The sequence below is a fragment of the Peribacillus sp. NPDC097295 genome (assembly GCF_044761665.1).
Lineage (GTDB): Bacteria > Bacillota > Bacilli > Bacillales > DSM-1321 > Peribacillus.
On record NZ_JBIWCW010000004.1, the window covers coordinates 364,381 to 422,051 of the forward strand.

A 57,671-nucleotide genomic window follows, 5' to 3' on the forward strand; every position below is an offset into this window, starting at 1 on the left:
ACAGCGAGCTAGGCGCTGGAGCTGGATTATACAAAAAGCGCAAGCGCCTGGTCAGTTCTCTCAATGGACTCTTGCAAAAGAAAAGCACCTGTCCTGGTCATAGCGTATCCCCCGCAGACATGGAGCAAAAAGACTACCGTTACCATCTTACCTTCTTTCCGGCCACTTCACAACATACCATTTCTTCTTTCCTCAAACCTTTTCTGCCCTGTTGCATAATTTATATAGAGGAACACATCAGCATATAATCGTAAGGAGGTGAAACCTATGTTTCCAGATAGAAATCGCCCCCCTGGTCCTGGTTTCCAACAACCTAATGGACGAAGGATGCAACCACCAGGACCATTTTTTGGGTCACAGCAGCCAAACAACAACTTTTCACAGCCAATGAGAATGGGTCAAGGAAGACCACAAGGCTTTCAGGGACCACAAGCTTTTCGGAGTCCATTCAATCAACAGCAAAGAAACGATCAGATACCTCCGAAGAAAGAAGGACTATTATCCAGGATGCTAGGTAAATCCAAACAAAATGCCGCCCCACCTAACTTATTCGCACCAGCCACCTCCACTACAAATAGTTCTTCAAGAAGTAGTGGAGGCGGAATACTGGATAATTTGACTAAACCCGATTCAATCAACAATATGCTCAATAACACGCAAAAGGTTCTTCAAGCTGCCGAACAATTCACTCCAATGGTGCAACAATATGGTCCCGTAATCAAAAACTTGCCCTCGATGTGGAAGGTGTTCCGCAGTATATCATCAAGCGAAGACGTAGAAAGACCGGCAGAGGAAAACAATCCAAACCAAGTAAACACTAATACAGTAATTCAGGACCCTCCTATCAATAACGATAAACGCGAATCCGATATCGCTGTTGAACCGGCAACCGAAGTCCCCCCAAAAAAGACAAGAAATAGAAGCTCTGGACCTAAGCTTTATATTTAAATCATAAATAATTCAATCCATGGCAACATTCATGAAATATGATATTTTGTAAAATCATCTATGGTCTTATATAATAGAAAGGTATAAACGTAAGTTTCTTGCCTTTGAAGGAGGACACATAGATGAAAGTAAATAAAATCTCCCCGCGCGGCTATTGCTATGGCGTAGTGGATGCCATGGTCATTGCCCGGAATGCGGCTTTAGATAAAACCTTGCCACGTCCTATTTACATCTTAGGAATGATCGTTCATAACAAGCATGTTACCGATGCTTTTGAAGAAGAAGGAATCATAACGCTCGACGGCAGCAACCGAAATGAAATCATCAATCAAGTGGAAAAGGGTACTGTCATCTTTACGGCTCACGGTGTTTCCCCTGAAATCCGAAAGATTGCGAAGGAAAAAGGCCTTGTCACACTTGATGCCACTTGTCCGGATGTTACCGCTACACATGACTTGATTAGGGAAAAAGAAGCGGAAGGGTATCAAATCATCTATATCGGCAAAAAAGGTCATCCTGAACCTGAGGGAGCCGTTGGTGTAGCTCCTGATGTCGTTCACCTTGTACAAAATGCCGACGATGTCGAAGCCTTGTCGTTAAATAGCGAAAAAATCATCGTCACCAATCAAACGACAATGAGCCAATGGGATGTCGTGGATATTATGGAGAAAGTGAAAGAGAAGTTCCCACATTCTGAAGTCCATAAAGAAATCTGTTTAGCCACACAGGTACGTCAAGAGGCTGTGGCCCAACAAGCTGGAGAAGCTGATGTTTTAATCGTTGTCGGTGATCCAAAAAGTAATAACTCCAATCGACTTGCACAAGTATCCGAAGAAATTGCAAGCACTACAGCGTATCGCATTGCCGATATTTCCGAGCTGAACCTCGAGTGGCTAAAAGACGCAAAAACAGTGGCTGTCACTTCCGGAGCGTCCACGCCAACTCCGATCACTAAAGAGGTCATAACATTCCTGGAACAATATGATCCTAATGAAGAATCGACTTGGAATACGGTAAAGAAAACACCACTGCATAAAATCTTACCTAAAATCAAAGTGAAAAAATCGTAAAAAAAAGCAGCCACCGAGGCTGCCTTTTTTTTGTCCTTTTAAATAAATCTAAAAGGGTCTGTATTGATTTCAGAAGATATGAATTCGACATTCAAGTTTTTATCATGGCACATCTTTTCCAAAGTTCTTGCTACACCTTTTTTCATCACTTTCTCGACATTATGACCCGGATCCACGATATTCAAACCGATTGCCATGGCATCGTGAGCCGTATGATAATACATATCACCTGTTACATACGCATCGGCACCCTTGAATTTAGCGGTCGTGAAGTATTTATTTCCATCTCCACCAAGGACTGCGACTTTTTTTATTGTACTGTTCAGGTCTCCAACCACACGGACCTTATCCACTTCCAGGGTCTTTTTCACATGCTCTGCAAATTGTTCGAGGGACATTTCTTCTGCGAGCACCCCAATTTTCCCTAATCCCAAAGATTCGCCTTTGTTCTCCAACTTATAAATATCGTAAGCCACTTCTTCATACGGGTGGGCTTTAATCATCGCGGAAAGTAAGGCCTTTTCAATAGTTTTAGGGAATATGCTTTCGATTCGCACTTCCGAAACACTTTCAATCTTTCCTTGTGAACCGATTGACGGCTTACTTCCTTCCCCTGGTAAGAAGCGTCCTGTACCCTCAGCCGTAAACGAACAGTAGCTATAATTCCCTAGCGAACCAGCTCCTGCCTTGCCCAAGGCTTCCCTTAACTTTTCTTCGTCTTCTTTGGGTACATACACAACCAATTTCATTAGAGGAATTTCATGGGTGGGGACGAGGACCTCTGTATTTTGTAGTTGCAGTGCGTCGGCAAGTAGATCGTTCACTCCACCTTTGGCAACATCCAAGTTGGTGTGTGCGGCATATACGGCAATATCGTGCTTGATTAGTTTTTCGATGATTCGACCACTAGCATTTGTTGTATCAATTTTCTTCAATGGCCGATAAATCAAGGGGTGATGAGCAATAATCAGCTCGACACCCTTTTCAATCGCTTCATCCACAACTTCTTCCAGGACATCCAGTGCAATCATCACTTTCGAAACTGGCTTATTCAAATGACCGACATGGAGCCCAATCGGATCTCCCTCCATAGCGTATCGTTTCGGGGAGAATTGCTCGAATAATTCGATTATCTGCATACCATTAGCCGTTTTCACCCTTTAAGCACCTCCTCGATGAGATCAACCTGTATTTCTAATTCCTGCCGCTTCGCTTCTAAACCACTTCGGCCACTTGAATCCAATTGTTCAATAATTCTTTCTAAATGATTCTTCTCATGTTGCCATTTCTTTATGAAGGTTTCACTGAATTTCTTGCGTAAAAACGGACCGAACATTAGACCAACTTGCTTATTTTCATGATAAGGTTGAAGGGGATTACCTTTTTCAGCAATCAGTATTTCATAGATTTTTCCGTCTTCCTCCAGAATATCCTCATCGATTAATTCCCAACCGTTATCGATTAGCCAGTTACGCACGTTGACTGCGCCTACATTGGGTTGAAGAATCAGTCTCTCTGCCTTCCCCAACTTTTCTTTTCCTTTTTCCAATATACTTGAGATCAATGTCCCGCCCATACCTGCAATGGTAATGCAAGTAGCTTCATCCGTTTTCAATACCTCTAGCCCATCACCTTTACGGACTTCTATGGCTTCAGATAATCCAGTCGACTTCACTTGTTTAAGAGCGGACTGATAAGGACCCTCCACTACCTCACCGGCTATGGCATGGTCGCAGTAACCATTTGTTACCGCATAACAAGGCAGATAAGCGTGATCGGATCCGATATCCGCTAGAATGCTTCCTTTTGGTATATGTAATGCAACACTTTCTAATCTCTTTGATAATTTCTCATGATTCATTATAGTATCAACTCTCTTATTTCAAATTCATATTTTACAATGTTAGTTTCCCATTAGATTATAACAAGTTCCAAGGAAAAATTACAGAACGAGGGGGAAAAGCCACTTCCATCATAGAAAAAAGAAAATACGGAATAAAAAAAAGCTGATCCAAAACGAATGATACGCTTTGGATCAGCTTCATGACTATTTTAACCCGTGAATATACTTGGCCATCGCATCTAGTTTCGATTCTTCAACTAAACCTGGAGGCATAGCTCCTCGACCATTGGCAATAACATTTTTAACTTCATCTTCCGAAAGGCGGTCAGCGACACCCTTCAGGGCCGGACCGACACCACCTTGATAGGCATCACCATGACATGAGATGCAATTCTGTTTGTAAATGTCTTCAGGTGAAGATGAGGCAGTTTCTTTTTCCTCAGTCTTTGCGCCGCCTTCTTTTTCTTTAGCAAGGTCCTTGGCATCGCCTAAGCCTTTGAAAGAAAGTAAAAACATAAGCCCAATACCAAAAACCATAATAATAATAAAAGGCATAACTGGATTGCGATTCATAGTATTTCCTCCCCTATGTAAAACCTAAACTTACCATATTTAATATTATATACAAATTGCTATATATTATTTTACTCGAAAAGAGTTTCAAGTAAAAGCCAAAAATAGAATATATTATCTTTTTTCTTAATTTCGTCAAAAACTTATGTATAATTTCGAACTATTTCGAATTTCATTATACAATTCCCATAATACCCCAATTAAGTAAAACCAAACAAGTTTTCTGAATTAATTATATCAATAAAAAATAAGCGATTACAACTAATCCCAGAAATCCCGCAATAGAAAAGTAGAGCATCTTGTTCTTTCTGCCAATCCATATCCAAAGCCCACAATTAAAAAATAAACAGATGTATAGGATACTTCTCTTTCCTGGAGCAATTAACTCACTGACTTGCACCGTTTCCATCAACACTACCAACGACAATCCTATTAATGACAATTGTAAAAGGATGTTCTTATGAGCGAAACGACGAATTAAAAAAAGAAAAGCGATGATTGAGAAAGTTGTCACGACCATTTGCATTATGATGGATATTTCAGTAAAATAATTCAAAAATACAACAATAAGAAAAAGAGTACCCATTGCCAGTCCACTAAATAGCTCTTTCTTTTCTTTTTTGTTTTTCACGGAGTGCGCCGGTTGGGATTCTCCTTGACTATACAATGCTAATAAATAATTGCAATATTGTTCCGGAAGCATACGACTTTCCTTCCAGGAGTTAATTTCTTGAATGATGATTTTCTTTCTTGTTTCATCCATGAATACACATCCTCATGTCGTTCTGTTCTTTATAGCGCTAAATTGATGAGTACTTTCCCAGGTATATAGGGTCAATTCCCTTTAAGGAAATATTCTTCGTCAATAGTTAAAAAAAGAGCCGCTCCCGAACGCTGGGCATTCAAAGAGGGCTCTGTATAGGGCATTATTCTATTCTAAGAAATCTTTCAAGCGTTTACTACGGCTTGGATGTCTTAGCTTCCGCAGTGCTTTAGCTTCAATCTGACGAATACGCTCACGGGTAACGCCAAACACTTTACCAACCTCTTCTAGAGTGCGTGTACGGCCGTCATCCAGGCCAAAACGAAGGCGCAGGACATTTTCTTCACGATCTGTCAGTGTGTCCAACACATCTTCAAGCTGTTCTTTCAACAGTTCATATGCTGCATGCTCAGATGGAGAGGTCGCATCTTGGTCTTCAATGAAATCACCTAAGTGGGAATCATCCTCTTCACCTATTGGCGTTTCCAGGGAAACAGGCTCTTGAGCAATTTTCAAGATTTCACGAACTTTTTCCGGAGTTAAATCCATATCTTCTGCAATTTCCTCTGGAGAAGGTTCACGTCCAAGATCTTGAAGAAGCTGCCTTTGAACCCTGATCAATTTATTGATCGTCTCTACCATATGCACCGGGATACGGATTGTTCTTGCTTGGTCGGCAATGGCACGAGTAATGGCCTGACGAATCCACCAAGTTGCATACGTACTGAACTTGTATCCTTTACGGTAATCGAATTTCTCTACAGCCTTGATAAGTCCCATATTCCCTTCTTGAATCAAATCAAGGAAAAGCATACCACGACCTACATAACGCTTGGCTATACTGACTACCAGACGGAGATTGGCTTCAGCTAGACGACGCTTCGCCTCTTCGTCCCCTTCTTCGATTCGCATCGCCAGAGAGATTTCCTCTTCTGCCGAAAGAAGGTCAACCCGACCAATTTCTTTTAGATACATACGGACAGGGTCATTGATCTTAACGCCAGGGGGAACACTTAAATCATTTAAGTCAAATTCCTCTTCTTTTGCAAGTTTCTTGGAATCTGGATCATCTTCATCGTCTTCTTCCTCACCATCCGTGAGAATTTCGATTCCATTTTCAGCTAGCACCTCATAGAACTCATCCATTTGATCGGAATCTAATTCGAAACCGCCAATTTTTTCGGCGATTTTTTCTAAGGTCAAAGAGCCTCGTTTTTTACCTAGCTCTATTAATTTTTCTTTAACCTGTTCAAGGCTAAATTCATTATCAACTTGTTTGGAACGTGCTGGTTTTTCAGCCATTAGTTCCCCTCCTTCCAGGACTTACACCTAAACAACTTACAACATTTTTCGCAACTTAATGATTTCCATCGCAATTTTTGCGGCAGCAACATAATCACTACGTCTCACTGCATCTTTTTCTTCAGCCTGTTTTTCTTTTATCTTTAACATCTTTTCATATTTCAACACTTGATTTATACAATCAGTCAGTTCTTTATCGGAAACTTCCTCATTCACTGACATCATTTCTATTTCCGAAACGATCCTTCTCAAGTTTGGATCCGGTAAATAAGTAAGGAAAAAGCTTGGATCAGGTTCGTGACCATCTTCATAGAAAGCATATAAATAGGTGATGATGGCCTGATGTTCATCTACATGAAAGACTGTTTGTCCAAGTAGCTGTTGGATCTTGTAGGTCATTTCCCTGCTTTTAAGCATATGGGCAATCAACTTAATCTCAGCATTGTGATGGGCAGGTTTTAATTTATGCTCATATTGCAGGGTCATTTTCTTTTGAGCAGCAGGCTGAGGCAGAGAGCCCTTTTTACGCTCTGCAAAAAACACCTGTCGCTGTTGCTGTTCTAGCGCATCCAATGAGAGCGTGAATTCAGAGGATAGCTGTCGAAGATAATGATCCCTCTCCACTGCACTTGGCAAACGCGAAATTTCTTTAAGGACTTCTTCGATATACTGAATTCGATCTCCTTCATTATTCACGTTTTTTCCTCGACGTAAATAATGCATTTTGAATGCCATGTAGGTTAGACTGGCCCCTATTACTTCAGAAACAAAGCTTTTCTCACCGAATTCCTTTATGTAGTCATCGGGGTCCATATTATCAGGCATAAGCGCTACCTTAACGGTAAAGTCTGTTTCCTGTAACATATTAACCGCACGGTTGGCTGCGTTCAAACCTGCGGAATCTGAATCGTAACAGATTAAAACCTGGTCCGTATTCCTTTTTAAAAGCTGGATGTGCTGGTCGGTTAGAGCGGTTCCCATCGTAGCAACCGAATTCTCTACTCCAGCACGGACTGCTGAAATACAGTCGGCAAAGCCCTCGAAAATCACGACTTGTTCTTTCTTGCGAATGTGTGGCCTTGCATGGTGGAAATTATATAAAGTTTTACTTTTATTAAAGATCGGTGTTTCGGGGCTGTTCAAATATTTGGGCTCATCGTCCCCCATTGCTCTACCCGAAAACGCAATCGTATTCCCTTGATGATCCATAATTGGAAACATGACTCTATTTCTGAAACGGTCAAAGTATGACTCATCTTTTTCCCTGTAAATAATAAGCCCAGCCTGTTCCATAAACTCGGGTGGAAAGCCTCTTTTTAAAAGAAACTTGGAAACAAAGTCCCATGAATCCAATGAATATCCGATTTGGAACTTTTCAATCGTTTCTTCGGTAAATCCTCTCGCGAGGAGATACTCGAGAGCTTCCTGGCCTTCCTTTGTATTTACGAGAAGATGATTGTAAAACTTTCGAAGCAAGTCATGGGCTTCCAGCATCTGTTGAGACCCTGCCGGCATATTCGACCGTTTGGAATCCTTATTTATTTCAACTTCTAAAGGCACATTCCCTTTTTCGGCCAGGACCTTTGCAGATTCCACAAAATTATAACCTTCTATATCCATTAAGAAGGTAAAAATATTCCCGCCTGCTCCACAACCAAAACAATGGAAGATCTGCTTCTCTGTGGAAACGGAAAATGATGGCGAGTTTTCACCATGAAAAGGACAAAGACCGAAATAATTCCGCCCTTGCTTCTTCAGCTGAACATATTCTCCAATCAAGTCGACGATATCCACTGCTTCTCTGATCTGATTTATCTTTTCATCTTCTATACGACCATTTGTCATTTTTTCACCTTGCAATTTTGGTGATAGTTTTTTAATTCGATATTGAATCCGGATTCCCTGCAAAGTTCGACAAAGTTTTCAAAAGTTTATTTATAAAATTTGTTCGATCATCCTTTGTAAAGGCTTTCGGTCCTTTCGTATGCTTACCTTGCCTGCGAAGTTTTGCTGACTGATAACGCATATCGAGAAGCATTGAAATATTCTCATTTGTATATTCTTTTCCCCTTGGGGATAGAACATAAACGCTTTTAGGTAGCAAGGTACCAGCTAATCCAATATCTGCAGTAACAACAATATCACCCTTTTTTACTGAATTAACTATACGAAGATCTGCTGCTTCCTTATCTGCATCGACGTATACCCATTTGCCTTCCGGATTGTTCATCATATTTTTATATGATGCAACAAAACAGACATCGATATCATATCTTCTTGCACATTGAAGGATTTCATCTTTCACCGGACATGCATCGGCGTCAACATGTATCATTGGTTTATTTATCATACCTTTTAATTCTACATCATTCTGCATAATCCTTTTTCTCCCCTAAACTTTATCGAGATATAATGAAACTTCTAACTACCTATGATGAAAAACATGTGCAAAAATTTCATTTCCCTTGCTTATGTCCTACCCTTTAGGTGATCATTCCAACTTATCTCAAGTCAGTATCAATTATACTGAATATGTCGAATTTTTTTATGATAAAACCTTGACTTCTTATAATCTTTAGTTTATTCCTTAATAATTAAGTCTAAACCTCAAGATTACTTTTTTCTCACAATTTTTTATTATAATCTATTTTATTAAAAGATGCTATCATTTAGATGTAGTAATTTATTTTCACAAAAATTATCTTGTGAATATTTTAACAAAAGAAAAATTATGTAAATATATTCTATATTTTACATCTACATTCCAATCACCCTTAAGCATGAAAATGTGAGCTAACACTAAAAGTGTCCAGCTCACATTTTGACCGATCTCCATTTGAAGTATAAAAAACCTATCTATCACCGATTTTTATTTTGAAGGATATTCATAATTAAATTGGCTGTTTCTTCGACGGCTTTATTCGTAACATCAATGATTGGACAGTCCAGCCTCGAAATGATTTTATCAAAGTATGTCAACTCTTCTTTGATACGCTCCACGTTTGCATATATGGCATGATCATTAAGTCCAAGTGACTTTAATCTTTCCTTACGGATATGGTTTAACTTTTCGGGACTGATCTTTAACCCAATACATTTTTCAGGCGGCACTAGGAATAGTTCTTCTGGTGGCTCCACCTCTGGCACTAAAGGTACATTGGCGACTTTATAACGTTTATGGGCTAAATATTGAGACAAAGGTGTTTTGGACGTGCGAGAAACACCAACCAACACGATATCCGCGCGTAAAATCCCACGAGGATCCCGTCCGTCATCATATTTCACTGCAAATTCGATGGCTTCCACACGTTTAAAATAATCATCATCAAGCTTTCTTACAAGCCCCGGCTCATTAAGAGGTCCTTTAGACGTTCTTTCTTGAAGGATATCCATGAGCGGTCCTAAAATGTCATAAGCAGACAGGTTTTCTTTTTTGACCTGTGCTTTCATGTAGTCTCTAATAGCTGGCTTTACCAGGGTGTAAGCAATGATTGCCCCATCCAATTTAGCCAGTGAAATTACTTCATCCACGTTTTGTTCATCTTCAATGTACGGAATCCGTTTAATAGTAAAAGCAGAACTAGAAAACTGGCTAGCTGCTGCTTTTGTAACTAATTCCGCTGTTTCTCCTACTGAATCCGATACAACATATATGATAGAACCGTTCATATTCTCCGTCATTCCCTTTGCAAGCCCCCTAATAGCCTTCATCAGCTAAAGCTACGAATGCTTTTGTTATATTGGTTTTCGTCACTCTTCCAATTACCTCATAGCCTTTTTCTGTATCTTTAACGACAGGTAATGAATCAATTTGTTTCTCGATCAATTTTTTTGCAACATCGATCAAAAGATCTTCTTTGGTACACATCGTAATGTTTGGCATCCTTGTCATAATGATATTGACAGGGATGGAATTAAGTTCTTGCTTTCCAATACTTGCACGAAGCAAGTCTTTCCTTGACAGTACACCTACGAGTAAAGCGTGCTTATCCACTACAAACATAGTACCGACATCTTCCAAGAACATCATGACAATTGCATCGTATACTGAAATACCCTCGTCCACAACGACGGGAATCGATTGATGGTCCCGGACATACAGATGGTTCAGGCTATCTGTCAAGAGCTGTGTACCTGAGCGGCCTGTATAGAAATACCCGACACGCGGACGCGCATCCAGAAAGCCAGCCATCGTTAGGATAGCCAAATCCGGACGAAGTGTTGCTCTCGTAAGGTTCAATCTATCTGCAATATGCTCACCAGTAATCGGTCCATTCTCTTTAACAATTTGTAAGATCTGTTCCTGACGCTTATTCAATTGAATTGTAATCACCACCCCACTGCTTTTCGCAGAGTAAAGTAACAAAGGATCTTTATGTAATAATTATATACTATATCATTTGATAAAAGCAGTTTTCATCTCTTTATTAGTTTATTAATCGGAAACCCTTAGCAAAAAGGGCTCCGATTAATGGATTATGAAAGGATTATTTTATTCACGGCCGCAAAGCTTGACACTAAATCGCTGACTTCTTTCATAAGCGATAGACGATTATTACGTACGGATTCATCGTCCGCCATGACCATTGTATGTTCGAAATATGCCTCGATTTCGTTTTGAAGAGAAATAAGCATGTCGAAATGTTCCATCTCATCATTTGTTTTAGCATACTGAGTAGCGACAGTTCCGAATTTCGCATAAATCGCTTTTTCCTGTTCATTTTCAAAGGCAGCTGGGTTCACCGTTACCTTATTGTCGCATTTCACAGCGATATTCATGACACGGCTTAACGCTTCAAGACTTTCTTTAAATCCTGCTTCATCTTTTTTGGCTTCCAATACTTGAGCCCGTTCGACTACAGAATGGATATAGCCCATTTCATTATGCAACACAGCGTCAATTAAATCATAACGAATGTGTAGTTCTTGGAGTAAATGCTTCACACGTGCTTTAAAGAAGGTATGCATATCCGATTTTACATCTTCCAGATCACGTTTCAATAGACCTTTTGCTTCAAGTCCTTTCAGACCTAGAGTGATTAGTTCCTCTAATGTGATATCCCATTTTTTCTCTGCTAGAATTTGAACGACTCCGCTTGCTTGCCTTCTTAATGCATAAGGATCCTGAGAACCGGTAGGAATCACTCCAATAGCGAAGAATGATGCAAGTGTATCGATCTTTTCAGCTACACTAACAAGTGCCCCAATTTCAGAAGGCGGTACATCATCATCCGCATGACGAGGCATATAGTGTTCATTGATTGCAGCGGCTACTTCCTTCGCTTCACCTTTTAGTAAGGCATATTTTTCACCCATATACCCTTGTAATTCAGGGAACTCATAAACCATATGACTCACAAGATCGAATTTGGCAATTTTGGCAGCACGGAGCGCTAAATCCTTATCCACTTTCAGATTTAATGCATCCACCAATGCACCAGTCACTTCTGTTACACGACCCGTTTTTTCGGCTAGTGTACCGATTTCCTCATGATAAACGATGCTATCAAGCTTTTTCAAAGCGTCAGCAATCTCTTTTTTCTGATCTTCCTTGTAGAAGAAATCTGCATCGGATAAACGGGCACGTAATACCTTTTCGTTCCCTTTTGATACTTTATCCAAATGGCGGTCATCCCCATTTCGAACGGTCACGAAGAAAGGAAGCAACTTTCCTTCTTGATCCTTTACAGGGAAATAACGTTGGTGCTCCTTCATCGAAGTGATCAATACCTGTGAAGGAAGTTCAAGGAATTCTTCTTCAAAACGACCAAATAGCACGGTTGGGTATTCGACCAAGTTATTTACTTCTTCCAGAAGGTCTTCATCCACCGGGATGATCCACCCGTTCTCTTGTTCTAGATTTTTAATTTGCTCTAAAATGACATGACGGCGTTTCTCAGGATTAGCCATGACAAATTGTTCGTTTAACGAAGTTACGTATTGGTCAGGAGTATCAATGATTGCACTTTCACCTAAAAACCGGTGGCCTTTTGTTTCTCGACCCGTTTCTACGTCCGCGATAGTGAATGGAACCACTTCTTTACCAAATAAGGCAATCAACCATTTAATCGGACGAACAAAACGAAGCTCTTGATTGGCCCAACGCATATTTTTCGGGAAGGTCATGCCAGTTATGATGTCCTGTAGTTCGGATAATAGCTTTCCAGTCGGCTGTCCTTTGATGAATTTATTCACATGGACATACTCCACGCCTTTAAGTTCTTTAAAATATATATCTTCAGCAGTCATGCCTTGGCCTCTTACAAAACCTAATGCCGCTTTTGACCAGTTCCCTTCGCTGTCCACCGCAATTTTCTTAGCCGGCCCTTTTGCCTCTTCTTCGATGTCCTTCTGCGACTCTGCTACATCTTTTATCAAAATAGCCAAACGTCTTGGTGTTGAAAACTCTTCAACTTCGCCAAATTCAATCGCTTTTTGGGTCAACCATTTTTGTACTTTATCGGATAGCTGTTTCATAGAGGCTGTAACAAAACGAGCCGGTAGCTCTTCCAATCCAATTTCCAATAACAAATCACGCTTGCTCATTTGTATTTTCCCCTTTCACTTTCAGGATCGGGAAGCCTAATTTTTCCCGCTCTTCATAGAAGGTTTTTGCAACCTTACGCGCTAAGTTACGACAACGGGCAATATAACCCGTTCTTTCCGTTACTGAAATGGCACCTCTCGCATCCAAAAGATTAAAGGTATGTGAACATTTCAATACATAGTCATAGGCAGGATGCACAAGGCCCTCCTCCATTTGACGATGCGCTTCCTTTTCATACATCGTGAAAAGTTGGAACAGCATATCAACGTCGGAAGTCTCAAATGTATATTTCGAATGCTCGAATTCCGGTTGCCCAAAGATATCGCGGACTGTAAAACCGTCTGTCCATTCAAGTTCAAAAACATTCTCTTTTTCCTGGATGTATGATGCCAGACGTTCAATTCCGTATGTAATTTCGACGGAGACAGGCTTGCACTCAAGTCCGCCTACTTGTTGGAAATAAGTGAACTGAGTGATTTCCATCCCATCCAGCCATACTTCCCAGCCAAGGCCCGCACAACCAAGGGAAGGGTTTTCCCAATTATCCTCCACAAAGCGAATGTCATGCTCAAGCGGATCAATGCCCAGCTTCCGTAACGAGTCCAGATAAAGTTCCTGGATGTTATCCGGAGAAGGCTTCATGATGACTTGGAATTGGTGATGTTGGTAAAGACGGTTAGGGTTTTCTCCATAACGACCGTCTGCAGGACGACGTGAAGGTTCCACGTATGCAACGCTCCATGGCTCTGGTCCAATTGCTCTTAAGAAAGTATAAGGGCTCATCGTTCCGGCACCTTTTTCGACATCATAAGCATTCATTAAAATACAGCCCTGTTCAGACCAATGCTTTTGCAAAGTTAAAATCATATTTTGAATATTCATCGTACACCTCCAGATTATTTAAAACGGCTTACTTAACTTCAGGGACGGGAACTCTCTTTTACCGGTGATTTTCATTTCCTTAGGCAAACAAAAAACTCCCGTCCCTATGCGTAATGCATAGGGACGAGAGTTTACCCGCGGTTCCACCCTAATTGCCGTCATTGAACGGCCTCTTTTCAAACCTATCATGCTCCGGAACGCCCTTCCCTGTATCTCCATATCCCGGCTTGCACCATCCCGGGTTCGCTTGTATGGATAATGACAGGTACTCTTTTCCATCAATGCATTCTTCTTATTTTAATGATTAAAATTTTATACAAACAAACAAGGAAAGTCAATAGTTCAAACTTAAAACAAATCTTTCATCGAATCAATCTGTTTTAAGAATTTTTTGGACTTTAGATGTAGCCCCGAATATTCTTCATAATAGGCATCAATGATTTTCGCCAATTCTTTTTTCGTCTCCGGTTTAACAGATATGTTCCCCAGCCTAGATAAATCGAAATAATAGAAAATCCTCAGGAGTTTGACAGCTGAAGATGAAATTTTATAATGATAGGGATCTTTATCCAAACAGCGGTGACAAATAAAGCCGGCTTCCCTTAGGGAAAAAGCGAACTCCCCCTCGGTCTCCCCGCAAACGGCACATTGATTCAATACCGGATTGATTCCATTGACAGGAAGCATTTTCATTTCGAAAATGAATTTCAAAACCTCTGCGTCGTATTCTTCATTTATGTAATGCAACGTTTGTGAAAGCAATTCAAACAGATATGGATTTGCCTTCTTATCATCCACACTCTTATCGAGTAATTCTACGATATAGGAAGCATAGGCAGTGGCAAACAGGTCCTCCCTGATAAACCGCAGCGAGTCGACCATCTCACCCTGTTGGAGGCTTCCAAGGCCGCTCGATGTAGTAACAAGGAAATACCCGGAGCAAAAAAGCTGGGTCACGGCGGCAAGCCTGCTGTTTGGCTTGCTCGCCCCTCTTGCCATAACCCCTATTTTCCCTAGCTCACGGGTATAAATTGTAATGATTTTATTGTTTTCTCCATATGCAGTCCGTCTTATGACAATGCCTTCGCATTTTTGTAGCATAAAAGACACCACCCATACTTGACAAGCTAATCCTTAAGATACAGGAAAATCAATATCAGCTAGCTCTTCATTCGATACTAATGGTCTTTCCTGCCTTTCGACTTCTATCTCCTTATAAAGCAAATAGGTGTCCACATTACCTGTCTCACTAAATAACTCCCAGGTAAAATCCAACATATAAAGCCCACCTTTCTAAGTGACTAGCAATAAGATGAATATCCGTCCTTATAGATTAGCTTGACCGCTTTCTACACTTTCATGAAGCGTAAAATTTGTTAATTAATATTCTTTCTCATCAAATCCAAAATCGCGTAGTTGGCTTGCTTTATTACGCCAGTCCTTTTGGACTTTAACCCACAATTCAAGGAATACTTTAGAGCCCAATAAGTTCTCAATGTCAATCCTCGCACGACTGCCGACTTCTTTCAGCATTTTCCCTTGCTTACCGATGACGATGCCTTTTTGTGAATCCCGTTCAACAATGATGGTCGCCATAACGTTAATGGTGTCGCTGTTATCCATTTTTTTGATTGAATCGATCACCACAGCCACGGAATGCGGAATCTCTTCACGAGTCAAGTGCAGGACCTTTTCACGAACCAATTCAGAAATAATGAAACGTTCCGGATGGTCTGTCACTTGATCGGCAGGGTAAAACTGTGGACCTTCAGGAAGATGTTCCTTAATCTGAGCAAGCAATGTATCGACATTATTGCCTTCAAGAGCTGATATAGGCACCACCGCAGCAAATGGATAGAGCTTTTGATATTTTTCAATGATCGGTAGCAAATCATCAGGGTGCATCGTGTCAATCTTATTGACTACAAGGAAAACCGGTGTTTTAACGCTTTGTAGCTTTTCGATGATAAACTCATCACCACGGCCGTACCCTTCTTCGGCATTGATCATGAACAAAATCAAATCGACCTCTTTCAAGGTATTTGTTGCAACCTTCATCATAAAGTCTCCAAGCTTATGCTTTGGTTTATGAATGCCCGGTGTATCAATGAAAATCATTTGAGAATCATTTTGCGTAAGGACGCCTTGCACTTTGTTCCTAGTTGTTTGTGGCTTATCACTCATGATGGCAATCTTCTGGCCGATTACCCGGTTCAAAAAAGTACTTTTGCCGACATTTGGACGGCCAATGATGGAGATGAAACCTGATTTGTATCCTTTTACCTGTGTATCGTTAACTAATTTATTCATTCAAATCCTCCGGTGAAAAAGCTCCTGGAAGCAATTCCTGTACTGTTAATTCTTTGGTGTCGCCTTTCAAGTTGGTTAATACGACTACCATATCTTGCTCACATAGTTCTGAAATAACCTGTCTGCAAGCTCCGCAAGGGGAAATCGGCCGGTCAGTATCCGCCACCACAGCAAGCTTCTTGAACTGTTTGTCATTATGGGCATAGGCGCTGAATAATGCGGTTCTTTCCGCACAGTTGCACATGCTGTAAGCTGCATTTTCGATATTACATCCATGATACACCTTACCATCGGCCGTTAACAATGCAGCCCCTACTTTAAACTTCGAATAAGGGACATATGCCTTTTCCCTAGCTTTTTTAGCTTCTAATATCAATTCATTCGTATTCACTTTACAATCCCTCCTCTATTGGATGAAAAAAACTTACAAAATAGCCATTTTCGGTAAAAAAATGATCAGTCCAACTATTATAGAAAATATAGCATATATGAATACAGCCCCCGCTGCAATATCTTTTGCCTGTTTGGCAAGAGGATGGATTTGATCGGTCACCAAATCCACAACACGTTCAATTGCAGAATTCACTAGCTCTAATGCAATCGTACCAGCAATTGCCGCCAAAATAAACAACCATTCGATCCCGTCCAGCGAATAATGCCAGCCAAAGAACACGACAACTAGCATTACCACGAAATGTATTTGAATGTTCCGTTCAGTCCGCAACGCTTCCAAAATCCCCTGGCAAGCAAATGAAAAGCTTTTAATGAGTGGATATTTTGGTTTATCCTTCTCTCGAGAGGCCATATTCTCCCAATATCTCCTTTTGTCTAGAAAACATCACTTTTTCATCTTCCTCAGTCATATGGTCATAGCCTAACAAATGAAGAAAACCATGTAAGGCTAAAAAGCCAAGTTCACGATCAAAAGAATGACCATATTCCTCGGCCTGCTCTTTTGTCCGTTCAATTGAAATAATAATATCACCAAGCATGCGAGGCATTTCCGCCCCAATAATTTCGACTTCTTCCTCGCCCATTTCTTCCAGTGCAAAAGAAATGACATCCGTAGCCGAATCCTTATTACGATATTCTTTGTTAATCTCTTGAATCCGTTTATTGTCTACAAAAGTGACGGAGAGTTCCGTCCCCTCTTCGATTTTTTCTTTTTTCGCCGCAAATTGCAAAATGCTTTCAACAAGCTGCTGACCATTTTCCGTTACTTCATTCGTTTCATCCATTAAATCCATTGTTAAAATCATTTTTTCACCTTCTGTCCTAATTTATCCATGTCAGGATACTCAATCCTTGAGTGGAAGATACCATTCAGCGATTCACAAAGAGAATGCTTTACGATACTCAATTCTCTCATAGTAATGTCACATTCATCAAATTGTCCGTCTTGAATCCGGTCACTGATGATGAAACTTACCAGTTCTTCAATCTTCTCGGGTGTAGGGTGTTTCATCGACCTTACTGCTGCCTCTACACTATCAGCAATGCCGATGACGGCCACTTCCTTCATTTTCGCCATTGGACCTGGGTACCGGTAATCCACTTCACGGGTCGCTTCATCTTCCTTGCACGCTTTGTGATAGAAAAATTTCAATAAAGTCGTTCCATGATGTTGTTCCGCAATATCCACAATTTCTTTCGGGAACTTATGACTGCGAAGCATCTCCCCGCCATCCACGGCATGTGCAACGATAATGTCCTTGCTCGTTTCAGGCTGCAGCTTATCATGCGGATTTTCTTCATTCAGCTGATTCTCGATGAAGAAATGTGGCCGCTTTGTCTTGCCTATATCGTGATAATAAGAACCGACCCTTGCAAGCAAACCATTCGATCCAATGGCTTCACATGCCGATTCCGCTAGATTGGCCACCATTACACTATGATGATAAGTTCCAGGCGCTTCAATCAAGATTTTCCTCAAGAGAGGATGATTTGGATTCGACAGTTCAATCAGCTTTATTGACGATAAAATCCCAAAGCCAGATTCAAAAAACGGAAGCAATCCCATCGTTAATACAGCTGATCCAAGCCCAGATCCAATCGCTGCGGCTGCATGGTATAAATATTCTATTTTTGTATAGTGTCCATCCATAATAAAAATAAGCGAATATACAAAAGCGATATTAATGAATGACATCATTAGCCCAGCTATCAGAACTTTTGATTTAAAATTAGAGCGCGATAATATAATGATGGCCATCAAACCGCTAAAGATGATATATAACCCCATCGAGAAGTCAAGATTCCCTGGCGTATCGCCATTAAATATTATCGTACCATAAGAACCTAACAAAATTGTCATTCCCACAGCCAATTTATCATTTAATAATATCTTGATAAGCATGGCCGCCATGGCCGCCGGGAAAATATATTCCAAATTTGTATCTTTAAGTTCAGCAATGATGCTGACCGTTTTCATCGTCGCCATGGCAAAAATGAAAACTAAGCTGAAAATCAATAAGTGATTGTACTTATTATCTCTCTTCGATATGGAATAGTAAAAGAAGTAATAAAAAGCCGTAAACGTTAAAAGGATGTATAGGAAAAGGCCCACATAGGGATATATGGTAGACTCGGTACTTAAAAATCCAGCCAATTCAAGCTGCCTGTACACATCTCGGTCCACTAACTGATTTTCCTCAACGATAATCTGCCCCTGTAAGATCCTGATAGGCTCCACGCTCTCAACTGCTTTTCGACGTTGTTCCTCCGTTTTGTCTTTATCAAAAAATACATTCTGAATGATGGCAGAGCGTGCGAGTGATGTAGAGACCTTTTTCATATCACTATTTATGCTCATATAACTCAGTTCATCTACCACTTTCTTCTTGGCATTCTCGACATCATTGGCTGAAATTCTATCACTCATCACGTTATTTACAGCCGTGATAGTTGAGTCCCTGGCAATTTCCAGCTCGTCTTCCTCTGCTTGTACCAATGCAAGGAAAACAGATTCCTCAATGCTTTTATTGACTTCCTCCGTCAATTTTTCTTTCAATATGGATACCTTTTGACCATCCGTCTTGTTGATATCTTTTTTACTGCCTTTATTAGGATCTGTTTCTTTTTTCACCTCAATCGCTGAATCAAATATGGAAGAAATCAGATCGACCTTATTTTTTGCATATTCTTTTTTTAAGGTATAAACATCTGCCACCTGTTTAGACATCTCTTCTTTTTCTTTTGCAGTCTTATATGTATCTTCTATAGTCTTGGTGGATCGGATTGTCTGTTCTGCAGGCTTAAAAAGTTCCACTTGGACTTTTTCAGGCTTTACATTGGACAGCATCAACACGTATGCAAACAAACCAAGTATGATAAACAAAAGCACTTGAAAAAAACGATGGACCAATAGGCCTTTTATTTTAGTGAAAAAATTTTGGGTTCGATTCAAAGAAGGTCCTCCTAAAAAATGATGTTAAACTCTAGATATGTAAAATCATAACAGTTTTCCCCTTACTTTTCACCATTGTTATGACGAAACACCCATACATTACCGTAAATTCTCCCTTTAATCGAATGGGGCTACTAACCGCCATGAAAAAATCCGCCATTCAATGGCGGATTTCACTTATTCCTTTGCCTGTTCATATGCTGTAATGATTTTGGCAACAAGCGGGTGCCTTACTACATCACTCTGTTCAAAGTAAACAAAGGAAAGACCTTTGACATTTTTGAGGATTTCCTCAACCCGGACCAAACCTGACTTCATCCCTTTAGGAAGGTCGATTTGGGTACGGTCTCCCGTAATGACCATTTTGGAACCAAACCCAAGCCTCGTTAAAAACATCTTCATTTGGGCTTCGGTCGTATTCTGGGCCTCATCCAAAATCACAAAGGCATCCTCAAGCGTACGTCCCCTCATATAGGCCAAGGGAGCGATTTCTATCGTCCCACGTTCAATCATCCTTTGAGTCTGTTCCATCCCGAGGAGGTCATGCAGGGCGTCATATAGCGGGCGTAAGTACGGATCCACCTTTTCCTTTAAGTCTCCCGGCAAGAAACCCAAGCTTTCGCCAGCCTCCACGGCAGGCCTGGTCAAGATGATCCGTTTGACCTGTCCATTTTTTAAAGCATTGATCGCCATCACTACAGCAAGATAGGTTTTCCCTGTCCCAGCTGGCCCGATTCCAAATACTAAGTCGAGTTTTTTGATCGCCTGGATATAGTATCGTTGACCGATCGTTTTAACTTTAATGGATTTACCTTTAGCCGTCTTAGCAATTTCTTCTTCATATAAATCTCCGAAATATTCCAAAGTCCCCTTATGCGCCAATTCGATGGCATAGAGAACATCCCTTGAACTTATCGTGGTCCCCTTCCTGATGACCGCCAATAATGCTTTGAGGATTTCCTCACCCATCTTCACCCGTTCTAGTTCCCCGGCAAGGCTGATACCTTCCCCACGGGTGATGACCGATATGCCTAGCTCGTCTTCGAGCACTTTTACATTCGAATCTCCATTGCCTAACAAGGCGACCGCTTCGTTAGGTGATTCAATTTCCAACTTAATAACCTTCACTTCATCTGCCATTCGCTAGTCTCCTTGAATGATTGGTTGTCCTACAGCTATATCTTCAATAACTTGGTAATGTATAGATAATTTCACTTTACCATTCTCCATGCTTTCATGTAAAATTTTTTCCCCTACAATTTCATCATCTTCATCAAGGTGCTTGCGTAAATCCGCTCTCGCCATTTTCTTTCCTTCTCTTATAGCTTCATCCTTCGTATAACTCCGGACAATATCATCCTTGCTCCTTAATGTCTCGACTTTATAGGAAAGAGGCAGTTCCCATTGCAAAAAGTGAAACGGCCTGTCTGTTGTCTCTTTTACCTGTTTTTTGTATCCTGGATCTTTGAATCCCCAAATGGGTAAAGATAAGTCACTTACTTTTACATAATGTTTACTTTTTTCATTTCCATTGTAAACGGAGAACTTTGTTTTTAAGGGGACTTCCACTCTGGCCTTGTACCATATTTGTCCCCTTATTTTCCCTTGTGCCGAAACGATTTCAGGTTTATCTTCTTTTCCAATCTGTCCTGAAACAAGAAGTTGCCCTTTGCTTACATAATCATTTACCTTCACTTTAGGTTGTCCTTTTTCTACGAAAATTTCCGTAATGATTGCTTTTTTTGAAGCCACCAGATTTTGTGGAGATGTTTTCTCGATTTCCTTTGGTTGACGTTTTTCAACAACACGGAAATGGTATGTCGTCCCTTTCAGCTCTACGCCGACCCACGTCAAGGCACTTATGCGATCAGAAAGCTTTCGCTGAATCGTATCCACATCATCTACTAGGAATTGCATTTTCCCGATTTTTACACCCATCCTGTCCAACTCTTTACGGATAGCATGTTCGGTTTCTGGTTTCGCATCCTTCACTTCTATGCCCCAAACCATATTGGAAAGCACAAAAATGCAAATAAGGAAGGCAATTAAACCTACTAAGAATCCGCTGTTCTTCATTACCCGCTTCATGAGAAACGGGATTCCCTTCCCTTGAAGAAATTTCACTTTGCAATCGCTTTTGCGCAGGACCTGACGTAACTTTGAAATTTCCCTGAAATCCATGTGAAAAATCAGGGATTCACTGCCGACACGCTTCACATCCCAGATATGAAGCCCTCTCCTTGTCAACATATTAATCAGTCTTTCCGTTCCTTTTCCATACGCCTTCACCTTTACATAGCCTGTATAATAGTTTGTCCACTGGTTTTTCATGGATACCTCCCGGCTTCATTCATTGATAAAATAAACCTTGTCAATTTTGCCCTCTAACATGATTTCCTCCGGCAATATGGTCTTGATGACAAAGCCATTCCCCTTTATTAGCAGCTGCCCATTCTTCAGCATTAATCTCACTTCGCTGTCAGTAAAAGCTAATAAGCCACGATGATTTTCAATATATATATGTAATTGTCCGATCATTGTAATTCGCGGCAGGTCCATCATGACATCTTGTGGAAGGTCCATCGTCTTGGTCATAAGCTGTTTCACTTTTTTTCCCCAATTATGAGCCATAAAAAAGAACCCCCTTTCATCTCAATGTATGAAATGAAAGGGGGTTCTAGCACCAAAATATGAAGGTGCAAATGCTATTTTTTCATGTGTATCAAAACGCATTGATACATCAGGCATCCGAATTATCTCCTTGAACTTTGCAAACTGCGCTTAGCCCGTGGAGGTCCGAGTACCTCAGACATAATAATTCCGTCAATCAACTGTTTTTTAGTAAAGGAAGGACCTTTATGATAAACAGGGCTGCTATTATCAGATATGGCTGAGGTAATTTGATCTGCTTTCGCTTTTTGTTCCACACGCTCATGTTCATATTTCTGCTGTAGCCGTCGTAGTTCCGCAATCCTTTTATCAGCTTGAGCTTTCGTCTCATCGACAATCTCAGCTGATTGAACGATATGCTTTTCAACTTTCTTGACAGATGCCGGCAAAGACGTTTTCCGCTGTTCCTTTTGGGGAACCTCACCTTGAAGCTCCTGCATGACATCCTGCCACCTCTTTTTCGGCGGAGTGTTAGGATTGTTTTGTTGCGACTGTTTCTTTCTGCCTAACATAGATGTCACGACACCAATCAAGATAATAAGAAGGTATGGATTATTGAGAAAGAATTGAATGAGATCTCCCATTTAAAGACCTCCCTTCTGGGAATTAATTATTATCTTTGTCCTTTGGGTTATCTGATAACTTACTGATGGAATCACGCATATCCGTGTCCGCTGTAATGTTTTGGATATTCATATAATCCATTACCCCGATATTCCCGCTTTTCAATGCATCTGCCATAGCAAGTGGTACTTCCGCTTCTGATTCAACAACCTTCGCTCTCATTTCCTGAACACGGGCCACCATTTCCTGTTCCAAGGCTACAGCCATGGCACGGCGTTCTTCCGCTTTTGCCTGGGCGATTTTCTTATCCGCTTCTGCCTGGTCCGTCTGCAAGATCGCTCCGATATTCTTCCCGATGTCCACATCAGCAATATCAATCGATAGAATTTCAAAGGCCGTTCCCGAATCCAGACCTTTTGATAAAACAGTTCTCGAAATTAAGTCCGGATTTTCAAGTACATCTGTATGTCTTTTAGAAGCACCGATTGTAGAAACAATCCCTTCACCTACACGCGCAATGATCGTTTCCTCACCAGCACCACCGACTAAACGTTCGATATTGGCACGAACCGTGATTCTCGCTTTTGCCTGCACTTCAATCCCATTCATCGCTACACCGGAGATGAATGGCGTTTCGATTACTTTAGGGTTAACACTCATTTGAACTGCTTCTAGCACATCCCGTCCCGCAAGATCGATGGCTGCCCCTCTTTCAAATGGCAATGCGATATTGGCACGTTCTGCAGCAATCAGTGCGTTGACGACACGGTCAACGTTTCCTCCTGCAAGATAATGACTTTCCAATTGATTCGTCGAAACATTGATTCCAGCTTTATGAGCTTTGATAAGCGGATTGACGACCCTACTTGGTATAACTCGACGAAGCCTCATCCCTACTAAAGTAAATATACTGATTTTGACTCCAGCCGCTAAAGCCGATATCCATAACATAACTGGCACGAAAGTAAAAAATACTGATAAGACGATGATGGCTGCAATTACAGCCAATACGATAATTATTGTTCCTGAAGTTATCACCTAAACATTCACCCTTCCTAATACTTAATTTGTCTCCATAATTTGCCTAACGACAATTCTCGAGCCTTCCGCTTTCACGACTTTGATTAACGTCCCTTTGGAAATAAAACTTCCTTCGGTCACAACGTCAATTCGTTCATCATTTATTAATGCGGTTCCAGATGGCCTTAAGTCTGTTATAGCCTTTCCTTCAGCACCTAATAAATCCAATCGATTTGGAGAACTAACATATCCCTGCTCAGTTTTTGTTGCGTCGGTTAAGATCATTTTTTTAAAAAATTTCATTTGTTTACCAAGCACCTTTACAAGTAGGATAGAAACCAAAATGGATGCGGTAATTGCAATTAACAAGGAAATCGTCATATGAACCGGATCTTCTGAAGCGAGAAATAAACTGCCTATAATAGCGGTTAAGCCAAATACGCCAATAATGCCCCCTGGGAGAAATAATTCCATGATAACCAGGATAACTCCTACGATGAATAACGCTAACGATTCATAGCCGGTAATGCCCGCGACCCAATGACCATAAAAAAACAACACGAGACTGGTGAGCCCGATAAAGCCCGCTATACCAAAACCAGGTGTAAATAGCTCCACCACGATTCCGATGCCTGCTATCGTTAACAAGATAGGAATCACAAGGGGGTTAGTCAGAAATCGGGCTAATTGCTCCGGAAAACTTTCCTCTATCGAACGAATGTCAGCGTCCTCTACCCCAAGTATACTATACAACTCAGTTTGCCCTGAGACTGTCCCTTCACTGTAACCAGCCTTTTTGGCCTGATCAGCAGTGAATGTTAGTAGCTTACCTGTTTCGGCTCCGTATTTCGGAAGATCGATAGTCTCATCTGCCATGGCTTGTGCATAAATGGGATCACGCCCGTTTTGTTCCGCAGCCGTTTTCATAGCAGCCAGCCAATACGACTCCGCTTTCTTTCCTGCTGCATTTCCCGATGAATCAATGACCGCGGCCGATCCCATGGTAGCGCTAGGAACCATATAAATTTCATCGGCACTTAACGAAATATAGGCACCCGCGGATAACGCCCGGTTATTGACGTAGGCCACTGTTTTCACTGGCGAATTAGACAATAACTTGGCTATCTCCCCTGCAGCGTCTACGGCCCCACCGGGGGTATTCACTTCAAAAATCACAAGATCCGCGTCATTCTCTTCGGCTATTGACAATGCTCTCTCCAAAAAAGCCGCCAAACCCTTTTCCACGGTTTTTTCAATTGGGACCTGGTAAACAATCTTCTCCTTTGCAGAAGCACCCGGTGCCAAGAAAGACACGGTAAGCAGTAATCCGAATAAGAGAACAGATAAATCACGCCCTATTTTCAACGGAACGCCTCCTTTCCTGTACGTAACGCAAGCTCGCCTACCCATTACCTTAAGGAACCCTTCAATTTCACTCATCGGTCTACCTTAATATAGTCACTTACTTAGTTAATACGTATATATAAGAAAAAGGTTTCATTAAAAATGCAATAAATTTTATATCGAGCCAGCTGTCTTCTCTTTACTGATTACTATACGCATAAAAAGTGTGTCATACTCCTTTAAATACACAAAAACCACAGGCTAATGCCTGCGGTTAGGTTTCGAGTTTATGATAGATGTTGTAATACTAATTTGTTTACTAGAGAACCATCTGCTTTGCCTTTAACTTTAGGCATTAAAGCTCCCATAACTCTCCCCATATCTGCTTTGGATGTTGCATGGACTTCTTCAATCGTTGCTTTAACGATTTCAGAAATCCCTTCTTCTGATAGTTGCTCAGGCATATATGCCTCTACGTATCCCAATTCGGTGCGGACTTTATCCACGAGATCGGAACGACCTGCGTTTTCAAACTCCTGGAGGGAGTCTTTGCGTTGTTTTAATTCGCGAGAGAGCACTGTCAATTCTTCATCATCTGTTAAATCTTGTCTCTGTTTTAGGGCTTCGTTTTGAAGCGAAGCTTTCAACATACGAATAACAGATAGTTTGTCCTTTTCCTTGTTCTTCATCGCTTGTTTCATATCATTATTTAAACGCTCGAGAAGACTCATCTTTCCACCCTCTCTTAGAATTTACGTTTTCTTGCAGCTTCAGACTTTTTCTTACGTTTTACGCTTGGCTTTTCATAAAATTCACGCTTCCTAGCTTCCTGAAGCGATCCTGCTTTAGATACAGTACGTTTGAAACGACGAAGAGCATCTTCAAGCGATTCGTTTTTACGAACGACGGTTTTAGACATCTCTTTCCCTCCCTCCGAAAACAACACACTAACTCAAGTTGTCAACATGTTATACATGTACTAAACAATTATAATATATCATCTTTGACAGGTCAACCAATAAAACGAAACTTATTTCAAAAATTATTATTGTATGAGCATTTTTTTCTAATTCAAACTTAAAGCCTTTTTATAGCATGTCTATCTCTTAGGGACCATAAACTGATTAGGAGGTGACGATCATGTACGAGCTATTTTTGTTTCTATTATTCATCACATTATTTTTAGTGGGTATGGCCGTTTTGCGTATCGGCTTATTCAATCTGTCAGGAGCTAAATTAAAAACATTTCTCTCTAAGGTAACCGATAAGCCTTGGAAAGGTTTTTTTGCCGGTACCATTTTTACAGGGATTCTCCAGAGTAGTTCTGCAGTCATGGTCATGACGGTGGGTCTCGTTTCCGCCGGCAGTTTATCCTTTCCACAGACGATAGGCATCATTTTAGGAACGAATATCGGTTCGACCTTTACTGCTGAATTCATGACCGTTTCATTGGACCGCTGGATCATTCCAGGAGTCTTATGCGGTACAGCTCTTTGCTTTATGCCCAAAATCGCATTAAAAAGCGCCGGAATGTCCCTTATAGGCATCTCTGCCATTTTCGCGGCGATGAGCGGCTTTAAGATGCTCTCCAAACCCATCGCTGCCTATCCGTCCGTTCATCATGTAATCAGTGCCATAGAAAACCATCTTAGTTATGCTTTGTTGGCTGGTATCCTGTTAACGGCGCTGATTCACTCGAGCTCCGCGACCATCGGAATCGCCATGAGTTTTTTAATGAGTGGGGAGCTAACCGTCGCTTCGGCCATCATCATGATGCTCGGCTCCAATATCGGTACGTGCATCACAGGCTATATGGCTAGCATCGGTTCAGGTAAACAAGCTGCCTTTACAGCATATGCACATATATGGCTGAATGTGATCGGTGTGGCTGCCTTCCTTCCTCTTGTGGATGTTCTAGAACGAACCGCTGCCTTTTTCACTGAAAATAAAGCGACCCAGCTTGCACATGCAAGTGTCATTTTCAACATTACCACTTCTTTGATCGTATTACCCTTTGCCCGCCAATTCTCCAACTTCATTTTATTGATCCATCGTCCACAAAAAAATAAGCCACATTCCTAAGAATGCGGCAATGATAATTAATAATCTGAATCAGCCGTTAAGCCTTTTACAATCGATACACCGGCACTCGCACCAATTCTAGATGCACCCGCTTCAACGATCTTCTCAGCATCACTCGTGTTACGAACTCCACCTGATGCTTTAACACCGATGTCCGGTCCAACAGTTTTTCTCATTAGGGCTACATCTTCCACTGTCGCCCCGCCAGTTGAAAATCCTGTCGATGTTTTTACGAAATCAGTTCCCGCTTTGACAGCTATTTCACAAGCACGAACTTTTTCTTCTTCTGACAATAAAGATGTTTCGATAATGACTTTTGATAGGGCCTTGCCAGTTGCCGCTGCGACAACTGCACGAATGTCCCGTTCAACCAATTCATCATCCTTGTCCTTTAATGCACCGATGTTGATGACCATATCAACTTCATGAGCTCCGTTGCTGATGGCATCTTTTGTTTCAAAAGCTTTCGTTTCAGGAGTAGAGGCACCTAAAGGGAAACCTATTACTGTACAAACCTTCACCTCTGAACCTTTCAATAACTCACTTGCATACTTAACCCAAGTCGGGTTAACGCATACTGATGCGAAATTGTACTCTCTCGCTTCTTCACATAAAACTTTTATTTGTTCTTTCGTTGCGTCCGCTTTTAATAAAGTGTGATCGATTAAACCTGCTACATTTTTCATTTAATAATCCTCCTCAATAATCAAGTAACTAGTTGTCCGTACCTCTCATGATACCATAATAATTTTAAAATGACGATATATATAAACTATACCCTTAAGTCCATTTAAAACTCTATAAAACGAAAAAAAGACAGCGAAAAAACGCTGTCTTAAAGATTAGCTGCTTGCTGTAGTTCGATATCATTCAGAATAGTAACAAATTGTCCTTCACTATGCGGATATCCAGATTTTGTAATCTTGACTTTAACAATCTCACCGACCATTTCCTCAGTAGCCGGGAAGATAACCTTCATATAATTATCGGAGTAACCCTCATAAAGCCCATTTTCCAATGGTGTTTCAGGAATCACTTCCAGGACTTGTCCTTCGAACTGGGAAGCATACTCTTTTGCAAGCTGATCGGATAACGCAATCAGGCGATGTACACGTTCATTTTTCACATCTTCATCCACTTGGTCATCCATCCGTGCTGCTGGGGTACCTGTACGTTTTGAATAGGGGAAGACATGCAGTTCGGAAAATTTATATTTCTTGATGAAATTATATGTCTCCATGAATTCCTCTTCGGTTTCTCCTGGAAAGCCTACAATCACATCAGATGTAACCGCAAGGCCAGGAAGCGCAACCTTTAACTTTTCGATTCGATCTCCGAAGAAATCCATCGTGTATTTACGTCTCATCCGTTTTAGCACCGTATCGGATCCAGATTGAATCGGAATATGCAAATGTCGTACGACTTTTTTCGACTTCGTAAGCACTTCAATGATTTCATCTGTAATTTGACTGGCTTCAATGGAAGATATACGGATCCGTTTAAGTCCTTCGACCTTTTCCAAATCGCGTAAAAGCATCGCCAAATTATAGTCCTTCAGGTCGTCCCCGTATCCGCCAGTATGAATACCAGTCAATACGAGTTCTTTATAACCTGCTTCGACAAGCTGCTCTGCTTGATGGATGACTTCCTTAGGATCACGAGACCGCATTAAACCACGTGCCCATGGAATGATACAGAAAGTACAGAAATTGTTACAGCCTTCCTGAATCTTTAAAGAGGCTCGAGTTCGGTCGGTAAACGCCGGCACATCCAACTCTTCGTAGATACGGTTTTTCATAATGTTCCCGACTGCATTGATTGGCTCGCGTTCCACCTTGAATTGCTCGATGTATGCAAGCAGTTTTCCCCGATCTTGTGTACCTACCACAATATCTACACCAGGGATTGCCATGATTTCAGCAGGCGACGTCTGGGCGTAACAACCTGTGACTGCAATGACGGCATTGGGATTTTTACGGATAGCACGACGGATGACCTGGCGACTTTTTTTATCGCCCGTATTCGTTACCGTACACGTATTGATGACATATACATCCGATGTGTTTTCAAATTCAACACGATCATATCCTTCTGTTTTAAATAATTGCCAAATAGCTTCTGTTTCATAATGGTTTACTTTACAGCCTAATGTATGGAAAGCGACCGTTGCCATTTTTCATCACCTCAAAAGTTCTACATGATAAGAAACAGCGGAAAGTGCATATAAAGGTGCTGTTTCAGTTCTTAATATTCTAGGTCCAAGTCCGCATGCAACAAAACCGGAAGATGTTAATTTCTCAATTTCCTTTTCCGCTAAGCCCCCTTCAGGACCAAAAACGAAAAGGATAGATTGTCCCGAAGTGATGTCTTTCAACACCGATGCAAGCACGGAAGTTTCACCGCGCTTTGCCTCTTCTTCAAAAGCGATTAATGTATGATCGTATTCGGAAGCAATCCCTATAAGTTGATCGACAGTCATCGGTTCGGTCACAATAGGAACGACTGTACGATGAGACTGCTCGGCCGCTTCCTTAGAAATCTTTTGGAGTCTTTCTAGCTTCTTGCCGACCTTTTTGTGGTCCCATTTTACCACCGAACGAGCCGCAATAAAAGGGATAAACTTAAGAGCACCTAATTCCGTCCCTTTTTGAACGATATACTCCAGCTTATCCCCTTTAGGCAGACCGCTCGCTATCGTCACCTGGATGGGCAGTTCTTTTTCTTCATTCTTCCATTCTAAAACGTTTCCTATAACTGTATCATTCGTAATTTCAGAGATTTCCGTGACCGCAATCAAACCATTGCCTTTTACAGTCAGGATTCGCTCTCCTGGTTCCATTCTCATGACTCTTGAGATATGGTGGAAATCATCACCTGTAATCGTCACGGTTTGATCCTGAAAAGCTTTTTCATTCAGAAAATATCGTTGCACAGTGTCACCTACTCCATCTAATCTAAAAAACTCATGACGCCAGAATTAAAGGACTTCTCCTCTTGGCTCACTGCCTTACAAGGTTTACCCGTAAAAAAAGGTACTCTGATTATCAATCGATAAAATAATCAGAGTAACTCTTCAATTAATCGTTTCTTTTAGCAATGAAAGCTATCCAATCTTCCATCTGGATGGTTTCCACAATGCTGAAACCAGACTCGATGATTGCAGCCTTTACATCTTGTTTTTTAGGTTGAATGATTCCAGAGGCAATGAAATGCCCACCAGGTTTCACTATTTTGGCAACATCGTCTGTAAAGCGCATAATCACTTCAGCCAAAATATTGGCCACGACGACATCCGCTTGTTCATCCACTCCGTCCAACAAGTTACCTTGCGAGACCGAAACCTTTTCCTGGACTTGGTTCAGTTCAACATTTTGGATGGCAGACTGAACAGCTACTTCATCCAAGTCAAGTGCCTGAACTCTTTTTGCATCCAACAAAGCCGCTGCAATGCTCAAGACTCCAGAACCTGTTCCTACATCAACCACAAGGTCTCCTGGCACAATGGTACGTTCAAGTGCTTGGATACACATAACGGTCGTCGGATGGGTACCAGTCCCGAAGGCCATGCCTGGATCTAATTCGATGATCAATTCATCACTGCTCACTGGCACATATTCTTCCCAAGTAGGAACAATGGTGAATCGCTCAGAAATCTTGACTGGATTATAGTATTTTTTCCAAGCCGTTGCCCATTCTTCCTCATTCACTTCACTAATTGAAACAATGTTTTTACCAAGATCAATTTCATATTGGAGAAGATTATTGATTGATTCCTTAATAGCATCAACGGTTTCACCTAGAAAGCTGTTAACAGGCAAGTATGCCTTAATCAATACACCTTCGTCCGGATAATCATCTGGGTTCAGATGGTAGATTTCGCCGAAGACATTTTCACGTTCTTTGACTAATTCAAGAGGATCCTCAATGACAACTCCGCTTGCACCTGCCTCATGAAGGATATTTGAAACAGGTTCAACCGCTTCATTTGTTGTATGGATTGCAAATTCAGACCACTTCATAACCTACCAACTCCCAATTTGTTCTTTTACTTTTAATCATCTATCTTTAAAAGCACGCTTTACCTTTGAGAAAAAGCCATCTTCTTGTTCATCAATACCTGATTGACCACTGATTTCATTGAACTCACGAAGTAGCTCTTTTTGTTTTTCCGTTAATTTCTTCGGAGTGACCACTAATACGATGACATGCTGATCGCCTTGGCCATATCCTCTTACATTCGGAACACCTTTTCCTTTCAAACGGAAACGCGTACCCGTTTGTGTACCTGCAGGAATTTTCAATTTAACTTTGCCGTGCAGTGTTGGCACTTCAATTTCGTCCCCTAGGGCAGATTGGGTGAATGTAATCGGCATCTCACAATAAATATCATCGCCATCCCGTTCAAAGAATTCATGGGTGCGAACATGGAATACTACGTAGAGATCTCCAGATGGACCGCCATTGATCCCAGGTTCCCCTTGACCGGTTACACGTAGCTGCTGACCGTCATCAATTCCAGCCGGGACTTTGACTTGAATCTTTTTGCGTTTTTGAACTTTCCCTTCACCTTTACATGTTGAACATTTGTGTGGAATGATCTTTCCTGTCCCTTGACAATGGTGACATGCTCTGCGATTTACGATACGCCCGAATGCTGTATTTTGTTCCACATTTAATTGACCCGTGCCATGACAATGTGAACAGTTCTCGACTTTTGTACCAGGCTTGGCACCTGACCCTTTACACGTATCACAGTTCTCTTCACGAGGGATCTCAATTTCGGTATCCTTCCCGAACGCTGCTTCTTCAAAAGTAAGTGTCATCGTATATTGTAAATCGGCTCCTTGACGAGGTGCATTAGGATCTCTTCTGCGACCTCCGCCACCAAAGAAACTACTGAAAATATCTTCGAATCCGCCGAAACCACCAAAGTCTTGACCGCCACCAAAGCCTTGATTTGGATCTGTATGTCCGAATTGATCATAATGGGCTTTTTTCTGCTCATCACTTAATACTTCGTAAGCTTCCTTAATTTCTTTGAATTTATCTGCAGCATCGTCTGCTTTATTAATATCAGGATGATATTGTTTGGAGAGCTTTCGATACGCTTTCTTGATTTCTTCCTTCGAAGCACTCTTCGAAAGGCCTAATACCTCATAATAATCGCGTTTACTCATATCTAAATCCACTCCCGATTCGATTCACATAAAGATTATATTATCACTGTAAGAAGATAATAATCAACTAGAAAAACATAAACAGTGCGAACACTTTACTGTATGGATGAAGAATATCCCATCCACCTGCTATTTTTTCTTTCTAATTTCATCATTTCTAAGAATAGTTCCATGCATTGTAAAAAAAGCCAAAGCCAAGATAACCTGACTTTGACTTTTCTACAATCAGGCAGCCTTACACTGCCCATTTATTTTAGCTTCCCGGAGGGGTTACTTTTTATTTTTATCTTCTTCATTCACTTCTGTGAATTCAGCATCAACGACGTTATCATCTTGAGCTTCGGCTTCACCGGCACCTTCTTGAGCTGCTTGTTGAGCTTTAGCTGCTTCTTCATAAAGCTTCATAGTCAAAGCTTGAACGATTTCATTCAAAGCGTCTTTTTTCGTACGGATTTCTTCAAGCTCATTTTTCTCGATTGCTGCTTTCAGTTCATCCTTCGCTTCATTTGCTTTAGTTACTTCCGCTTCGTCTACTTTACCTTCTAGATCTTTAAGCGTTTTTTCTGTTTGGAAGACAAGTTGATCAGCTTCATTGCGAAGTTCAACCTCTTCTTTACGTTGTTTATCCGCTTCAGCATTCTCTTCTGCTTCACGTACCATACGATCGATTTCTTCATCAGATAGACCTGAAGATGATTTGATTGTGATGGCTTGCTCTTTGTTTGTGCCTAAATCTTTTGCACGAACATTAACAATACCGTTTTTATCAATATCAAATGTTACTTCAACTTGTGGAATTCCACGTGGAGCTGGTGGAATATCGCTCAATTGGAAACGGCCAAGCGTTTTATTATCCGCTGACATTGGACGTTCACCTTGAAGAACGTGGATATCCACAGCTGTTGAGAACACTTGAGATTTACTTGTTGGGATCGTTGTATTACGGTCGATTAATTTAGTGAATACGCCGCCCATTGTTTCAATACCAAGTGAAAGTGGAGTTACGTCTAATAGAACTACGTCTTTAACGTCTCCAGTTAACACGCCACCTTGAATCGCAGCACCCATTGCTACTACTTCATCAGGGTTAACGCCTTTGCTTGGTTCTTGACCGATTTCCTTTTTGATTGCTTCGACGACTGCAGGAATACGAGTAGATCCACCAACAAGGATGACTTTATCGATTTCTGAAGCTGAAAGACCAGCATCTTTCAATGCTTGACGAGTAGGTCCCATTGTACGTTCAACAAGGCTTGATGAAAGCTCATCAAATTTCGCTCTAGTCATCGTTACGTCAAGGTGAAGTGGGCCAGCATCGCCAGCAGTGATGAATGGTAATGAAATTTGAGTTGAAGTTACACCTGAAAGGTCTTTTTTCGCTTTTTCAGCTGCATCTTTCAAACGTTGAACAGCCATTTTGTCTTTAGAAAGATCAATGCCATTCTCTTTTTTGAAGGCTTCAACTAAATAATCAATGATTACTTGGTCGAAGTCATCTCCACCTAGGCGGTTGTCGCCAGCTGTAGAACGAACTTCGAATACGCCGTCTCCAAGTTCCATGATGGATACGTCAAATGTACCGCCACCAAGGTCGAAAACAAGGATTGTTTGGTCTTCATCCGTTTTATCCAAGCCGTAAGCAAGTGCAGCAGCTGTAGGTTCATTGATAATACGCTCAACTTCAAGACCAGCAATTTGACCAGCATCTTTAGTTGCTTGACGTTCTGCATCATTGAAGTAAGCAGGTACAGTGATAACCGCTTTTGTTACTTCTTCGCCAAGATATTCTTCTGCATATGATTTCAAGTATTGAAGGATGATTGCAGAAACTTCCTGCGGTGAATATTCTTTTCCTTCGATTACTTCTTTATGGTTAGTACCCATATGACGTTTAATGGAAATGATTGTGTTAGGGTTCGTAATTGCTTGGCGTTTTGCCACTTCCCCTACTTGACGCTCTCCATTTTTGAATGCCACTACAGATGGTGTTGTGCGGTTTCCTTCTGGATTCGGGATAACTTTTGGTTCCCCGCCTTCAAGTACAGATACGCAAGAGTTTGTAGTACCTAAGTCAATACCAATAATTTTGCTCATGTTACACTACCTCCCAATATTTATATGTAATGATTTCTTTATTCGTTTACCTTTACCATGGCCGGACGAATCACTCGGTCTTTAAGAAGATATCCTTTTTGGAATTCTTCCACAACGATGTTCGAACCAAAGTTTTCATCTTGGACTTGCATGACCGCTTGGTGTAAATGCGGATCGAATTCTTCACCGACAGAACTAATCGGTTCGATACCTTCTTTCGACAATGCATCAACAATGCCTTTATGGACCATTTCTAGTCCTTGAAGAAGGGATTTCGTCTGCTCATTATCCGCTTCGATTTTGGTCGCTCTTTCAAGATTATCAAGAGCCTCTACCAAATTTCCAGCTATGCTTTGCACTCTATATTTTTGAGCCGCTTCCATATCAAGCTTTGCACGGCGTCTTGAATTATCAAAATCAGCTTGCAAACGAAGATAACGGTTATCCATTTCTTCGATTTTAGCTTCTAGTTCTTGAATTTTTTCTTGAGCTACCTGTAGCTCATCTTTTTCTACTGGAGTTTCCTCCTCTGTTTCTTCCGATGGATTCACTTCTTCAGCGAATACCGCTTCCTCAGTGCTTTCCTCGATTGTTTCATTGTTTAATGTTTGTTCATTGTTTTTATTTTCCACAATCTCACCTCCCCTAAAGGATTATACAATTTATGCTTAAGTAATAGGTTTGGGGGTGGTAACCATTGTACCGCCACCTTACTATTACCTTGGCTCCTATTTTTGATACAGCTTTGTCATCAGTGTCGTTAAATCTTTCGAGAAAAAAGAAAGAAGACTGATGACTCTCGAATATTCCATTCTTGTTGGGCCTAAAATGGCTAACGTGCCCACTTGTTCCTGCCCGATTGAATACGTCGCTGTAATCAAACTACAGTCTTCGAGAACCGTATTTTGATTTTCACGGCCAATCTTGACATGAATGCCAGCTGGGTTCTTTGTAATGAGATCATAAAATCCTTGTTCCTGCTCAATCATGGATAAAAGAGTGCTGACTTTTGCAATGTCGTGGAACTCCGGCTGCTTCAGAATATTCGTTTTCCCGCCGAAAAATATTTTTTCCGGTTTGGTATCCGTCAGTGTGTCCGCGAGAACGGAAACGATCGATCCATAATTTTGAATGTGACTGCTCAATAAAACTGCCACTTCCTTATAGATCTTATCCTTCAGTTCGACAAGCGGTACATCAACTAACCTGGCATTTAAAATGTTTACCACTTTCTCAATTTCGTTGATGTCGAAAGAGAGGGGCAGGGATATCATTCGATTTTCCACATGACCTGTGTCAGTGATGATGATCGCTATTGCCGTTTCAGGACTCAATGGAATGATCTGAATTTTTTTAAGCTTATGTTCATTGACTTTCGGGCCAAGAACGATTGCCGTATAATTCGTCAGTTCAGAGAGTATCTTGGCTGACTTCTGGACAATCTTTTCCAGTTCATATATTCGCTCAACAAAAACGGATTTCAACAATTTCATTTCATTCTTTTTTGGAGCCTGAGGAGAAAGTAAATGATCCACATAATATCTATACCCTTTTTCAGAAGGAACTCTACCTGAAGATGTATGGGTTTTTTCTAAAAAACCGAGCTCTTCAAGATCAGACATTTCATTGCGAATAGTGGCCGAGCTGAACGTAATTTCATCTTTTTTCGACAAGCTTCGTGATCCGACTGGCTGGGCTGAATGGATAAAATCCTCGATTATCACTTGAAGAATCAATAATTGACGATCAGTTAGCATGTATGATCACCTCTGTTAGCACTCTGTCTTATTGAGTGCTAATATACTAATAAATTATCAAATGACGCTTATGATGTCAATAATGAAAACCGCTAATTTATTGTTTATAAGAGAGTATGTTTCCATCATTCCACTTCAACTACACCCAAAAACGCTTGAAATACTTCATTGCCAAGCAATTTTCCACGTTCCGTAAGGCTTATAAACCCACCGTCAAGCTTCAGTAATCCCTTTTCCATTTGGTCTTCGAGCTCTTTCCCAAAAACCTCCTTCATTTCAACAGAAAACTTCTCTTTAAACGTTTCCAAGGAGACGCCTTTTGTTTTTCGGAGTCCCAAGAACATCTCTTCCTCCATATTTTCATATAGCGGTACAGTATGTTCATCTAAAACTGGTAATTGCCCTTCCAACAAAGGTGTGATGTATTTTTTTACCGGACCGTGATTGGCCACTCTTTTTCCACCGGTGTACCCATGTGCCCCAGCGCCGATGCCGTAATACTCTACATTATTCCAGTATGTCAGGTTATGCTTACTTTCAAAACCAGGTCGTGCAAAATTACTGATTTCATACTGGTGCAGGCCATGTCTTTCCATCTCTTCCATCAGGCGCTCGTACATGGAAGCTTCGAGCTCCTGCGGCGGAAGGTTCAATGTACCTTTTCTCATTTGATTGTAAAAGACCGTCTTCGGTTCGACGATCAAAGAATAGCTAGAGTAATGAGGTAATTGCAGGTCAAGCGCCTTAGTAAGGGTATCCTCAAAATCTTCCATCGTTTGGCCCGGCAATCCATAAATCAAATCGATCGTAATGTTGGTGAAGCCGACACCTTGAGCCAACTGAATCGTTTCATAAACTTCAGATGCCCGGTGTGTTCGTCCAATACGCTTCAATAATTCATCATTAAAGCTTTGTACCCCAAAACTAAGCCTGTTCACACCTGCTTGATAGAGGATCTCAAGCTTTTCTCTCGAAAGGTCCCCAGGATTGGCTTCAAAAGTATATTCAGCCTGTTTGGAATCGAAAGGAAGGGTCTCATTAATGGCCTCGCATAGGAAAGTGAGCTGCTTTTCATCAAGGGAGGTCGGTGTCCCTCCACCGACAAAAACCGTATCAAGCTTCTTGGTAGGATATTTAGCAAGCTGTAATTCCATCTCTCTTTTCATCATCCGTAAATATTCATCTACCGGCTGTCCTTGTAAAAACACTTTATTAAAATCACAATAATGGCAAATATGTTCGCAAAATGGGATATGGAGGTAAGCACTTTTAATCATTAAGTTCACAACCTTTGTTTATTCGAATGAACCGATAGAAAAAGAGGCTAGATCCTGTCTACCCTCTTTTTTCTACTATCATTTATTTTTTCGGATTCGTATCCTCCATTTTCAAGACAGCCATGAAGGCTTCTTGCGGTACTTCAACGGAACCAACTTGTTTCATCCGCTTCTTACCTTGTTTTTGTTTTTCGAGCAATTTACGTTTACGGGAAATATCGCCGCCGTAACATTTAGCCAGTACGTTTTTACGCATGGCGCTAATGGAAGAACGGGCCACGATTTTTTGTCCGATAGCCGCTTGAATCGGCACTTCGAATTGCTGTCTTGGAATCAATTTCTTTAATTTTTCAACGATGATCTTTCCACGTTCGTAGGCAAAGTCTTTATGAACAATGAAACTTAATGCATCTACCGTTTCACCATTCAATAAGATATCCATCTTCACAAGCTTGGATGGCTTATACCCAATCAACTCATAGTCGAATGATGCATAGCCCCTTGTATTGGATTTCAATTGATCAAAGAAATCATAGACGATTTCTGATAACGGAATCTCATAATGAATACTTACGCGTGTTTCATCTACGTATTCCATATCGATGAAATTACCACGTTTGTTTTGACAGATTTCCATGATGGTACCTGTGAATTCCGTCGGTGCCATCATTGTGGCTTTCACATAAGGTTCTTCGACGTTTTCGATCTTTTGCGGATCCGGCATGTTAGATGGGTTATCCACCTTAATTGACGTTCCATCTGTAAGAATTACGTCATATATAACACTCGGTGCCGTTGTGATCAAATCGATTTTGAATTCCCGTTCGATCCGTTCTTGAATGATTTCCATATGAAGAAGTCCAAGGAATCCACAACGGAAGCCAAATCCTAGCGCTTGAGACGATTCTGCCTCGAATTGCAAAGCTGAATCATTCAATTCTAGTTTCTCTAACGCATCACGTAAATCATTGAATTTCGATGCGTCAATCGGGTATAGCCCGCAATAAACCATCGGATTCATCTTCCGGTAACCAGGCAAAGCTTCTGACGCAGGATTAACGGCACTTGTAATCGTGTCCCCGACAGTCGTATCACTGACATTTTTAATGGCTGCAGTCAGGAAACCTACATCCCCCACTGTCAGTTCATCAAGCATTTGAACTTTCGGATTGAAGACACCCAATTCCGTCACATCGAATTCCTTGCCAGTGGACATCATTTTGATTTTATCGCCCACTTTGATAGAACCCTCTACAACACGGATGTAAGCCACTACACCACGATAAGCATCAAATACGGAGTCGAAAATAAGCGCTTTGAACGGACCGTCTGGATCACCTTGAGGTGCCGGAACCAATTCTACGACCTGTTCTAAAATATCCTCGATTCCAATTCCAGCTTTAGCCGAGCATAAAACTGCATCAGATGCATCAAGACCGATTACATCCTCGATTTCACCCCGGACCCGCTCAGGATCGGCACTTGGCAAGTCAATTTTATTGATGACAGGTAAGATTTCCAGATTATTGTCCAATGCTAAATAAACATTGGCTAGCGTCTGGGCCTCGATTCCTTGCGCAGCATCCACGACAAGGACCGCACCTTCACACGCTGCTAGGCTTCGTGAAACCTCATATGTGAAATCCACGTGCCCCGGTGTATCGATAAGATGGAAGATGTATTCTTCGCCATCTTTCGCCTTATATTTCAATTGAATTGCATTCAGTTTAATCGTAATTCCACGCTCACGCTCTAAGTCCATAGAATCCAACAGTTGACTCTTCATTTCACGTTGAGTCATGGCGTTCGTCTTTTCTATGATACGATCCGCCAATGTTGATTTACCATGATCAATATGAGCGATGATGGAAAAGTTACGAATCTTTGATTGTCTTTTTAGTTTCTCTTCTCTATTCATAACGTTCACTCCTAATAGTCGACACAATACACTATTTTTCATTATATCAATAGAAAATGCAAGATTCAACAGAATAGTTACAAGGAAAGGCCATTATGTAGAAGGAGATAGCAAAAAAAGCCGCATTCAGATTAGAATGCAGCTTTTTTGGGCGAGTTCTTTTTACCTAAATCATATTGAAAAGTGCGTTAAAGGCCCCTGATACCACTTCACCAAGATTCTTGCCAAGAGACGAGAAGAAATTATATGCCTTCATTTCCTCCAGTTTTTCTTTTTTCGTCTCTATATCATGACTCGTCACTTTTTGTCCAAGGATATCCGCCTCCATCTCTCCCTTTTCCGACTGGTTGATCGTGAAAGCACTATTCAAAGCAGGGTCTTCATACCCTTTCATTTTTTTCATGCCATCGTTTGCCTGCTGCATCCCGATAAGTACACCTAAAAACAAAACAAGTAAAATCCCCGTGCATTTCAACCAAAATCGAACCATGATAGAGACTCCTTCCTAATTACTGCGATTCCGATTCTCCCTTGATGCCATCCACAGCCTTAGCTTCCCAATACAATTCGCTGAAGACATCAGTGAATGCGTCGACCGTTAAATACATTTCCTCGAATGTATTATCGACCCCGCCAATTTCCAAGAGCATTGCATTACCCGTCAAATCTTGATTATAGACTCCATTATTTCTTGCTCCACCCTGTTTCATAACCCCGCGTGAAATGCCAGGGTATTTTTTTTCTAACGCTTTATGCATCTTATTGGCAAGTGCTGCATTTTTCTCATAATTGGGGTTATCCCCTCCGACAACAAAGGCTATCTTGGCATATTGTTTGCCATTGATGGTGATTGTCGTATGCTTTTTTCGTTTGGAATCACGATGGATATCGATGAGATATTCTATATCCTTATTATTCGCCATTGCCGTCTGGACGGTTTTGCGTGACTCCTGATACGCTTTTGTAAAGTTCAAGCCCTTGTTATTCAAGTTCCCCATCACATCCGTCTTATTGAGGGAGGAGCCTATACCTTTATCAGCGAGATCAGCCGTCATTCGTGTTCCGAGTTTTGTAATATTGATTTCAGAATGGTAGGCAAGGTCCGGATTTGTAACACCCTTCAGATAAGGCAGGTACGACTCCCGATTGTGGCTATGATAGATTTCTACCACCTTGCGGCCATTGGTCGTTTGTTTGGGTTGATTAGGCGTTGTTTTCTTATCCGGTTCTTCTATTTCATCCAGATTTTGCAGGGATGCATCTTTTTCATCATTCATCACCTCTAAAGGTGGTGGAGATTCATATGGCATATTCGTATAATTAGTCCCTTCACCTGCCACAAGGATTTCATTATCAAAAATCGAGAAACCTGGTAATTCACGACCCAGTAAGCTACGAGGATCCTCCATTGAGATATTGGTCGAAAGCTTCACTAACTGTTCCATGACAATCGATTGTTCTTTCCCTTCAGGCAACGCACTGAAAAAGTAATGGTTTTCATTGGCCAGTATCGAAAACAACATCTTACCTGAGAATTGGTTTGCGACGGTATGTACGGAATTTGAAGTGATACGATACTCCGGCCTTAGTGACGTCATGACTCCGCTGACGGAAAAAACAAAAAGAAGCAAAGCGAAAATACCTAGAAAAGTTTTTACGATCGTTGATCCGTGAATAGCTGTGATAATACCTGGAGATTTTCTCCTTTTCATCCGTCCACCCTCTCTATAGCTTGTCTACTAATACTTATGACTTTGCTAGAAAGGGTAGAACACCATTTTTGGGCACCTAAAAAATGTTAGCGGGTATAAAAGCCTGCATTGCCTTGATTGATTGATTCGTGCAATGCGGCATTCAAACCATTGGCTATTAAGTTGGCCATATCTTCAATGAATACATCGACTTCCTTGGGTGTGACCATTAAATTGTGGCCGAGCGGTGACAATACTTCATAAATCAATTTACGCTTCTCTTCATCCGGAAGCACACCGATCATTCCCAGGAAAGTCTGCCGTTCCTTCTCGCCAGGCATATCCTCATCCTTGAGCTTTTTCCTTTTCCCAAAACTGAATCCAGCCGGGGCCAAGGCACGTGAAGGGCGATCTCCTTCTTTCAGTTCCTTGCCAAAATGTTTCAAGATATAATCAATCGTGTCGCTCGTAATCGACACGGCATCCACGACAGTGGGGATCCCGATGGCGATTACCGGAACACCCAATGTCTCCTGGCTCAATTCCTTTCGTTTATTTCCTACACCGGATCCTGGATGGATCCCTGTATCCGTTATTTGAATGGTTGAATTCACCCGGTCTATCGAACGTGCTGCCAAGGCATCTATAATGACAAGGAAATCGGGATTGCTTTTTTCAATGACCCCTTTGATGATGTCGCTCGTCTCGATACCCGTTATCCCCATCACACCCGGGGAAATCGCGCTGACTGGCCGATAGCCTTCCTTGACCGACTCCGGCTGCAACTCGAATAAATGTCTAGTGATGACCAAATTTTCGATGACAGCAGGTCCAAGAGCATCCGGTGTCACATTCCAATTCCCAAGACCTACAACTAAACAGCTGCTTTCTTTTGAGAGCTTGTTCCTTTTCAAGAAATAGGCCAACTCATTGGCGAATACCTTTTCCACCCGTTGCTGTGTATCCGTATCCTGTTGACGGATGCCCTGGACCTCGATCGTCAGATAGCTTCCCTGTTTTTTGCCAATCTCCTTTTCCCCTTCAGCTGTAACCTCAACTAAGGAAATCTTTAAATCATCCACTTCTTTTTCTTTTATGATCACACCCTCGATATGGGAGACATCTTTTTCTTCGACAACACCTTTCATTTCAAGAGCAATTTCCTTCGCCTCAATTGCCAGATCTGTCCGAATACTGTAATTACTTAGGTCCAACTGTTTCACCATAGCGCCTCCTGCTGTTTAAATGGGTTCGAATCTAGTATTTTTATCTTCTCTCTTAAACATTCTTTCATTTTAGCTTTTGTATTATTCATTTTTTTGGTACAATACTTTATGACGAGATGAATAAATTTCGGAAATATAATTACTTTTCGATTCTCAATCTGGAGTATTGCATAATCTTAAGCAGTCTGATAGAATATCACTTGTGCTATTTGATATGGATTTGAAAAGTCGAGTTCATATAATCTCGATTTCTTTGTAGGAGGTGAACGGAATGCCAAACATTAAATCTGCTATTAAACGTGTGAAAACTAACGACAAAAAACGCGTTCATAACATTACAGTTCGATCTACTATGCGTACTACAGTGAAAAACGCTGAAGTTGCATTAGCTGGAGAAAACGTTGAAGCTGCTAAAGAAGCTCTTTTAACAGCTGCTGTAAAATTAGACAAAGCTGCATCTAAAGGATTAATCCATAAAAATGCGGCAGCCCGTAAAAAATCTCGTTTAGCGAAAAGACTTAACGCTCTTAACGCTTAATGAAAACGAAACGACTCTTCCGGGTCGTTTTTTTTGTACCCAAAAAAGGAGACAGAATGAATCCGTCTCCCCTTTTTAAAGCCTTAGCTAAATTTCAGTAGTAATAACTCAAGCGTGATTGCTTTGTCCGCCTGACCGGTTTTCATTTTATAATCCGCCTCCGCTAAGTCATCAATAATGCTCAACAGCTCTCGTTCCTGGAATTTACCCGTTTTTTCAAGGGCCAGTTTCACCCTGTATGGATGCACCCTCAATTGTCCAGCGATTTTTTGCTGGCTATACCCCTGTCTCGAGAGCTCCTTCACTTGATACATGAGCCTCACCTGTCCAGCCATCACACTCAATATCTTAATGGGTTCCTCATTTTGCCTAAGCAAGTCGTGGAGAATGGTCATGGCACTTTCCATTTTTCGTTGCAGAACCGAATCCACAAGTGTAAAGATATTCTGTTCAAGTGATTTAGCCACTAATTTCTCGACAACTTCGACCGTTATCCTCTCATCATCGCCGACATACAGTGCCATTTTATCCAATTCATTCGTCAGCATCATTAAGTTTGTGCCCGCTAGCTCCAAAAGAAGTTCCGTGGCTTGGTCATCAATCTGTACATGGTACTCTGCGACCCGCTCTTTGACCCATACTTTCAGCTCACGGTCACCCAACTTCTTCGCTTCGACAAGGACAGCCTTACGTTTCAGTTCTTTGGTGATTTTCTTCCGTTCGTCCAATTTCTCATAAGGGGCCGTCAATACGACAATCGAGTAAGGAACCGGATCTGAAAGATATGCTTCTAACCTTTTCACATTATGTTCAACCTTGGACTTTGATTTTTCGGCAGTCAGGAAAAATGGATTTTGCATGAAGACAAGACGCCTTTCACCAATGAAGGGAAGTGTCTCAACATCTTCAAGGGCCGTTTCGACCGGAATTTCCTCTAAATCAAATTGGGAAAAGTTAAAGTCCATTTCATCTTCCTGAAGGACATGCTCTATCAACAGCTGCTTTGTTTCATTAATTAAATAGGCTTCAGTTCCATATACCAAATAGATAGGAGCGAATTGCCCTTTTTTTATATTTTTCCAAACGTCTAATACCAATAGAATCCGCCTCTTTTTTATGTATTCTTCTCTAATGGTATAGGTGGATGAACCATTTGACAAGCTATAAAGGGAACTAGCCCCTTAAGGTCTAGTTCCGGATCTATATGAACGCTATCAAGAAAGGCCCTAGGAATACTTTCTTGAAAGCGATAGATATTCATGTAGAACGATCACGCGCTTGCTTTGTTTGTACTTTTATTTTGACCTTTAATAGGCAGACTATAAGTGACAACTCTTGTCAGTATAGGAAATGAAGAAATGTGACCTGTGGATTTTTTATTGGTAATGTTTTATACTATTAGCAGAAATAGGAGGGGTAAACAATGAACGAATTCGAAAAGAATGTCCAATCGAAGACTGATGACGTCGCGGATTCCGCTATGGGATTCATCGGTTCATTTGTATTTTTCGCTGCCATGTTCACCATTGCTGTCGTTATTAAAGCAGTAGGATCCTAATTTTAACATGCACTTATTTTTTCCCTGAAGGAGGCTGCTGATGCAGTCTCTTTCTTTTGAATTTCTACATACTATGGGAGAATCTTTCGAAAGGTTCCACCATTTTTGGAATATTTGAAAATGACGGCTCCATCTTCGTCCGTCCTGAACACGTTGATCTTATTTTCTTCCATCGCCTCCATCACTTGAGCGTGGGGATGACCATACCTATTTTCTTTTCCTACCGAAATGATAGCCGCTTTAGGGTGTAATTGTTCAAGAAAAGGAATGGAGGATGACGTTTTACTGCCATGATGGCCCACCTTCAAAATATCCGCCCGTAATTGTGGGTACGCATCAATTAGTTCCCTTTCCCCCGTTTCACCCATATCACCCGTGAACAACCAGGAAAGCCCACCTATTTCGGCATACAGAACAATGGAGGCTTCATTCGTGTTCTCTTCCTTCTTATGGGGATTCAATACATAAAATTTAGCTTCCCCAACGTTCCAAGAGTCGCCTCTTTTCACCATTTTCATTCTAATGCCCTTCTCCCGAGCCACCGGGATAAAGTCTTTATCCTGATAATGCTCTGCACCCCATCCGCCAATAATCAACTCCTCAACCTCAAAATGGTCAATTAACTCTTTGGCACTGCCCATATGATCGGCATCCGCATGCGTTAAAATCAACTTGTCCAAATGATGGATTCCTTTACTTTTCAATAACGGAATGATGGTGTCCTCGGCTGTATTATAGGTCTTTCGCTTCTTTTTCCATGCCTCTAAGGGAAATGTGATTTGCCCTCCTGTATCAATTAGATAATTCCCGGCGTTAAACGGCAGGGTGATTAAAATCGAGTCTCCCTGCCCGACATCCATTACCTGCACTTCACCGAAAGGAGACAGCTTTTGAAGATTGTATTGAAGGAGCAAAAGTAAAATGAACATCCCCCACCAAATTTTACTTGTTCGAAAAGAGGACTCCCAGCACACAAACAGTCCCAGTACGGACAGCACCAGAAGCAACATCATAATAAAAACAGGTTTACCGAAGGCAAGCGATGCCATCGGTAAACCCGTGGCCACGTCTGCCACACGATTACAGAGCATGAAGGTCATATTAAGGAGGGAAATAAGCGGCTGACCAAGAGTTGGCAATACAAGATGAACCATGACCGTCACTAATGAAAATGGCAGCAATATGACGGAATAAAGAGGTACATACAAGACATTCAACAGGACTCCGAGAATTGATACTTCAAAGAAGTGAAAAAGTAATATCGGGAGGGCCGCCAATTGGCAGATTGAACTAATGATGAAGAGCTGAATGGTCTTTTGTGGATAGTGTAAGAAGATGCGGGAAGACATGATAATGGAGAAGGTGACTGCGAAGGATAGTTGGAAGCCAATATTATAGAGCATGTTAGGCTGAAGAAACAGTAAAAGCATATAAACTGCACCGATTGCAACACTCGCTGACAGTCTTTTTTTAAAGAGCATCAGGATAAAGAACAGCATGGCCATTAAACAGGAACGTAGGACGGAAGGACTTCCTCCGGACAGTATCGTATAAATCGGTAGGAAGACAAGGATGAGGAAAATCATTCTTTCGCGAGTAATTCCGATACGAATTCCTAAATAGAATAACATGCCCGTTAACAGGCTTACATGGAGCCCCGAGATTGCCAGTAGATGAACAAGACCGAGACGTTGATAATTTGTCAGGTCCTCTTCATCGATTTCACTCTGATCACCGAAAATAAGTGCTGTGACGAAGCCGCTAGATTCTTTCGGAAAGTGTTCTTTAATATACGAGATTCCTCTCATTCGAAAATTTTGAATCGAAACGATAAGAGAATTCTTCCCCTCCTTACATTTAGAAAAAGAGATCAAATTGGCTTTTAAAATCCAGTGGGTGTTTTGATGGGAAAGATATCGTTGATAATCGAAGCTGTTTTCATTGCGATGTTGTTCAGGTACCTGCAAACTACCTTGTACCGGGCAGGATATTCCGGCTCGTAGGTGCTCATTCAACCCCTCTTTTTCTTGTTCGGAAGCGATTTTATACCGTAATAGGAGTTGTTCACCATGTTCACTTGTGATAAATCCTTTTAGTAGGTTTCCATCAAGTTTTGGCTGGGAAGTAAAGGTTACGAGGAAATGGCTTTGCGACCCATCATAGATGGATTGGTTTCGCATTTCAGTTACTGAAGCGGAACCTAGAAAGATGCCCATGATGACAACATGGAGGATAAGGACCTTCCCCTTTCCACCGCTCCAGTAAAAAAGAAAACAAAAGAAAAACAGGATGCAGATTAAAAGCTTCATGCTAAAATATGAATGGGCCGTAACGCCCAACGTGGACGAAACAGCTACCAAAAGAAGGTGTCTTGTCATTTCGACCTCCTTATCATTTACTAATAGAACAACCTCTTGACCTGTTTTTCCAGATCCGATACGGACTCTTTCTCTAAACCGGTTTGTTCGAGTTGACTCAATAGCGAAAGAACAAAGTCCTGTTTCTCTTTACCATTCACATCGATGGCCCCTTTTGCTTCAACCTTTTCCATCTTGACTCCGGCTTGTTCAAACAATTCAATGGCATATGGATGGTTTTTATAATCCTCTGCATAATATACAGCCTTAATCCCGGCCTGGATGAGTGATTTGCAGCATTGCAAGCAAGGGAAATGTGTCACATAAATTTCTGCTTCCGCTGTCGGCACGCCAAATTTGGCACATTGCAAAAGCGCGTTCATTTCCGCGTGTATCGTTCTGACACAATGATTATCAATGACATAACAACCATCATCAATACAATGTGTTCCCCCAGCTATCGAGCCGTTATAACCTCCTGCAATAATCCGATTATCTCTCACAATCGTAGCACCTACAGTCAAGCGGGTACATGTGCTTCTTAAAGCTAATAAATGACTTTGAGCCATGAAATATTGATCCCAACTAATCCGGTTCATGTTGTCGTCCCCTTTAACTCAGTAAGATTTCTTTCTTCAATTTTACCTTCTTCCCGACCTTTTGTGTAGCCATTGCCTTCATTTATTGAACCGAAATAGACTCCTTTAACTTTTCAAACGTTTTATCCCCTATCCCCGACACATTTTTCAAGTCCTCCACTTGCTTGAAATTCCCGATAGAGTCCCTATATTCAAGGATGGCCGTCGCTTTTGACGGACCAATTCCAGAAAGCGTTTCTAAATCCGCTTGCGTAGCGGTATTCAAGTTAACCTGGCCTCCCGGACTACCAGCTGCTCCACCAGTTTCCGTAGACCCATTGGGCACGGTGGCAGGTACTGCTCCTTGGATTTCTGCCCCTTCCTCGCCTTTCTTTGGTACATAAATGACCATTTGATCTTCCACAAGTTGAGCTAGGTTCACTTTGTCCTTATCGGCCTTTTCTGTAAAACTGCCCGCTTCTGCAATCAAGTCAATTACCCTGTCACCTGCTTGAGCGGTAAATACGCCAGGAGCCTGCACAGCTCCCTTTACATCGACTTTCATAATTTGAGGCCCTGCCTCGGTTTCCGCTTTTGCTGCATCGTCTATCTCTTTACTTGCTGAAACGGCAAAGATATCTTCCGTTTCAGCAGGCTTCTGTTTAGGTTGAAAAAAAAGATAAAAGCCAATTGCTACTATAGCAACGGCAACTGAGATCAATGTGATTTTCTTTTTGAGGATTGTATCCATTTATCGAGCCTCCCTCGGTATGGTTTCATCATTCCATCGTCATAAGACAGGTTAAATCCACATAGTGTTTAGTGAGAAGTTTTGCTTCTTTGAAGGGAGTAGAAGACATGAAGAAAATTGGAGTAATCGGTACGGGAAATATGGGGACAATTTTAATAGAAGCTTGGCTTGAAGCGAATATACTGAAGCCAGCGGATTTAATCATTACCAACCGGACGCTATCCAAAGCTGCTGCCTTGAAGGAAAAGCATCCTGGCATCCACTTGGCATCGAGTGCGTCCGAGATCGTTCAGCAGGCGGATTTCATCTTTCTCTGTGTGAAGCCCTTACAGATCCATGACCTGCTGCAAGATATCAAACACGACATAAAAAAGGAACAATTATTGGTTTCGATTACAAGCCCGGTTTCTGTCGCCCAGCTTGAGGCAGAAGTGGCGGGGCCATGCGCTCGTTTCATCCCCAGCATAACGAACCGTGTCGGGTCAGGCGTGTCGTTACTTAGCTTCAGTGAAACGTGCACCCATGATATGCAAAAATCGCTACATGATTTAGCCTCATCCATCTCAGAACCTGTCATCATCGAAAATGACATCACCCGAGTGGCTTCAGACATCGTCAGCTGTGGTCCTGCATTCTTTAGCTTTTTAGCACAGGCCTTTATTGAGGGGGCGGTCGATACGACCAAAATTGATAAAAAAACGGCAACGACTTTAACTGGGAACATGTTGATAGGGTTGGGGGAACTGCTGGGTAAAGGAATTTACACCTTACCGACCTTACAGGAGAAGGTCTGTGTTAAAGGCGGAATAACAGGTGAAGGGATCAAGGTTTTAGAAGCGGAAACCGGAGAGATGTTTCATCACCTTTTTCAGGCGACACATGAAAAATTCGCAGAAGACCTGGAAGAAGTCGAAAAACAATTTGGCCATCCCTACTAATATTCGGAGCCAAAATCAAAACTCCTTCTTAACGAAAAAATAAATAAGGGTCAGACCCCCTTTCGTACACGAAAGGGGGTCTGACCCTTATTATTTCCCATATTATTTCCTGGCTACGAAAAGAATCCGTTCGGTTTCTTCAACGGGTGGTGTTTCTTCAAGGTCCGCAAGTATTTCCAGGGTTTCAAATCCTGCAAGTTGTAGCCAGTCTTTATATTGTTGTATGGAATAGGTACGCTGGTAATGCAATTCATCGAAACGGTCATACAAACCGCTTTGATCGTCCCTTACAAAAAAGCTAAGGTCGTGCTCGACGCTGTAGGGTTCTTCTCCCGGAAAACTGTCCCATATGTAGGAGACTTCTTCATCACTGACGGCAAACGTATTATTTTGAAAGATCTCTTCCATTTTATAAATCGAATGGACATCAAATATGAATAATCCGCCTTCCTCCAAATGATCATGAACTCGGGTGAACGTTTTTAAGACATCAGCTTCCTCACGAAGATAATTCAGAGAATCACAAAAAATCGTGACACAGTCATATAGACCGAGCCCTTCAAGTTCTGCCATATCCTGTTGAAAGAAAGGAATCGATAATCCTTGCTTCGCCGCTTTTTCATTGGCCACCATCAGCATTTCATCGGATAGGTCCACCCCGGATACATCAAAGCCATGTTGCGCCAGTTCAACGGTTATCTCACCGGTACCACAGGCCAGGTCCAGAACTTTCCTTCCATCTATTCCATATTGCTCTAGCTTCGCCGTCAGAATTAATAACCATTTTTCATAGGGAGCGTCCTTCATTAATTCATCGTATACATAGGCAAAGCGTTCGTACGTCATTGAGTCAGTTCACCCTCAAGATCTTCGAAAGGTGCATCTCCCCATAGACGTTCGAGGTTATAATAGTTTCTTTCATCTTTATGGAATACGTGTGCCACGACATCGCCTAGGTCAACAAGTACCCATTTTGCTTCGTCAAATCCTTCAAGGCGTTTAACATTGATTCCCGCCTCATCCGCTTTGCTCTTCATTTCACGCGCAATGGCCTGTACTTGTTTTTCGGAATTACCATGACAGATCAAAAAGTAATCCGCCACCAAAGAAATACCTTGCATATTTAAAGCTACGATATCCTCCGCTCTTTTATCGTCCGCCGCTTTTGCTGCAATTGTTAATAGTTCACGTTCAGTCATTACATCTTCTCCTTCAAATTCATGATTAAATCATTATATGTCTTAAATGTATCAGGGTAAATTGCCTGATTTCTTTTCATCAAAAATACGACTGTATTTCGTAAAGCCTGAATGACAGCATGATCCAAGTTTTCCTTGGCTGTCTGCCTGACCTCATCTACGCCTGGAAAAGAACGTCCAGGTTCAATATAGTCAGCAAGGTAGACGACCTTATCCAAAAGGCTCATTCCAACCCTGCCAGATGTATGAAAGGCAATTGCGTTTAATATCTCACGGTCGGTGATTCCGGCCTCTTTTTCCACCAGGTAGGCACCCACGGGAGCATGCCAAAGTTCCATATTGTACTCCAGTAAGTCCGGTGACATTTTTTCAGAGATAATGATTTGCTCCATTTCCTCTTTTGGACGGAATTTCGCATAATCGTGGAAAATGGCTGCCAGTTCCGCCTTTTTAACATCCGCGCCATACCGTTCTGCGAGATCCATTGCTGACTCGACCACGCCTAAAGTATGAATATATCGGCGCTCGGTTATTTGTTCTCTGACAAGTGCTAACGCTTCCTCACGATTCATATAAATCATTCCCTTTAATATACTTCACCACTGGATCGGCTAATAAATATTTCACGGTTTTCCCCGTCCGTAACTTTCTCCTGATCATCGAGGAAGAGATGAACATCTGTGGGACTTGAACCATCGTGATGGGATATTCCGTTTTTTCATTATAGCCCGGCCGTTTGACCCCAACGAAATGCACAAGGTCCACTAGTTCGTCAATGCGATGCCATTTAGGTAGATACTCTATCATGTCCGCACCAATGATGAAAAAGAATTCTGTATCAGGTTCACGCTCTTTCAGCAATTTAATTGTATCATGTGTATATGATGTGCCTTTTCGTTCTATTTCAATACCTTCTATATAAAAAGAGGGATGCCCGGCTATAGCGTCTTCAAGCATAGCCATCCTGTCCAAATCCGTAACTTCCTCCGTTTTTTCCTTATGTGGAGGAACATGGTTTGGCATAAATCTGACTTCATCTAACTCTAGAGCATCCAGCACTTCATTAGCTATAATTAAATGTCCGATATGAGGAGGATTGAATGTACCGCCAAGAATTCCAATTTTTTTCATAAGATAGGTAAGTCCCTTAAGGTAATTTAATTTGCTTGTTTTCTCTTGATTCCTTATATAAAACGATTGTATTACCGATGATTTGAACCAATTCAGCCCGTGCGCCTTTAGATAAGGCACGTCCTACATCATTGCGTTCCTCATCACAGTTTTGTAGTATGCTCACCTTGATCAATTCGCGTACTTCTAGCGCCTCACCGATTTGCTTGATGAGGTTATCGTTGACCCCGCCTTTTCCAACTTGGAAAATTGGATTTAGATGATGGGCCTTTGATCGTAAAAATCTTTTCTGCTTTCCTGTTAACATGTGTTACCTCCTAGTTTGTTCAAGACAATATCTGTCATTCTTGTTGTATCCGGCTTGATTCCGGTCCAAATCTCGAAAGCATACGCAGCCTGGTGAACGAACATGCCAAGTCCATTTAGCGTTTCCGCTCCTTTTTCTTTGGCTTCACGAAGAAACTGCGTCTGCAAAGGATTATAGATAATGTCACTGACAAATGCACCAGCCTTAAGCTGGTCTAACTTCATTGGGGAATGGTCCAACTTCGGACTCATCCCGCAAGATGTTGTTTGGATGATCAAATCATATTGTGATAAGCTTTGTTCCGCCTCGTCAATCGTGAGCGCCTTTGATTCTTTATCATATGGGCAATCAGAAACAAGGTGGGCTGCCCTTTCCTTCGTCCGGTTTGCAATATCAACTTGCTTTACGCCTTCTTTCACAAGGGTAAAATAAATCGCACGTGCAGCACCGCCCGCTCCGATCACTAACGTTTTTTTAGCCTTAATGTCACCTGATATTTCATCGCATAAAGATCTATAAAATCCTATTCCGTCTGTATTATACCCTATAAAACGGCCTTTTTCGTTAAAAACTGTATTTACTGCCCCAATGGCACGTGCCAAATCATCTACTTCATCAAGAAGCGGGATGACTGGGGTCTTATGTGGAATCGTGATGTTAAACCCAGATACACCAAGGGCTTTCATGCCTTTTATTGCATCTGGCAAGCCCTCTGGTTTCACATGGAAATGATGATAAACGGCCTTTATATTTTCTTTTTTAAAAGCATCATTATGAATGTCCGGAGACATCGAATGAGCGATTGGATCTCCTATGACCCCATATATCTTATTCATAGAATACATCCCCTATGGTGTTAGATTAATGATTTACGGACAATTACATTTACACCCTTCGGTACATGCGCAACGACCTTTGCACCTGGTTCATTGACCGTAACCCATCCAAGACCTGAAAACACAATATCCATTTTACCCTCTTTTAAGGTAAACTCATGTGGAACCAATTTTGGGAATTCGTCCAATTGATCAGGACGTGGAGGCGTAAGCAGTTCTCCCGCGTGGTTCTTGTACAATTCATCCGCTTTCTCCAGTTTCGTACGGTGAATGTTCAACTCATTGGAAAGATAGCAAGTCAGGGAACGTCTGCCTCCTGAAACATAATCCAGGCGGGCCAAGCCACCGAAGAACAATGTTTGAGCTTCATTAAGCTGATACACCCTAGGCTTGATTTCTTTCTTCGGCATGATGAACTTGAAATCACGTTTATCCACATAATGAGCCATTTGATGATGATTAATGATTCCTGGTGTATCGATCAAGGCTTGTCCATCGTCCAATGGAATTTCAATCATATCCAGGGTCGTGCCAGGGAAATGAGAAGTCGTAATGATATCTCCTTCACCGCTCACTTCTTTAATGAGGCGATTGATGAAAGTTGATTTACCCACGTTGGTACAACCTACGACGTAGACATCCTTCCCATTCCGATACTTCTCTATCGCTTCAGCTGCTTCAAGGATATGCTTCCCCTTTTCCGCACTGACAAGCAGGACATCGATTGGATTCAATCCCAATTCCTTCGAAGATTTCTTCATCCAATTAATCAATTTATTAGGTTTTACGGATTTCGGAAGCAAATCGACCTTATTTCCAATCAATAATACGTCATTTTGGCCGACAAATCGGTGTAACCCCGGCAACCAACTTCCATTGAAATCGAAGATATCGACGATTTTTACGATTAAAGAATCCGTTTCCCCAACTCTATTCAAGATTTTCAAAAAGTCATCATCCGTTAATGAAACATCCTGAACTTCATTGTAATGCTTTAATTTAAAGCAACGCTGACAGATGATACTCTCTTTTTCCAGTGCAGATTGAGGGGCGTAACCTAACTCCTTTGGATCTTCCGACTGGACCGTAACGCCGCACCCGATGCATACTAATTCTTGATGATTGTTCAATTGTGTTCCTCCCATTCTATCATTCCTTTTCGTTTAAAGAACGCCATGATTTTTCTTTCAAAATAACGATTTATTTTCGTCCGGAATTCATCCGTTTGTGCGACCGGCACCACGAGGATGGTATGGAATCCACCTCTATTTCCTCCTAGTACATCCGTCAATAGCTGATCGCCGATTACCACCGTTTCTTCTAACTTCAAGCCCATCGTCTTCCGTGCTTTATGGAAGGCTCTTGCCATCGGTTTTCTAGCCTGATGAATGAAGGGAATCTGGAGAGGGTCGGAAAAAGAACGAACGCGCTTCTCATTATTATTCGATACAATCGTCACTAAAATCCCGTGGGCACGTAACTTATCGAACCAAAGGATCAGTTCAGGGGTTGCAGTCGGTCTATCCCATTCCACGAGAGTATTATCCAAATCGGTAATAACCCCTTTTATCCCCTTTTCTTTCAATTTTTCCGGATCTATATCAAAAATGCTTTGAACATGTTCACTCGGCAAAAATAATTTAAGCATACTGACACACCTCTATATTCTCTTTGAAATTTACCGTCTCTATCATATCGAATTTTTGGCTTACTTTCAAAAAAATCGAGAAAGAAGGTCTAATGGTAAAGAAATATCATAATGTATGTTTTCAAATATGAAAAGGCATTTTTCAATCTAACGAAGTAAAACGATTACTTTGAGCAGTTTAGCCCATCCTAAAAATTCCCAAAAGTTTTCGACAAATATTGCCTATAACCAACCTGTGGATAACTTTACTAACATTTTCCATAGTGATATGTATCTCTTTCCTTACTTTGTTAACAACTTAACCACAGGTTATCCACTTTTGACTGTGGATAACAGAACGATTGTTCTCCACGGTTATTTCTGATACAGTAGGGGTACACCAAAGGAACTTACTAATATATGACTGAAAAATACAAAATATTCCTCATATAACTTACTGGAGGTGGCAGCCGTAAATGGCGATCTAATGCAAAAACTATCTGATGATTTGTTGCTGGAATCCTATTTTAAAGCAAGAAATTTAAAGCTGAGCTCTGATTTCATCCGTTTGATTGAAACGGAAATTCATCGAAGATCTTTAACACATAGGATCCGCTCATTATTTTAATATGAGGAACATAGGCTGACAAAATAGATGTTAGCCTTTTATTTTTATACCCCTTCTTCCTTGACTGTCAAATGTCCAATCGTTTCCCCGACCCTGACATCAGCGGGAATGGATATCTTTTCAACAAGTTGAAACCGATCTCTCTCAAAAAGAAGAACCACAGTCGAACCGAAGCTAAAATAAGAGAATTCCTGCCCTTTTTCTAATTCCCGTGAATCATCCGTGATGACGATGGAATTGATGAACATCGCCCCGACCTTAACCATCGTCATGCAGCCTGCCTCACTCTGCAGCTCCGTTATCGTTCGATAGTTCTTAGCCAAAGGCTCCTTACCATACTTCATCCCCCACTTATTGACAGGATATGATTTTTTTCCTAGTGTCCATCTTTTGACGACAGAACCGGAAATGGGCGCATGAATCCTATGATAATGGCTCGGGCTTAAGTATAACACGAGATATTTACCGCCTAGGTATTTTTCTAAAAATTGAGCATCCCCCACCATTTCCTCCATAGAATATACTTTTCCCTTAACGACGATCTTTTTATCAGTACGAATTTCCCCAGCATCCTCAAGTACACCATCCACCGGACTGGCCACTGAAGAGGTTTCTGTTGCAACGGGCCTTGCCCCCTGTTTCAGCTGTCTTGTAAACAAATCATGCAGATTAGTGTAGGACTTCGTGTCATCCCGGAATTCCTGTTGATTAAGATTGAATTGTTTTATATAGAGGGGAATCAAAGGCTTACTCAGCTTAGATTGACTGAACTGTTTTAAAAGGCCGGATGATACCCTTCCATTCGTGAGTTCTATAAGAATACGATAAAATGTTTGATACACCTATACACCACTCCAAATTGTTAAGAAATTCAAAAACCACTTGCATAAATTGTATTAATTAAAATATTATTATATAATAAATACTTATGTTTACTAATCTTTACTTTATTTTGTTTTTATTTGAAGGGAGGGAAAAGATGTTTTTATTACACGCCCTAGATCAAACCATAAAAAAATTAAAAACCCAAACGGCTAATATAATAACCTTAATGAATTTATCCCTCGGTGGATTTGCGATAATAGCAGTGCTTCACGGCCAATTAAATTTAAGCTTACTTTTAATTTTCCTTGCTGCCCTAGCGGATCGTTTTGATGGGATGGTTGCGAGGAAGTTTAACATTGAATCGGAATTAGGTAAAGAGCTTGATTCCATGTGTGATATTATTTCTTTTGGTGTAGCACCGGCTCTACTATTATACCAAGGAATATTGATAGAATTCGGGGCACCAGGTACATTTGTCACTGTTCTCTATATCGGTTGCGGCGCATTTCGCCTCGCTCGCTTTAATATAAGTGAGAATAATGGATATTTCACTGGCGTACCCATTACTGTAGCTGGCTGTGTAGCCACGCTTAGCTACCTCGCCATTCCATATTTCCACCCAGCTTTTTTCTTCTTTCTTATGATTGTATTATCATTACTTATGGTCAGTCCAGTTAAATTGAGAAAAGTCTGATCGCTTTCAATGAAGCGGGTGCCCTAAAGCACCCGTTTTTTTTGTCCTTATACTCACTGTTTCTTTACGCTCTTCGAACAAGGGGATCGGTCATACGCATAAACTCCTCGACATCTTCCATACAGGCGGAAACCGCTTCTTCCCAAAAATCACGGGTGGTGATATCGACACCCAAATGTTTCTCAGCCAAGGATTCTACATTCATGGCCCCTGTATCCTTAAGCAGAGCCATATATTTCTCTTCAAATCCATCCGGTTCTTTCAAGGCTTTCGCATAAATGCCTAATGAGAACAGGTATCCGAATGTGTATGGGAAATTATAAAAGGGCACATCAGTGATATAAAAATGAAGCTTCGAGGCCCAAAATGTCGGATGATATTCAGATAGCGCCTCCCCATATGCTTCCTTCTGTGCTTCGACCATCAATTGATTTAAACGGTCGGCACTGACGTATCCCTCTTTTCTTTCCTCATAAAACCTGGACTCAAATATGAAACGGGCCTGGATATTCATCAGTAATGATACAGAACGCTGAATTTTATCTTCTAAAAGAATCAGCTTTTCTTCCTCACTGGACGCGGTTTTCACAGCTGCATCCGATACGACCATCTCAGCGAATGTTGATGCTGTTTCAGCCACGTTCATGGCATAAGAACGATTTAATGGATCGATATCTCCCATTACATGGGAATGGAAGGCATGTCCCAACTCATGGGCCAATGTCGATACATTCGATGGGGTTCCCGAATAGGTCATAAAAATCCGTGATTGATTATCCAGCGGAAATCCTGTGCAAAATCCGCCTGGTCTCTTACCCGGTCTATCCTCCGCTTCAATCCAATTCTCTTCGAAGGCCTTTTGAGTAAATTCCGCTAAGTGACTTCCGAACTTAGAGAATTGTTCAATGATGAAATCTGCCCCTTCTTGAAACTCCATGACATTTGATGTAGCCGTAACAGCAATGGGTGCGTCCAAATCAGACCAGCTTAATTTCTCCAAATCAAGCAATTCAGCCTTTCTCTGTAAATACCCAACAAGTGGATCCTTATTGTCAGCTATGGCCTCCCACATGCTTTCGAGCGTCTTTTTCTCCATCCTGCAGATTTCAAGGGGTTCCATCAAAATGTCATCCCACCCCCTTTTTTCATTCACGTTGATTCGGAAGCCCGCTAAATGATTCAAGGTCCTTGCAAACAACTCACTCTTTTCTTCCCAGGCATTTTCCCAAGCAATAAACAA

Annotated in this window: 62 protein-coding genes and 1 other annotated feature (1 of these 63 running past the window's edge); of the genes, 9 read left to right on the forward strand and 53 right to left on the reverse strand. The window is 41.4% G+C overall.

From position 1 onward, the window contains the following. The 3 genes from ACIQXN_RS10435 to ACIQXN_RS10445 form a co-directional block, all read left to right on the forward strand. Positions 1-248, forward strand: a 248-nt coding sequence (locus tag ACIQXN_RS10435; protein ID WP_402965918.1) for a hypothetical protein, incomplete at its 5' end; no start/stop codon positions are given. A 19-nt stretch (positions 249-267) separates the two neighbouring features. Continuing rightward, complete coding sequence (gene vrrA, locus ACIQXN_RS10440; protein ID WP_402965921.1) at positions 268-948, forward strand: VrrA/YqfQ family protein; 681 nt, start codon at positions 268-270, stop codon at positions 946-948. A 122-nt stretch (positions 949-1,070) separates the two neighbouring features. Beyond that, positions 1,071-2,018 (forward strand): 4-hydroxy-3-methylbut-2-enyl diphosphate reductase, encoded by a 948-nt coding sequence (locus ACIQXN_RS10445; RefSeq protein WP_402965924.1) that lies wholly within the window; start codon positions 1,071-1,073, stop codon positions 2,016-2,018. A 38-nt stretch (positions 2,019-2,056) separates the two neighbouring features. Here ACIQXN_RS10445 and ACIQXN_RS10450 read toward each other — a convergent pair whose 3' ends face one another. From ACIQXN_RS10450 to rpsU, 26 genes are all read right to left on the reverse strand, one after another. Then, a complete protein-coding gene (locus tag ACIQXN_RS10450) occupies positions 2,057-3,175 on the reverse strand; it encodes a Nif3-like dinuclear metal center hexameric protein (protein ID WP_402965927.1) in 1,119 nt (372 codons plus the stop codon). Next, positions 3,172-3,879 carry a tRNA (adenine(22)-N(1))-methyltransferase gene (locus tag ACIQXN_RS10455; RefSeq protein WP_402965930.1) on the reverse strand — a complete coding sequence of 236 codons (708 nt, stop codon included), beginning with the start codon at positions 3,877-3,879 and terminating at the stop codon, positions 3,172-3,174. The genes ACIQXN_RS10450 and ACIQXN_RS10455 overlap by 4 nt, the downstream gene beginning before the upstream one ends. A 186-nt stretch (positions 3,880-4,065) precedes the next feature. Continuing rightward, positions 4,066-4,434, reverse strand: a complete 369-nt coding sequence (gene cccA, locus ACIQXN_RS10460) for a cytochrome c550 (RefSeq protein ID WP_402965933.1) — start codon at positions 4,432-4,434, stop codon at positions 4,066-4,068. Between the two features lie 232 nt (positions 4,435-4,666). Then, complete coding sequence (locus tag ACIQXN_RS10465) at positions 4,667-5,197, reverse strand: hypothetical protein (protein ID WP_402965936.1); 531 nt, start codon at positions 5,195-5,197, stop codon at positions 4,667-4,669. Positions 5,198-5,365: 168 nt separating this feature from the next. Further along, entirely contained in the window at positions 5,366-6,499 is a 1,134-nt protein-coding gene (rpoD, locus tag ACIQXN_RS10470; RefSeq protein WP_402965939.1) for an RNA polymerase sigma factor RpoD, read from the reverse strand. A gap of 36 nt (positions 6,500-6,535) precedes the next feature. After that, entirely contained in the window at positions 6,536-8,344 is a 1,809-nt protein-coding gene (gene dnaG, locus ACIQXN_RS10475; RefSeq protein ID WP_402965942.1) for a DNA primase, read from the reverse strand. Positions 8,345-8,375: 31 nt separating this feature from the next. Beyond that, the gene (locus ACIQXN_RS10480) at positions 8,376-8,876 is read right to left on the reverse strand and encodes a YaiI/YqxD family protein (RefSeq protein ID WP_402965945.1); all 501 of its coding nucleotides are present in this window, start codon (positions 8,874-8,876) and stop codon (positions 8,376-8,378) included. A gap of 482 nt (positions 8,877-9,358) precedes the next feature. Then, positions 9,359-10,180: a pyruvate, water dikinase regulatory protein gene (locus ACIQXN_RS10485; RefSeq protein ID WP_402965948.1), complete on the reverse strand. Its 822-nt coding sequence runs from the start codon at positions 10,178-10,180 to the stop codon at positions 9,359-9,361. 16 nt (positions 10,181-10,196) lie between these two features. Then, positions 10,197-10,835: a transcriptional regulator CcpN gene (gene ccpN, locus ACIQXN_RS10490; protein ID WP_402965951.1), complete on the reverse strand. Its 639-nt coding sequence runs from the start codon at positions 10,833-10,835 to the stop codon at positions 10,197-10,199. A 140-nt stretch (positions 10,836-10,975) separates the two neighbouring features. Further along, a complete protein-coding gene (gene glyS, locus ACIQXN_RS10495; protein ID WP_402965954.1) occupies positions 10,976-13,045 on the reverse strand; it encodes a glycine--tRNA ligase subunit beta in 2,070 nt (689 codons plus the stop codon). After that, a complete protein-coding gene (gene glyQ, locus ACIQXN_RS10500; protein ID WP_402965956.1) occupies positions 13,032-13,928 on the reverse strand; it encodes a glycine--tRNA ligase subunit alpha in 897 nt (298 codons plus the stop codon). The genes glyS and glyQ overlap by 14 nt, the downstream gene beginning before the upstream one ends. A gap of 116 nt (positions 13,929-14,044) precedes the next feature. After that, positions 14,045-14,219 (reverse strand) — a binding site (T-box leader). 57 nt (positions 14,220-14,276) lie between these two features. After that, a complete protein-coding gene (gene recO / locus ACIQXN_RS10505) occupies positions 14,277-15,029 on the reverse strand; it encodes a DNA repair protein RecO (RefSeq protein WP_402965959.1) in 753 nt (250 codons plus the stop codon). 33 nt (positions 15,030-15,062) lie between these two features. Continuing rightward, entirely contained in the window at positions 15,063-15,206 is a 144-nt protein-coding gene (locus tag ACIQXN_RS10510) for a YqzL family protein (protein WP_402869576.1), read from the reverse strand. Between the two features lie 102 nt (positions 15,207-15,308). After that, positions 15,309-16,238: a GTPase Era gene (era, locus tag ACIQXN_RS10515; protein WP_402965962.1), complete on the reverse strand. Its 930-nt coding sequence runs from the start codon at positions 16,236-16,238 to the stop codon at positions 15,309-15,311. Then, positions 16,231-16,629, reverse strand: a complete 399-nt coding sequence (locus tag ACIQXN_RS10520; protein ID WP_402965965.1) for a cytidine deaminase — start codon at positions 16,627-16,629, stop codon at positions 16,231-16,233. The genes era and ACIQXN_RS10520 overlap by 8 nt, the downstream gene beginning before the upstream one ends. 33 nt (positions 16,630-16,662) lie before the next feature. After that, positions 16,663-17,043: a diacylglycerol kinase family protein gene (locus ACIQXN_RS10525; protein WP_402965968.1), complete on the reverse strand. Its 381-nt coding sequence runs from the start codon at positions 17,041-17,043 to the stop codon at positions 16,663-16,665. Beyond that, positions 17,021-17,497 carry an rRNA maturation RNase YbeY gene (gene ybeY, locus ACIQXN_RS10530; protein ID WP_402965971.1) on the reverse strand — a complete coding sequence of 159 codons (477 nt, stop codon included), beginning with the start codon at positions 17,495-17,497 and terminating at the stop codon, positions 17,021-17,023. Before ybeY ends, ACIQXN_RS10525 begins: the two co-directional genes overlap by 23 nt. Then, a complete protein-coding gene (locus ACIQXN_RS10535; RefSeq protein WP_402965974.1) occupies positions 17,494-19,644 on the reverse strand; it encodes an HD family phosphohydrolase in 2,151 nt (716 codons plus the stop codon). Before ACIQXN_RS10535 ends, ybeY begins: the two co-directional genes overlap by 4 nt. A gap of 177 nt (positions 19,645-19,821) precedes the next feature. Continuing rightward, complete coding sequence (locus tag ACIQXN_RS10540) at positions 19,822-20,784, reverse strand: PhoH family protein (protein ID WP_402965977.1); 963 nt, start codon at positions 20,782-20,784, stop codon at positions 19,822-19,824. Between the two features lie 3 nt (positions 20,785-20,787). Beyond that, entirely contained in the window at positions 20,788-21,975 is a 1,188-nt protein-coding gene (gene yqfD / locus ACIQXN_RS10545) for a sporulation protein YqfD (protein WP_402965980.1), read from the reverse strand. 15 nt (positions 21,976-21,990) lie between these two features. Continuing rightward, positions 21,991-22,275 carry a sporulation protein YqfC gene (gene yqfC / locus ACIQXN_RS10550; RefSeq protein WP_402965983.1) on the reverse strand — a complete coding sequence of 95 codons (285 nt, stop codon included), beginning with the start codon at positions 22,273-22,275 and terminating at the stop codon, positions 21,991-21,993. Between the two features lie 122 nt (positions 22,276-22,397). Continuing rightward, the gene (locus tag ACIQXN_RS10555; RefSeq protein WP_402965986.1) at positions 22,398-22,898 is read right to left on the reverse strand and encodes a hypothetical protein; all 501 of its coding nucleotides are present in this window, start codon (positions 22,896-22,898) and stop codon (positions 22,398-22,400) included. 22 nt (positions 22,899-22,920) lie between these two features. After that, positions 22,921-23,898: a flotillin-like protein FloA gene (floA, locus tag ACIQXN_RS10560; protein WP_402966112.1), complete on the reverse strand. Its 978-nt coding sequence runs from the start codon at positions 23,896-23,898 to the stop codon at positions 22,921-22,923. Positions 23,899-23,940: 42 nt separating this feature from the next. Continuing rightward, entirely contained in the window at positions 23,941-25,263 is a 1,323-nt protein-coding gene (locus ACIQXN_RS10565; RefSeq protein WP_402965989.1) for an NfeD family protein, read from the reverse strand. Positions 25,264-25,529: 266 nt separating this feature from the next. Continuing rightward, the gene (locus tag ACIQXN_RS10570; RefSeq protein ID WP_402965992.1) at positions 25,530-25,973 is read right to left on the reverse strand and encodes a GatB/YqeY domain-containing protein; all 444 of its coding nucleotides are present in this window, start codon (positions 25,971-25,973) and stop codon (positions 25,530-25,532) included. 14 nt (positions 25,974-25,987) lie between these two features. Then, on the reverse strand, positions 25,988-26,161 hold the full coding sequence (gene rpsU / locus ACIQXN_RS10575; protein ID WP_028391853.1) for a 30S ribosomal protein S21: 174 nt from the start codon (positions 26,159-26,161) through the stop codon (positions 25,988-25,990). A 221-nt stretch (positions 26,162-26,382) separates the two neighbouring features. On the opposite strand from rpsU, the gene ACIQXN_RS10580 reads away from it, so the two are divergent. Then, a complete protein-coding gene (locus ACIQXN_RS10580) occupies positions 26,383-27,324 on the forward strand; it encodes a Na/Pi symporter (protein ID WP_402965995.1) in 942 nt (313 codons plus the stop codon). Positions 27,325-27,341: 17 nt separating this feature from the next. Here the strand turns inward: ACIQXN_RS10580 and deoC are convergent, their stop codons facing one another. The 13 genes from deoC to gpr form a co-directional block, all read right to left on the reverse strand. Next, a complete protein-coding gene (deoC, locus tag ACIQXN_RS10585) occupies positions 27,342-28,010 on the reverse strand; it encodes a deoxyribose-phosphate aldolase (RefSeq protein ID WP_402965998.1) in 669 nt (222 codons plus the stop codon). Between the two features lie 149 nt (positions 28,011-28,159). Next, complete coding sequence (gene mtaB, locus ACIQXN_RS10590) at positions 28,160-29,497, reverse strand: tRNA (N(6)-L-threonylcarbamoyladenosine(37)-C(2))-methylthiotransferase MtaB (RefSeq protein ID WP_402966001.1); 1,338 nt, start codon at positions 29,495-29,497, stop codon at positions 28,160-28,162. Between the two features lie 6 nt (positions 29,498-29,503). Then, on the reverse strand, positions 29,504-30,256 hold the full coding sequence (locus ACIQXN_RS10595) for a 16S rRNA (uracil(1498)-N(3))-methyltransferase (RefSeq protein WP_402966004.1): 753 nt from the start codon (positions 30,254-30,256) through the stop codon (positions 29,504-29,506). Positions 30,257-30,401: 145 nt separating this feature from the next. Continuing rightward, on the reverse strand, positions 30,402-31,343 hold the full coding sequence (gene prmA, locus ACIQXN_RS10600; protein ID WP_402966007.1) for a 50S ribosomal protein L11 methyltransferase: 942 nt from the start codon (positions 31,341-31,343) through the stop codon (positions 30,402-30,404). Between the two features lie 36 nt (positions 31,344-31,379). After that, positions 31,380-32,501: a molecular chaperone DnaJ gene (dnaJ, locus tag ACIQXN_RS10605; protein WP_402966010.1), complete on the reverse strand. Its 1,122-nt coding sequence runs from the start codon at positions 32,499-32,501 to the stop codon at positions 31,380-31,382. Positions 32,502-32,771: 270 nt separating this feature from the next. Continuing rightward, entirely contained in the window at positions 32,772-34,595 is a 1,824-nt protein-coding gene (dnaK, locus tag ACIQXN_RS10610; protein ID WP_402966012.1) for a molecular chaperone DnaK, read from the reverse strand. A gap of 38 nt (positions 34,596-34,633) precedes the next feature. Further along, positions 34,634-35,230 carry a nucleotide exchange factor GrpE gene (gene grpE / locus ACIQXN_RS10615; RefSeq protein ID WP_402966114.1) on the reverse strand — a complete coding sequence of 199 codons (597 nt, stop codon included), beginning with the start codon at positions 35,228-35,230 and terminating at the stop codon, positions 34,634-34,636. A 93-nt stretch (positions 35,231-35,323) separates the two neighbouring features. Then, complete coding sequence (hrcA, locus tag ACIQXN_RS10620) at positions 35,324-36,352, reverse strand: heat-inducible transcriptional repressor HrcA (RefSeq protein WP_402966014.1); 1,029 nt, start codon at positions 36,350-36,352, stop codon at positions 35,324-35,326. 125 nt (positions 36,353-36,477) lie between these two features. Further along, positions 36,478-37,629: a radical SAM family heme chaperone HemW gene (gene hemW / locus ACIQXN_RS10625; RefSeq protein WP_402966016.1), complete on the reverse strand. Its 1,152-nt coding sequence runs from the start codon at positions 37,627-37,629 to the stop codon at positions 36,478-36,480. A gap of 82 nt (positions 37,630-37,711) precedes the next feature. After that, complete coding sequence (gene lepA, locus ACIQXN_RS10630; protein ID WP_402966018.1) at positions 37,712-39,547, reverse strand: translation elongation factor 4; 1,836 nt, start codon at positions 39,545-39,547, stop codon at positions 37,712-37,714. 166 nt (positions 39,548-39,713) lie between these two features. Beyond that, complete coding sequence (locus tag ACIQXN_RS10635; protein WP_402966020.1) at positions 39,714-40,037, reverse strand: YqxA family protein; 324 nt, start codon at positions 40,035-40,037, stop codon at positions 39,714-39,716. A 19-nt stretch (positions 40,038-40,056) separates the two neighbouring features. Further along, the gene (gene spoIIP / locus ACIQXN_RS10640) at positions 40,057-41,259 is read right to left on the reverse strand and encodes a stage II sporulation protein P (protein WP_402966022.1); all 1,203 of its coding nucleotides are present in this window, start codon (positions 41,257-41,259) and stop codon (positions 40,057-40,059) included. A gap of 86 nt (positions 41,260-41,345) precedes the next feature. Beyond that, positions 41,346-42,464, reverse strand: coding sequence for a GPR endopeptidase (gene gpr / locus ACIQXN_RS10645; protein ID WP_402966024.1), 1,119 nt, complete (start codon positions 42,462-42,464; stop codon positions 41,346-41,348). 271 nt (positions 42,465-42,735) lie between these two features. Here gpr and rpsT point away from each other — a divergent pair, with 271 nt between their 5' ends. Next, entirely contained in the window at positions 42,736-43,002 is a 267-nt protein-coding gene (gene rpsT / locus ACIQXN_RS10650) for a 30S ribosomal protein S20 (RefSeq protein WP_402966026.1), read from the forward strand. An 83-nt stretch (positions 43,003-43,085) separates the two neighbouring features. Here the strand turns inward: rpsT and holA are convergent, their stop codons facing one another. Continuing rightward, complete coding sequence (gene holA / locus ACIQXN_RS10655; RefSeq protein ID WP_402966028.1) at positions 43,086-44,099, reverse strand: DNA polymerase III subunit delta; 1,014 nt, start codon at positions 44,097-44,099, stop codon at positions 43,086-43,088. A 326-nt stretch (positions 44,100-44,425) separates the two neighbouring features. Between holA and ACIQXN_RS10660 the strand changes: the two genes are divergently transcribed. After that, positions 44,426-44,560 carry a YqzM family protein gene (locus ACIQXN_RS10660; RefSeq protein ID WP_081108861.1) on the forward strand — a complete coding sequence of 45 codons (135 nt, stop codon included), beginning with the start codon at positions 44,426-44,428 and terminating at the stop codon, positions 44,558-44,560. Positions 44,561-44,631: 71 nt separating this feature from the next. Here the strand turns inward: ACIQXN_RS10660 and ACIQXN_RS10665 are convergent, their stop codons facing one another. The 3 genes from ACIQXN_RS10665 to ACIQXN_RS10675 all read right to left on the reverse strand — a co-directional run bounded on the left by ACIQXN_RS10665 (position 44,632) and on the right by ACIQXN_RS10675 (position 48,246). Continuing rightward, positions 44,632-46,938: a DNA internalization-related competence protein ComEC/Rec2 gene (locus tag ACIQXN_RS10665; RefSeq protein WP_402966030.1), complete on the reverse strand. Its 2,307-nt coding sequence runs from the start codon at positions 46,936-46,938 to the stop codon at positions 44,632-44,634. Positions 46,939-46,958: 20 nt separating this feature from the next. Next, entirely contained in the window at positions 46,959-47,516 is a 558-nt protein-coding gene (locus ACIQXN_RS10670) for a ComE operon protein 2 (RefSeq protein ID WP_402966032.1), read from the reverse strand. 82 nt (positions 47,517-47,598) lie between these two features. Further along, positions 47,599-48,246 (reverse strand): helix-hairpin-helix domain-containing protein, encoded by a 648-nt coding sequence (locus ACIQXN_RS10675; protein ID WP_402966034.1) that lies wholly within the window; start codon positions 48,244-48,246, stop codon positions 47,599-47,601. Between the two features lie 107 nt (positions 48,247-48,353). On the opposite strand from ACIQXN_RS10675, the gene comER reads away from it, so the two are divergent. Then, positions 48,354-49,184 (forward strand): late competence protein ComER, encoded by an 831-nt coding sequence (comER, locus tag ACIQXN_RS10680; RefSeq protein WP_402966036.1) that lies wholly within the window; start codon positions 48,354-48,356, stop codon positions 49,182-49,184. Between the two features lie 102 nt (positions 49,185-49,286). On the opposite strand, the gene ACIQXN_RS10685 is transcribed toward comER, so the two are convergent. From ACIQXN_RS10685 to ACIQXN_RS10720, 8 genes are read right to left on the reverse strand one after another with little or no spacing between them, the layout of a single operon-like run. Further along, positions 49,287-50,030, reverse strand: a complete 744-nt coding sequence (locus ACIQXN_RS10685; protein ID WP_402966038.1) for a class I SAM-dependent DNA methyltransferase — start codon at positions 50,028-50,030, stop codon at positions 49,287-49,289. Then, the gene (gene rsfS, locus ACIQXN_RS10690) at positions 50,027-50,383 is read right to left on the reverse strand and encodes a ribosome silencing factor (protein ID WP_402966040.1); all 357 of its coding nucleotides are present in this window, start codon (positions 50,381-50,383) and stop codon (positions 50,027-50,029) included. The genes ACIQXN_RS10685 and rsfS overlap by 4 nt, the downstream gene beginning before the upstream one ends. Beyond that, positions 50,383-50,955: a bis(5'-nucleosyl)-tetraphosphatase (symmetrical) YqeK gene (yqeK, locus tag ACIQXN_RS10695; RefSeq protein ID WP_402966042.1), complete on the reverse strand. Its 573-nt coding sequence runs from the start codon at positions 50,953-50,955 to the stop codon at positions 50,383-50,385. Before yqeK ends, rsfS begins: the two co-directional genes overlap by 1 nt. Further along, a complete protein-coding gene (locus tag ACIQXN_RS10700; protein WP_402966044.1) occupies positions 50,945-51,514 on the reverse strand; it encodes a nicotinate-nucleotide adenylyltransferase in 570 nt (189 codons plus the stop codon). The genes yqeK and ACIQXN_RS10700 overlap by 11 nt, the downstream gene beginning before the upstream one ends. A 16-nt stretch (positions 51,515-51,530) precedes the next feature. Further along, a complete protein-coding gene (gene yhbY / locus ACIQXN_RS10705; protein WP_402966046.1) occupies positions 51,531-51,821 on the reverse strand; it encodes a ribosome assembly RNA-binding protein YhbY in 291 nt (96 codons plus the stop codon). Continuing rightward, the gene (gene aroE / locus ACIQXN_RS10710) at positions 51,815-52,657 is read right to left on the reverse strand and encodes a shikimate dehydrogenase (protein ID WP_402966048.1); all 843 of its coding nucleotides are present in this window, start codon (positions 52,655-52,657) and stop codon (positions 51,815-51,817) included. Before aroE ends, yhbY begins: the two co-directional genes overlap by 7 nt. A 20-nt stretch (positions 52,658-52,677) precedes the next feature. Next, the gene (gene yqeH / locus ACIQXN_RS10715) at positions 52,678-53,787 is read right to left on the reverse strand and encodes a ribosome biogenesis GTPase YqeH (RefSeq protein WP_402966050.1); all 1,110 of its coding nucleotides are present in this window, start codon (positions 53,785-53,787) and stop codon (positions 52,678-52,680) included. Continuing rightward, positions 53,784-54,305 carry a YqeG family HAD IIIA-type phosphatase gene (locus tag ACIQXN_RS10720; RefSeq protein WP_402966052.1) on the reverse strand — a complete coding sequence of 174 codons (522 nt, stop codon included), beginning with the start codon at positions 54,303-54,305 and terminating at the stop codon, positions 53,784-53,786. Before ACIQXN_RS10720 ends, yqeH begins: the two co-directional genes overlap by 4 nt. Before the next feature lie 466 nt (positions 54,306-54,771). On the opposite strand from ACIQXN_RS10720, the gene ACIQXN_RS10725 reads away from it, so the two are divergent. Beyond that, positions 54,772-54,912: a sporulation histidine kinase inhibitor Sda gene (locus ACIQXN_RS10725; protein ID WP_402869651.1), complete on the forward strand. Its 141-nt coding sequence runs from the start codon at positions 54,772-54,774 to the stop codon at positions 54,910-54,912. Between the two features lie 44 nt (positions 54,913-54,956). Here ACIQXN_RS10725 and ACIQXN_RS10730 read toward each other — a convergent pair whose 3' ends face one another. Beyond that, positions 54,957-55,754 (reverse strand): phosphatidylserine decarboxylase, encoded by a 798-nt coding sequence (locus ACIQXN_RS10730; RefSeq protein WP_402966054.1) that lies wholly within the window; start codon positions 55,752-55,754, stop codon positions 54,957-54,959. Positions 55,755-55,891: 137 nt separating this feature from the next. Here ACIQXN_RS10730 and pssA point away from each other — a divergent pair, with 137 nt between their 5' ends. Continuing rightward, positions 55,892-56,431, forward strand: coding sequence for a CDP-diacylglycerol--serine O-phosphatidyltransferase (pssA, locus tag ACIQXN_RS10735; protein ID WP_402966056.1), 540 nt, complete (start codon positions 55,892-55,894; stop codon positions 56,429-56,431). 64 nt (positions 56,432-56,495) lie between these two features. On the opposite strand, the gene ACIQXN_RS10740 is transcribed toward pssA, so the two are convergent. Continuing rightward, positions 56,496-57,671: the 3' portion of a M3 family oligoendopeptidase gene (locus tag ACIQXN_RS10740; RefSeq protein ID WP_402966058.1), read on the reverse strand. Its footprint extends 612 nt past the window's final position; 1,176 of the gene's 1,788 nt are visible here — the last part of the coding sequence; the start codon falls outside the window, past its right edge; the stop codon is at positions 56,496-56,498.

Bases quoted from the DNA above. Each gene is read 5' to 3' on its own strand.
- rpsT (WP_402966026.1), top strand. From the start codon at position 42,736: ATGCCAAACATTAAATCTGCTATTAAACGTGTGAAAACTAACGACAAA.
- gpr (WP_402966024.1), bottom strand. From the start codon at position 42,464: ATGGTGAAACAGTTGGACCTAAGTAATTACAGTATTCGGACAGATCTG.
- rpsU (WP_028391853.1), bottom strand. From the start codon at position 26,161: ATGTCTAAAACCGTCGTTCGTAAAAACGAATCGCTTGAAGATGCTCTT.
- ACIQXN_RS10485 (WP_402965948.1), bottom strand. From the start codon at position 10,180: ATGACGGAGAATATGAACGGTTCTATCATATATGTTGTATCGGATTCA.
- glyQ (WP_402965956.1), bottom strand. From the start codon at position 13,928: ATGAATATTCAAAATATGATTTTAACTTTGCAAAAGCATTGGTCTGAA.
- ACIQXN_RS10725 (WP_402869651.1), top strand. From the start codon at position 54,772: ATGCAAAAACTATCTGATGATTTGTTGCTGGAATCCTATTTTAAAGCA.
- prmA (WP_402966007.1), bottom strand. From the start codon at position 31,343: ATGAAGTGGTCTGAATTTGCAATCCATACAACAAATGAAGCGGTTGAA.
- ACIQXN_RS10670 (WP_402966032.1), bottom strand. From the start codon at position 47,516: ATGAACCGGATTAGTTGGGATCAATATTTCATGGCTCAAAGTCATTTA.
- cccA (WP_402965933.1), bottom strand. From the start codon at position 4,434: ATGAATCGCAATCCAGTTATGCCTTTTATTATTATTATGGTTTTTGGT.
- ybeY (WP_402965971.1), bottom strand. From the start codon at position 17,497: ATGATTTTAACAATGGATTTAATGGATGAAACGAATGAAGTAACGGAA.
- yqeK (WP_402966042.1), bottom strand. From the start codon at position 50,955: ATGAATCGTGAGGAAGCGTTAGCACTTGTCAGAGAACAAATAACCGAG.
- yqfC (WP_402965983.1), bottom strand. From the start codon at position 22,275: ATGGCTCATAATTGGGGAAAAAAAGTGAAACAGCTTATGACCAAGACG.
- dnaK (WP_402966012.1), bottom strand. From the start codon at position 34,595: ATGAGCAAAATTATTGGTATTGACTTAGGTACTACAAACTCTTGCGTA.
- mtaB (WP_402966001.1), bottom strand. From the start codon at position 29,497: ATGGCAACGGTCGCTTTCCATACATTAGGCTGTAAAGTAAACCATTAT.
- pssA (WP_402966056.1), top strand. From the start codon at position 55,892: ATGTTTTTATTACACGCCCTAGATCAAACCATAAAAAAATTAAAAACC.
- ACIQXN_RS10675 (WP_402966034.1), bottom strand. From the start codon at position 48,246: ATGGATACAATCCTCAAAAAGAAAATCACATTGATCTCAGTTGCCGTT.
- ACIQXN_RS10700 (WP_402966044.1), bottom strand. From the start codon at position 51,514: ATGAAAAAAATTGGAATTCTTGGCGGTACATTCAATCCTCCTCATATC.
- ACIQXN_RS10510 (WP_402869576.1), bottom strand. From the start codon at position 15,206: ATGTTGGATTTTACCTGGGAGTTATTTAGTGAGACAGGTAATGTGGAC.
- rsfS (WP_402966040.1), bottom strand. From the start codon at position 50,383: ATGACTGAACGTGAACTATTAACAATTGCAGCAAAAGCGGCGGACGAT.
- vrrA (WP_402965921.1), top strand. From the start codon at position 268: ATGTTTCCAGATAGAAATCGCCCCCCTGGTCCTGGTTTCCAACAACCT.
- ACIQXN_RS10465 (WP_402965936.1), bottom strand. From the start codon at position 5,197: ATGGATGAAACAAGAAAGAAAATCATCATTCAAGAAATTAACTCCTGG.
- dnaG (WP_402965942.1), bottom strand. From the start codon at position 8,344: ATGACAAATGGTCGTATAGAAGATGAAAAGATAAATCAGATCAGAGAA.
- rpoD (WP_402965939.1), bottom strand. From the start codon at position 6,499: ATGGCTGAAAAACCAGCACGTTCCAAACAAGTTGATAATGAATTTAGC.
- ACIQXN_RS10580 (WP_402965995.1), top strand. From the start codon at position 26,383: ATGTACGAGCTATTTTTGTTTCTATTATTCATCACATTATTTTTAGTG.
- yqfD (WP_402965980.1), bottom strand. From the start codon at position 21,975: ATGAAAAACCAGTGGACAAACTATTATACAGGCTATGTAAAGGTGAAG.
- lepA (WP_402966018.1), bottom strand. From the start codon at position 39,547: ATGAATAGAGAAGAGAAACTAAAAAGACAATCAAAGATTCGTAACTTT.
- ACIQXN_RS10720 (WP_402966052.1), bottom strand. From the start codon at position 54,305: ATGCTTAAATTATTTTTGCCGAGTGAACATGTTCAAAGCATTTTTGAT.
- ACIQXN_RS10665 (WP_402966030.1), bottom strand. From the start codon at position 46,938: ATGACAAGACACCTTCTTTTGGTAGCTGTTTCGTCCACGTTGGGCGTT.
- dnaJ (WP_402966010.1), bottom strand. From the start codon at position 32,501: ATGAGTAAACGCGATTATTATGAGGTATTAGGCCTTTCGAAGAGTGCT.
- ACIQXN_RS10570 (WP_402965992.1), bottom strand. From the start codon at position 25,973: ATGAGTCTTCTCGAGCGTTTAAATAATGATATGAAACAAGCGATGAAG.
- aroE (WP_402966048.1), bottom strand. From the start codon at position 52,657: ATGAATAAGATATATGGGGTCATAGGAGATCCAATCGCTCATTCGATG.
- hrcA (WP_402966014.1), bottom strand. From the start codon at position 36,352: ATGCTAACTGATCGTCAATTATTGATTCTTCAAGTGATAATCGAGGAT.
- era (WP_402965962.1), bottom strand. From the start codon at position 16,238: ATGAATAAATTAGTTAACGATACACAGGTAAAAGGATACAAATCAGGT.
- ACIQXN_RS10685 (WP_402966038.1), bottom strand. From the start codon at position 50,030: ATGACGTACGAACGCTTTGCCTATGTATACGATGAATTAATGAAGGAC.
- ACIQXN_RS10445 (WP_402965924.1), top strand. From the start codon at position 1,071: ATGAAAGTAAATAAAATCTCCCCGCGCGGCTATTGCTATGGCGTAGTG.
- recO (WP_402965959.1), bottom strand. From the start codon at position 15,029: ATGCTACAAAAATGCGAAGGCATTGTCATAAGACGGACTGCATATGGA.
- yhbY (WP_402966046.1), bottom strand. From the start codon at position 51,821: ATGTTAACAGGAAAGCAGAAAAGATTTTTACGATCAAAGGCCCATCAT.
- spoIIP (WP_402966022.1), bottom strand. From the start codon at position 41,259: ATGAAAAGGAGAAAATCTCCAGGTATTATCACAGCTATTCACGGATCA.
- ACIQXN_RS10455 (WP_402965930.1), bottom strand. From the start codon at position 3,879: ATGAATCATGAGAAATTATCAAAGAGATTAGAAAGTGTTGCATTACAT.
- ACIQXN_RS10525 (WP_402965968.1), bottom strand. From the start codon at position 17,043: ATGGCCTCTCGAGAGAAGGATAAACCAAAATATCCACTCATTAAAAGC.
- ACIQXN_RS10540 (WP_402965977.1), bottom strand. From the start codon at position 20,784: ATGGCAGATGAAGTGAAGGTTATTAAGTTGGAAATTGAATCACCTAAC.
- ACIQXN_RS10660 (WP_081108861.1), top strand. From the start codon at position 44,426: ATGAACGAATTCGAAAAGAATGTCCAATCGAAGACTGATGACGTCGCG.
- glyS (WP_402965954.1), bottom strand. From the start codon at position 13,045: ATGAGCAAGCGTGATTTGTTATTGGAAATTGGATTGGAAGAGCTACCG.
- deoC (WP_402965998.1), bottom strand. From the start codon at position 28,010: ATGAAAAATGTAGCAGGTTTAATCGATCACACTTTATTAAAAGCGGAC.
- comER (WP_402966036.1), top strand. From the start codon at position 48,354: ATGAAGAAAATTGGAGTAATCGGTACGGGAAATATGGGGACAATTTTA.
- ACIQXN_RS10555 (WP_402965986.1), bottom strand. From the start codon at position 22,898: ATGGGAGATCTCATTCAATTCTTTCTCAATAATCCATACCTTCTTATT.
- ACIQXN_RS10635 (WP_402966020.1), bottom strand. From the start codon at position 40,037: ATGGTTCGATTTTGGTTGAAATGCACGGGGATTTTACTTGTTTTGTTT.
- hemW (WP_402966016.1), bottom strand. From the start codon at position 37,629: ATGATTAAAAGTGCTTACCTCCATATCCCATTTTGCGAACATATTTGC.
- ACIQXN_RS10480 (WP_402965945.1), bottom strand. From the start codon at position 8,876: ATGCAGAATGATGTAGAATTAAAAGGTATGATAAATAAACCAATGATA.